We start from the raw sequence: 43,572 nt of genomic DNA on the forward strand, positions 1-43,572 counted from the left end.
TGGAAAGCACGGCGCGCTTCGACCCGCTCAGCAACTTCCAGGACTTTGATTTCCGCTTGCGAGCCACGGGCATTCAGCTCAGAAAGCTCAACGACTTCTCATCGGCCTACGGCAAGTTCGACTTCAATGCGGGTAATGGCGACATCGTCATCGAAGCCCAGGCTGACAAGGGCCAGTTGAGCGGCTATATCAAACCGCTGCTGCGCAATGTCGATGTCTTCAATTGGCGCCAGGACGTCGAGGACAAGGACAAGAGTGTTTTTCGCTCGGTCTGGGAAGCGCTGGTGGGCACCAGCGAAACGGTGCTGAAGAACCAGCGTCAGAACCAGTTCGCGACCCGCGTCGACCTCAGCGGCAGCGTGCGCCAACAGGACATCAGCGGCTTCCAGGCCTTTCTGCAGATCCTGCGCAACGCGTTCGTTCAGGCGTTCAATGCCCGTTACGAGAGCAACAAGGATTCCTGAGGGTTTTCCGACCCGGTCAACGTGTGACGCCTCATTCAAGAACTGAATGGGGCGTCTGCGTTCACAGGCGTCGGGGACGCACGTTATAGTCAGGGCATTATTTGCCACTGTTCCGGCATGCGGGCCAAGGCTGGCATGCCCTGCGAGAGGATTCATCGATGAAGTTTGAAGGCACCCCGGCATACGTCGCCACCGACGATCTGAAGCTTGCGGTCAATGCAGCGATCACTCTGGAACGCCCGCTGCTGGTCAAGGGCGAGCCGGGCACAGGCAAGACCATGCTGGCCGAACAACTGGCCGAATCCTTTGGCGCGAAGCTGATCACCTGGCACATCAAATCGACCACCAAGGCGCACCAGGGTCTCTATGAGTACGACGCCGTCAGTCGCCTGCGCGATTCACAACTGGGCGTCGACAAGGTTCACGATGTGCGCAACTACCTGAAGAAAGGCAAGCTGTGGGAGGCATTCGAGTCCGAAGAGCGGGTGATCCTGCTGATCGACGAAATCGACAAGGCCGACATCGAATTCCCCAACGACCTGTTGCAGGAACTCGACAAGATGGAGTTCTACGTTTACGAAATCGATGAAACCATCAAAGCCAGGCAGCGCCCGATCATCATCATTACCTCCAACAACGAGAAAGAGCTGCCCGACGCATTCCTGCGCCGCTGCTTCTTCCATTACATCGCCTTCCCGGACCGTGGCACGTTGCAGCGCATCGTCGATGTGCATTACCCGGACATCAAGAAAGACCTGGTCAGCGAGGCGCTGGACGTGTTTTTCGACGTGCGCAAAGTGCCGGGCCTGAAGAAGAAGCCCTCGACCTCCGAACTGGTGGACTGGCTCAAGCTGCTGATGGCCGACAACATCGGTGAAGCCGTGCTACGCGAGCGTGACCCGACCAAGGCCATTCCGCCGCTGGCCGGTGCGCTGGTCAAGAACGAGCAGGACGTGCAACTGCTGGAACGGCTGGCATTCATGAGCCGTCGCGGCAGTCGCTGATCCTCTTCATTCACCCCGTGACGAAAAAGGGCGACAGCCATGCTGCTCAACCTGTTCAACGAAATGCGCGCGGCAAAGGTGCCTGTGTCCCTGCGCGAGTTGCTGGACCTGATCAATGCGCTGAAACAGCGGGTCATCTTCGCCGACATCGATGAGTTCTACTTTCTGGCACGCACGATTCTGGTCAAGGACGAGCGTCATTTCGACAAGTTTGATCGCGCGTTTGGCGCCTACTTCAACGGCCTGGAAAAGCTCGACGATCATCTGCAGGCGCTGATTCCGGAAGACTGGCTGCGCAAGGAGTTCGAGCGCTCGCTGACCGATGAGGAGCGAGCGCAGATCCAGTCTCTCGGCGGCCTGGACAAGCTGATCGAGGAGTTCAAGAAACGCCTGGAAGAGCAGAAGGAACGCCACGCCGGTGGCAACAAGTGGATCGGCACCGGCGGCACCAGCCCGTTCGGCTCGGGCGGCTACCATCCGGAAGGCATTCGGGTCGGCGACGCAGGCGAGCGCAAGGGCAAGGCCGTCAAGGTCTGGGACCAGCGCGAGTACAAGAACCTGGATGATCAGGTGGAACTGGGCACGCGCAATATCAAGGTCGCCTTGCGCCGTCTGCGCAAGTTCGCTCGCCAGGGCGCTGCTGACGAGCTGGACATCGACGGCACCATCGATCACACCGCACGCGACGCCGGCCTGCTGAACATTCAGATGCGTCCCGAACGACGCAACACCATCAAGTTGTTGCTGCTGTTCGACATCGGTGGCTCGATGGACGCGCACATCAAGGTCTGCGAGGAGCTGTTCTCGGCCTGCAAGACCGAGTTCAAGCACATGGAGTATTTCTACTTCCACAATTTCATCTACGAATCGGTGTGGAAGAACAACCTGCGGCGCGGCTCGGAACGGACCTCGACCCAGGACCTGCTGCACAAGTATGGCGCGGACTACAAGGTGATTTTCATCGGTGACGCGTCAATGGCACCGTACGAAATCTCCCAACCCGGCGGCAGTGTCGAGCACTGGAACGAAGAAGCCGGCTATGTGTGGATGCAGCGCTTCATGGCCAAATTCAAGAAGATCATCTGGATCAATCCTTACCCGAAAGAAGCCTGGGACTACACCGCCTCCACCCACATCGTCCGCGATCTCATCGAAGGCCAGATGTACCCATTGACCTTGCGCGGCCTGGAAGAAGGCATGCGTTATCTGGCCAAATGAGCCTTATCGATGTTTACAAAGCCAGTCATCGACTGGCTTTTTTCAAGCCGACCAACAGCACGTTCGGCGTGTAACTCCAGACTACGCTCAGGTTTCTGACAATCATTCAGACGGTCAAGTGCTGACTGAGTAAGTCGTTTTGCTGTTACTCCATCGTTTTGCCTGAGCAACCGTCGCGACATCGCGGGTTACTTATGATTGAAACGCTCGGGATCATGCAGCCTTACTTTTTTCCTTATATCGGTTATTTCCAACTCATTGCTGCGGTGGAGCGCGGACTGGTCTTCGACATCGTCAAATACAAACGCAAGAGCTGGATGAACCGTAATCGCATACTGGACGGTTATGGAGGCTGGCAGTACATCAAAGTCCCGGTCAGCGCCAAGGACGGAACATTGATCAAGGACGCCATGATCATTGATTACGCGACAGCCCACAGGCGCATTAAAAATCAGCTGGAGCACTACCGTTACAAGGCCCCGCACTTCCGGCAGGTCATCCAATTGCTTGATCTGACTTTCGACGCACCGGGCACCACTCACATCAGCGACTTGAATACACGCTCGCTTGAAGTAGTCTGTGATTACATCGGCCTGCCCTTCAACTGGAAGAGCTGTTCGGAGATGAAGTTCGATCTGCCGCCCATTCGACACGCGGGACAGTGGGCACTCGAAATCAGTACCTTGATGGAGGCCCGTCAATACATCAATGCCACCGGAGGGCGCGATATATTCGTCGCACATGAATGGCAGGAACGCGGTATCGAGTTGCGGTTTCTGGAGCCCTCTTCACTGCACTATTGCGCCGCGCCTTTCCACTTCATCGAGAACCTGTCGATACTGGACGTATTGATGTGGAACGCTCCTGAGACAGTGCTGGCTTATATTCGCAATGAAACGAGGGCCGTTGGATAACCGGCGGCCCGTCCGGAGCGGCACGGATGCGCTGTACGGCTGAAACTCAGCGATAGTCCCGTTCGAGTTGCGGCTTGCGACGCCCGCCATGGACCACCCAGCCCAGCAACAGCACGAAGCTTTCGATCACCAGCGCCAGCAGCAAGGCGCTGATGATGCCCCAGGCAATGACTTCAGGCGCCAGCAGCACCTGCCAGGTGTAGCCATTGAAGGTCTCGCGGCGAATATCGGCGTCGGAAGAAGTCGCCACGAAAAAGGCTCGCGAATACCAGGCCCCCTGCAACCCCAGCCACTGACGTTCCAGCACGTGGGTGCGGGTCAGCAAGGTATTGATGTTGTCGGCATCGCTGCGGAACACCGGGTCTTCACTATCGCGATAATGCTGGATCAGCGCCTGGATATCGCCCTTGAAAAACTGCTGCGCTGTGGCGTTGTAGCCCTTGATCGCTTGCTGGGCTTCGATAAGGTGCGCTTCGACACGTTTGCTGTAGTCACTGATGAAACCGGGCACCTGCACGCCGAACAGCAGGCCTGTGGTGAACAGCACCAGTCGCAGATAACTTCGCAGCATGTACGGCCCTCTTCCTTTGAATTGCGTGTGAATGTGCGTGCGTTACTGCGTGACCGTATCGGTCGAACCTCTGGCCACGCATTCGCCCTTGCGCCACAGACTCCACTGGCCCGGTTCATAGGGGTTCCAGTTTTCGTTCTCGGTCAACGGCTCAGTGGCTATCACTGTGACCACATCGTGCGGCGTGGTTTCCGCCTGAAAATCCACGATTACGTCGACGTCCTTCAGGCGTGCCGGACCGAACGGTGCGCGCCGGGTGATCTGTACCAGTTTGGTACTGCAAAAGCAGAACAGCCAGTCACCATCGCTGAGCAGGCAGTTGAACACGCCCTTGCTACGGTACTCGGTGCAGGCCTGAATCAGTGTCGGCAGCAACTGCTCGACTTCGACCGGCTCCGGGAAGGTCTCACGTACACGGTTTAACAAGTCACAGAATGCCGCTTCACTGTCGGTATCGCCGACCGGCCGGTAGAACGTGGCACTCGGGCTGAACCCGGCCAGTTGACCGTTGTGGGCGAAACACCAGTTACGACCCCACAATTCGCGCACGAATGGATGGGTGTTGGACAGACAGACCTTGCCGACATTGGCCTGCCGAATATGGCCAATCACGACTTCACTCTTGATGGGATAACGCTGCACCAGCTGCGCGACTTCCGATTCGCTGCTGGCAGCCGGGTCCTGGAACAGGCGCAGGCCGCGGCCCTCGTAGAACGCAATGCCCCAGCCATCACGATGCGGTCCGGTTTTGCCACCGCGCTGCATCAGCCCGGTAAAGCTGAAAACGATGTCGGTGGGGACATTGGCGCTCATGCCCAGTAGTTCACACATGCTCAGGTTCTCGCTTCAAGAGGGGTGGCAGCGGCTCATGCGTCAACGAAGCGGGACTCTACAAACGCGGCTCGACCCGTGCGCCACGAACCGAAGACGCCGGTGCCGGCGCAGCAGGTTTGCGACCATAGCGGTCATCGCCGGCGAACGGCTGGTCTTCTGCATCGGCCGGCTCAGGCTCGGCAACCGGTTGCGGCTGACGCGCCTTGCGGCTTTTCTCGATCGGCCAGCGGATCAACACGAACAGCAGGTATGCACCTAAGGCGAACATGCCGTACATCGCCAGGTCCGAAACCGCCGTCCACACATTGCTGCCGACCTTGAACATCAGGTCCAGCGCGGTGATGGCCACGGCCGGTGCATAAGCGTCCTTGACCGGATCTACCAGGGTCGGCGTAAACAGCAGCACGGCGGCGATGACACGCAGCGGCTCCTTCAGGTAGCGCCACATCCAGCCGGTCATCAGAAACCACACCAGCAGGCAGCCCGACGCGGCAAAGGCGTAGAGGCTCCAGGCGATCAGATAGTCGTTGTCGGTCATGTAGTCCGTGGTAAGCCAGGTAAAGAGGCGCTTATGATAACGGCTTTTCAGTGGCCCGGCTTGCCTGGGTTAACTAATCGGTGCAGCGTGTCCCGATATTTCATTTGATTGACGCCTTTAGAGAGAGCCCCGCATGTCCTTTTCGAATGCAACCTCCAGCGCCCCTGTCGCCCGCAAGGCGGACGGCTCCGATCCCTATGCCTGGCTGCAGAACCGCGACACCGACGAAGTGCTCGACTACCTCAAGGCTGAAAATACCTATCAGGAACAGCAACTGGCCGACCAGAGCGCGCTGCGCGAAACGCTGTTTCAGGAAATCAAGAGCCGCATCCTGGAAACCGACCTGTCGCTGCCCTCACCATGGGGCCCGTATCTGTACTACACCCGCACCACCGAAGGTGACGAATACGCCCGCCATTATCGCTGCCCACGCCCGGCGGACGACTCCAATACCGTGGACGAGGGTCGCGAAGAGCTGCTGCTGGACCCCAATGTGCTGGCCGATGGCGGCTTTTTCTCGCTCGGCGCATTCAGCATCAGCCCGGATCATCAGCGTCTGGCCTACAGCCTGGACACCAGCGGCGACGAGGTCTACCAGCTCTACGTCAAGGAATTGAGCACCGGCGCGGTCAGCAGCCTGCCGTTCGAAGATTGCGACGGCAGCATGACCTGGGCCAACGACAGTCAGACGCTGTTCTTTGGCGAACTGGACGATACCCATCGTCCGCACAAGCTCTATCGCCACACACTGGGCAATGAAACCGCCGATCTGGTGTTCAACGAGCCAGACGGGCGCTTCTTCCTGCATTGCTTTCGCACCAGTTCCGAACGTCAACTGGTGCTGCTGCTCAACAGCAAGACTACCAGCGAAGCCTGGGTGCTGGATGCCGAACATCCTCAACAGGCCTTCATCTGCCTGGCGCCTCGCGTGGAAGGCCACGAATACTTTCCCGATCATGGGCAGCTGAATGGCACCTGGAGCTGGTTCATTCGCAGCAACCAGAGCGGCATCAATTTCGCGCTGTACCACGCGCCTGAGCAGGCGACCGGCGTTCCGACCCGCGAGGACTGGCAAACGCTGATCGCCCACAGCGATTCGGTGATGCTCGAAGGCGTCAGCCTCAACGCCAAAGGCCTGACATTGAGTTTGCGCGAAGGTGGCCTGCCGATCATCGAAGTCCGCCCTCAAGACCTGCCTGCCTACCGCGTGCAGTTGCCCGATGCGGCGTACAGTCTCTATGTACAGGATTCGCTGGAGTTCGACAGCGATCGGATTCGCCTGCGCTACCAGTCACTGAACCGTCCGCCTCAGGTCCGACAGCTGGAACTGGCCAGCGGTGATCAGGTAGTGCTCAAGGAAACCCCGGTGCTCGGCACCTTCGACGCCGACGCCTATGTCAGCCAGCGCCTGTGGGCGACCGCAGCGGATGGGACGCAAGTGCCGATCAGTCTGGTCGTCAAGCGCGAACTGGCCGGTCAGGCGACGCCACTTTATCTGTACGGCTACGGTGCCTACGGCGAAAGCCTGGACCCGTGGTTCTCCCATGCACGTCTCAGCCTGCTGGACCGTGGCGTCGCCTTTGCAATTGCGCATGTCCGCGGTGGTGGCGAACTGGGTGAAGCCTGGTATCGCGATGGCAAGCAGGAACACAAACAAAACACCTTCGGCGATTTCATTGCCTGCGCCGAACACCTGATCGCCGAAGGGCTGACTCGCTCCGAGCAACTGGTGATCAGTGGCGGCAGCGCTGGCGGCCTGTTGATGGGCGCAGTGCTCAATCAACGTCCTGATCTGTTCAAGGCGGCGATTGCCGAAGTACCGTTCGTCGATGTGCTCAACACCATGCTCGACCCCGAGCTGCCGCTGACCGTCACCGAATATGACGAATGGGGCAATCCGCAAGAGCCTGACGTGTACGAGCGCATCAAAGCCTATGCGCCTTACGAAAACGTCAGCGCCCAGGCCTACCCGGCGATGCTGGTGATCGCTGGCTACAACGACAGCCGTGTGCAGTACTGGGAAGGGGCGAAGTGGGTTGCCAAACTGCGCGCCACCAAGACCGACGACAACCTGCTGTTACTCAAGACCGAACTGGGTGCCGGACACGGCGGCATGAGTGGTCGTTATCAGGGCCTGCGCGATGTGGCGCTGGAGTACGCTTTCATCTTCAAGGTATTGCAACCGGGCGAATGAACTTGGCTTGATACGCCTGTCTTACCAGGTTATGTACGAAAAGTCGGCGAGCGAAGGTCAGGCCGGACAAAAACAGGCAAGGAAGCGGAACCTACGTGGTGTAAATGAGCATTCCGAGCCTGTTTTTAACGCAGCATCACCGAGCGCAGCCACTTTACGTACGGCGCCTAGCACCGGGGGGCACGGATTTGCCCCCTTCTCCATAGCCTGATCACAAGACCGAACCATGTCAGAACAACTGTCCAACCTGAACAACGCCATACGCGACATGCTGCTGGACTGCGGCCTGTTCGATACCCTGCTGCCGGGGGATTTCCTGGCGGTCGCCGGTTATTTCAGCATCACCGACATCGACAAAGGCGAAACGATCTTCGCTGAAGGCGATGCCGGGACCTTCATGTGCATCATTCATCAAGGCACGGTATCGGTGCAGAAGCTCAACAGCGAAGGTCAGCCGGTCGAGATAGCCACCCTGCGGCGTGGTCGGGCGTTCGGCGAGATGGCAGTGCTGGATGGCGAGCGTCGTTCGGCCAGTTGCATCGCGGCAACCAGTTGCCAGTTGTTGAACCTGGGCCGCGACTCGCTGGACAAGATGCTGGACGAAGCGCCGAAGGTCGCCGCCAAAATCATTCGCGCCCTGGCGATCTCGCTGTCCCGGCGCCTGCGCATGGTCGACGGCCAGTTACTGTCACAGCAGGTGTGAGTTTGCGCATCTGACGCTAAACTTGCCGACATCCCGCTTTTCACGCGTACACGAATAGGTGACACCATGAGCACGGCCAACCCTCCTTCCAACACTGCCAAGCTGGACCGCATTCTGGCCGACGCCCAGCGCGACCGCGAAATGGGTTACCGCGACAAGGCCCTGCGCATGTACCCCCACGTGTGCGGCCGCTGCGCGCGCGAGTTTGCTGGCAAACGCCTGAGCGAGCTGACCGTGCACCATCGCGACCATAACCATGACAACAATCCGCAGGACGGCTCCAACTGGGAACTGCTCTGCCTGTATTGCCACGATAACGAACACTCCCGCTATACCGATCAGCAATACTTTTCCGACAGTTCGCTCAGCTCGCCCAAAGCCTCGAAGGCTACGCACAACCCATTCGCGGCACTGGCCGGCTTGATGAAAAAGGATGAATGACGGGAAAACCCGCACTGATCATTCCCACGCGCTATGTCCGCTTTCGACGTAGCGCCGCTCGTTTCGGCCTGTCCGCAACCTGACTGAAATGTAATCCCCTCGCCTTCCACGTTGTGGCATTTTCCCTTCAAACCCGCAGACCGTCTGGCCTGCGACGAATCGACTGACGGATCCGCGCTCATGCTTTCCAGAACATCAAGACGAACCTTCGTAAAAGGACTGGCCGCGGGCGGTCTTCTGGGCGGGCTGGGGCTTTGGCGCAGTCCGGTCTGGGCCGCGCCGCGCCCGGGCGAATCACTGGAATTATCAGGCACCGAATTCGATCTGTTCATTGGCGAAACGCCGGTCAACCTCACCGGCAATCACCGCACCGCGATGACCGTCAACGGCGGCCTTCCCGGGCCTCTGTTGCGCTGGCGGGAAGGCGACACCGTGACCTTGCGGGTGAAAAACCGGCTCAAGGACACCACCTCGATTCACTGGCACGGCATCCTGCTGCCCGCCAACATGGATGGCGTTCCCGGCCTGAGCTTTGACGGCATCGCGCCCGACGGCCAGTACGTTTATCGCTTCAAGGTCAGGCAGAACGGCACGTACTGGTATCACAGCCATTCCGGGTTTCAGGAGCAGGCCGGGGTGTATGGACCGCTGATCATCGATGCGAAAGAACCCGAGCCGTTCAGCTACGACCGTGAGCACGTCATCATGCTCACTGACTGGACGGACGAGGACCCGAACGGCCTGATGAGGACGCTCAAGAAGCAGTCCGATTACTACAACCAGAACAAACGCACCGTGGGCGACTTCATCAGTGACGTCAGCGACAAAGGCTGGGGCGCGACGGTCGCGGATCGCACGATGTGGGCACGGATGAGGATGGATCCGACCGATATCGCGGATGTCAGCGGCGCGACCTACACCTACCTGATGAACGGCCAGGCGCCCGACATGAACTGGACCGGGCTGTTCAAGCCAGGCGAGCGGATTCGTCTGCGCTTTATCAACGGCTCGTCCATGTCCTACTTCGACGTGCGCATCCCAGGCCTGAAAATGACCGTGGTCGCCAGCGACGGCCTGCACGTCAAGCCGGTGACCGTCGATGAGTTGCGCATTGCCGTGGCGGAAACCTTCGACGTGATCGTCGAGCCCGCTGCCGGTGCCTACACGGTATTCGCCCAGTCCATGGACCGCAGCGGCTTCGCCCGCGGCACCCTCACCAGCCAACAGGGCCTGCAGGCCCCGGTTCCGCCACTCGATCCACGTCCGCAGTTGAGCATGGACGACATGGGCATGAGTCATGGCGCGATGGATCACGGCGACATGCCACAGATGAATCATGGCCAGATGAACCATAGCCAGATGGGCCACGGCCAGAGCAATGGCCAGACCGGTCATGACCTTCACGCCATGAAAAACGACGCCAGACCAATGGGCGCAGCACAATCGCATCCGCCAAGCGAGAGCGGCAATCCGCTGGTCGACATGCAGGCAACGAGCACGTCGCCGAAACTCGACGATCCGGGGCTCGGCCTCAGGAACAACGGTCGCAAGGTACTGACCTACGCCGACCTGCGCAGCACCTTCGAAGACCCGGACGGCCGCGAGCCTGGCCGGACCATCGAGCTGCACTTGACCGGACACATGGAGAAATTTGCCTGGTCATTCGACGGCGTGAAATTCTCGGACGCCGAACCGCTGCGGCTCAAGTATGGCGAGCGGGTTCGCGTGGTGCTGGTCAACGACACCATGATGACTCACCCGATTCACCTGCACGGCATGTGGAGCGATCTGGAGGACGAGAATGGCCGGTTCATGGTGCGCAAACACACCATCGACATGCCACCGGGTTCGAGACGCAGCTACCGCGTGACCGCCGATGCGCTCGGGCGCTGGGCGTATCACTGCCATATGCTGTACCACATGGAAATGGGCATGTTCCGCGAAGTGCGGGTGGAAGAATGAGCACACCAATGTTAAGCAGAATCCTGCACACCCCTCGCCTGCCGCTGACCTTGCTGGTGGTCGGCATGATCGTGGCCGTCAGGGCGACGGCGGCCGAGATACACGGCATGGACCACAGCGGTCACAGCATGCCCGAGACTCAGCCTGCGCAGTCCACGACCGGGCAGAGCCGCACGCCTGTCCCGGCGATCACCGATGCAGACCGCGCCGCGGTTTACACTAGCCACGCTGGCCACCAGGTCCATGACGCGGCGATCAATACGTTCTTCCAGGCCGAAAAGCTGGAATGGCAGAACGCCGATGACGGCAGCGCGCTGGTCTGGGATCTGTCCGGCTGGATCGGCGGAGACATCGACCGGCTGGTGCTGCGCTCGGAAGGCGAGCGCCTCAACGGCAAGACCCAAGAGGCAGAGGTTCAGGCCCTCTGGGGACACGCCATCAGCCCGTGGTGGGATGTGGTTTCCGGCGTGCGTCAGGATTTCAAGCCCGGCGCCCCGCAGACCTGGGCAGCGTTCGGCGTTCAAGGCACGCCGCTGTCCAGTCTCGAACTACAGGCCACTGCGTTTCTCGGTGAGGCCGGACAGACCACGGCGCGCCTCGAAGCGGATTACGACCTGCTGCTGACCAACCAGTTGATCCTTCAGCCCAACGCCGAAATCAACGCATACGGCAAGAACGACCCGCAACGCGGCAATGGCTCGGGCCTGTCGACCAGTGAGTTCGGCCTCCGGCTGCGCTATGAGCTGCGCCCGGAGTTTGCGCCCTACATCGGCGTGAGCTGGAACCGCAGCTACGGCAAGACCGCCGACTACGCCCGCGAAGAAGGTGAAGACAGCAGCGAAACGCGGCTAGTCGTTGGCGTGCGCCTGTGGTTCTAAGCATCTGACGGATACGGCAACGGGCCAACGGACATGGACGTCCGCTGCGCAAATGGCCATGGCAACGCGCCGGAGCTGCCGTATAATCGCCGGTTTTCCCCAGAGCACCCTCCTCGTGGCAAACAAACGTTACGCCTGCATCGGCCTGTATAACCCCAAGTCTCCGGAAAACGTCGGCTCCGTGATGCGTGCCGCTGGCTGCTACGGCGTGGCTTCGGTGTTCTATACCGGCAAGCGCTACGAGCGGGCGCGGGATTTCATCACCGACACCAAGAAGATTCATCAGGACATCCCGCTGATCGGTATCGAGGACCTGAAAAGCATCCTGCCGCTGGGCTGCATTCCCGTTGCGGTCGAACTGGTCGACGGTGCCCGGCCGCTGCCCGAGTACACGCATCCGGACCGGGCGCTGTACATCTTCGGTCCGGAGGATGGCTCGCTGGATCAGGACATTCGCGACTGGTGCGAAGACGTCGTCTACATTCCCACCGAGGGCTGCATGAACCTGGCCGCCACGGTCAACGTCGTGCTCTATGACCGCATGGCCAAGGGGATCAATACCCGCTCGGGTCCGCAGTTCGGCCGTGAAAAGGTCGACCCGTCCAGCGAACGCTGACGCAAATGCATTGAACCAGTCTCATCGGCGGGCAGTCAGTTTCTCTGAACCGACTGACTACTTTCTGGAGAGCCATCATGCGCGACACCCCGATCATCGAACGTATCGACACACCCGAGACCTTTCAGCACACCCCCGATCAGAACGTCCAGGGCTGGGAGCGTATCGGCTCGCTGGCAGGCGGCGTACTGATGATGGGCAAGGGCGTGCGTCGTGGCGGGTTTCTGGGCCTGATTCAGCTGGCCATCGGTGGCGCCGTTCTGGCACGTGGCATCACCGGTCACTGCTCGGCCAAGAGCCTGATGGAGAAAGGCCGCAGCGACCTGCAAAACGCGCGTTCCAACATCGAACGGGCCGGCGCTGAATTGAGCGAGCTGAAGGCCAACGCCGAAAAAGCCGTCAAAACCGCAACCGTCAATGGCATCGATGCACTGACCGAGCCGAAGTCCGGCGTCTGATCACTCAGCCCGCACGAAAAATCAGGTGATCCTCCCAGTCGTCCTCGGCCACGCTCAGCTCGCTGAACATGCGTCCGGACTGGGAGATACGCTCGTGATGCACCGCATCACGATCACCGCACACCAAATGATGCCAGAGCGGCAAGTCCTTGCCCTCGCTCACCAGCCGATAGCCACAGGTCGGCGGTAACCATTTGAATTCATCCGCCTGACCCGGTGTCAGCTGAATGCAGTCGGGCACCCAGGCGCGACGGTTTTCATAGTCCGAACACTGGCAGGTCTTCAAATCCAGCAGCTTGCAGGCGATTCGCGTGTAATAGACGCTGTTGTCTTCTTCGTCTTCCAGCTTTTGCAGGCAGCACAGTCCGCAGCCATCGCACAGCGACTCCCACTCGGCACGGTCGAGCTGGTCGAGGGTCTTGCGGATCCAGAAGGGTTCAACGTTGGCGGCCATGGTTCAGACAACCGTATCGGCTATGGAAAAGGCCGCCAGTCTAGTGGCACATCGAGTGCGGGCCAAGCACTTGCGACTGGCGGTATCGAGGCGCTTGTCAGCGGCAAGGCAAAACAGTAGCGTTAACGCGCTTTCAGTGCGTCAAGCGATGCCTGCCGACCACGGCCCATCGAGCCACGCTCCCTTTGCCCTTTTCTTTACAGGACTCTCATGAGCACACACCCTCGCGTCGCAGATCATGCCATTGACCCGCAGTTCACCGAACGCTGGTCACCACGCGCCTTTACTGGCGAAAGCATCCCCGAAGAAACCCTGCTGAGCTTTTTCGAAGCCGCGCGCTGGGCACCTTCGGCCTATAACTCGCAGCCGTGGCGCTTTTTGTACGCGCGTCGCGATACGCCGAACTGGGAGCGTTACCTGGGCCTGCTGAATGAGTTCAATCGCAGTTGGGCACAACATGCCTCGGCACTGGTGATCGTCATTTCCAAGACCACCTTCACCGCACCTGGCGCAACCGAAGAAGGCCCTGCCCTGTGGCACACGTTCGACACCGGTTCGGCGTGGGGCTACCTGGCGCTGCAGGCCAGCCTGAGCGGTTGGCACACCCATGGCATGGCCGGTTTCGATCAAGACCTGACCCGCAAGGAACTGAACATCCCTGAAGGTTACGCCCTGCACGCCGCCGTTGCGGTTGGCAAACTGGGCGACAAATCGACCCTGCCGGAATACCTGCAAGGCCGTGAAACCCCAAGTCCACGCCTGCCGGTTGCACAACTGGCGGCAGAGGGTGATTTCTCGCTGTAAGGCAATGTGCCTGGTGTGAAAGGTGGCAGGCGCTTGCCCGGGAAGGTCAGCTACGTTCCCTAGACATCGGCGTCTGCACACTTGTCTTTGTGAGCAAGCTCACCCCACACAAGTGTTTATTCAGTGAGCTGCCCGTTTGATAAGCGGGTTCAAGCTCGTCTGATCGTGCCCATCGCTCCAATGGGGTATGGCGCTTGACTCACCGCGTGAAAGCGCAGACTCAATACCCGCGTGAAAAATCCACTTCACCGCGCAGCGCCTCACCCGCGTTGTAGGCATTCAGGTTGGTGACGAACAGTTCGGTCATGGCCACAGGTGACGTCGGCGCGGAGCTATGCCCGGTCAGCAGCAGACCGTACGCGGTCCAGAACGGGTGACGCTGCGGCAACGGCTCCTGACGGCAGACATCTATCACCGCTCCGGCCAGGTGGCCTTCCTTCAACGCTTCGACCAGATCGGCATCGACCACCGCCGCCCCGCGCCCGACGTTGATGAACAGCGCCGAAGGCTTGAAACCGGCGAACAGCTTGATGTCGTAAAGGTCCTGAGTATCGGGTGTATTCGGCAGCAGGTTGATGACGTAATCCATGTCGCCAACCAGATTGTCGATATCCGTCAGCGCGCAAACCTCAATGAACGGCGCCTGAGTGCGCGCCGTTGAAGCGACGCCGTACACCTGAACACCAAACGGCACCAGAAACTCGGCGACTTTCTGCCCGATATCACCGGCACCGACGATCAATGCCTTGCGCCCGGCCAGACTTTGACCGGGCCGGTTATCCCACTTGCGCTCCACCTGGCTCATCAACCGCGCCAGCACTTCGCGCTCGTGACCGAGCATGTAGGTGAGCAGAAATTCAGCCATGACCTGACCGAAGATCCCCACGGCGCGGGTCAGGCGGTACTCACGGAACAGGCCATTGACCAGCAGCGGCGTGATCCCCGCCCAAGTGGATTGCAACCACTGAGGCTTGTGACCCTGACGCAGCAGGTTGGCCATCAGATCCGGCTGTCCCAGCCAGACAGGACAATCGCTGGCCATACGAGACAGCTCGGCCGAATCGCCGCTGCTCAAGACCTCCAGATCAGGCGCAGCCTTACGCAGCAATTGGGTGTAAACGGGGTAATCGTGCTCGGCAATCAGGACGCGCATGCTTCAAAAACCTTAAAAACGGGACAGACGACCCACGTCAGGCGTGGGCCGCTTTACACATGAAAACCGATCACACCGGATCGTTGCGACGCAGCAGCTCTTCCGGAAGATGTTCGATGTACTCGTCTTCGGCTGGCGGCATCTGCAGGTGATAGCCTTGAGCGTCGAGGTTTTCCAGCACCTTGTGGATATCCTCGCGCGCCAGGGCCCGCTCGGGGCTGAGCACCAGATCGAACGCATGATGCGGAGTGCCGAACGCGGCCAGCAACTCGGGCGGCACGCGCTTGAGTACGTCGCTTTTCAGGACGTAGAGGTACATCTCGTTTTTCTTGGGGCTGCGATAAATCGAGCAGATGCGCTTCACGGCTGTTCTCCCTGGGTCGTCAGGCTGTCGAGCAGCGCCTGGCCCATGAGTTCGCGACGCCAGCCACGCAGCGACTCAGGCAATTGGTAGGGACCGTCGGGATAACCGCTCTTGAGCAGCGCTTCGAGGGTTTTCTTGCGCAGCATCAGTTCCGGCGCCATGTCCAGTTGCTCGGCGTACTGCTGACCGATGGCCCGCAGGCGCTTGATGGACCCGGCTGCCTCGACAGGCAGCGGCTCGGGCAATGCCGGTGGCCACTCTTCAGGTGGCACGCTGGCAGCGGTCTTGATCAGCTCCAGCAAAAACTCGCCATCCTGACGGACCGTGCGCGGGTGCATGTCCTCGATGCGCGCCAACGCGCCGAGATTGTCGGGCTGAGTCCTGGCCAGCGGCCAGAGCGAGTGCTCACGCACGATGCGGTTGCGTGGCACATTACGGGAACGGGCCTGCACCTCGCGCCACGCACACAGCCCGCGCAATACCGCCAACTGAGCGCGGGACAGTTTCCAGGCCAGCTTGGCGTCGCGATAGACCTCATATGGGTCGACGTCGCGTCGCAGATTGGCCACCAGCTCCGCACCGTCTTCCAGTAGCCAGGCGAACTTGTCATCAGACAGACGCGGACGCAGGATGGTGAAGAGTTCGGCCAGATGCACCGCGTCTTCGGCGGCGTAGCTGATCTGCGTCTCCGACAGCGGACGCTGCAGCCAGTCAGAACGGGTCTCGCCCTTGGGCAGGTCGATGTCGAGCACCTCCTGCACCAGACGCGAGTAGCCCATGGAAAAACCGAGGTTCAGGTAAGCCGCTGCCAGTTGAGTGTCGAACAGCGGCACCGGCAGGCTGCCGGTCAGGCGCAGCAGAACTTCGAGGTCCTCGCTGCACGCATGCACAACCTTGATGACGTCAGGGTTTTCCAGCAACGCGGACAGCGGACGCCAGTCGTTGATCAACAATGGGTCGATCAGCCAGGCGCGTGAACCGTCGCCGATCTGCAGCAACGCGGCAATCGGGTAAAACGTGTCGACCCGCATGAACTCGGTGTCGAGCGCCACGAACGGCAGAGACTGCCACTGAGCACAATGCAGGGCGAGGCTGTCGTCGTCGCGAATCCAGTGAATATCGATGGCCACACGGCTCTCCCTTCAACAATGGCGCGCAGTATATATCGCTACCGGGTGTAATCGCGCATCTGTCGTCCATCTCCTGAGCATCTTCCGGCAAATGACTGACGGAAACGGCTGGATACGCAGGCCCTTCAGGCACGCACGGTACGCCCCAGTTATTGCGCGCGGGTCGCCACTTCGTTGCGGCAACCGGTGAACAGGTCCAGAGCCGGGTTGTAGACTTTGGTGTCGACCTTCAACAGCCCCAGCATGGAATGAAACAGATTGTCCTGACTGAGTGGCGTATTACGCTCTTTGGCCAGGCACTCCGGCGTCACGGCAAACGTGCGCTGATAGTTCTGCGACAGCCAGATCATCATCGGTACGTGTTTCTGCTGATCGGGTGCCAGCAGATAGGGTGTGCCATGCAGAAACAGGTTGTATTCGCCGAGCGATTCGCCGTGATCGGAAAGATAGATCATTGCTGTATCGACCTTGTCCTGATGAGCACGCAAGATATCGATCAGACTCGACAGAACATGGTCGGTGTACAACAGCGTGTTGTCGTAACCATTGACGATACTGTCCCGCGTGCAATTGTTCAGGGCATTGCTTTCGCAGACAGGGGTAAACTTTTCATACTCCTTTGGATAACGCTTGAAGTACTCCGGGCCATGGCTACCCATCTGATGCAGAACCAATACCGTGTCCTTGTCCAGGTTATTGATGAACCCTTCCAGTCCCTGCAGCAGAATCTCGTCCCGGCACTCATGGTTGTTGCACAGCTGCGGATCCTTCAGGTTGCTGACATCCTGGAACGTCACCCGGTCGCAAGTGCCTTTGCACCCGGCCTGGTTGTCACGCCAGACCACCTGAATACCGGCGCGCTGAAGCACATCCAGCAAGCCTTCCTGATTGCGGGCTTTGGCACCGTCGTAATCCTTGCGCCCCATGTTGGAAAACATGCAGGGCACCGACACGGCAGTCTCGGTACCGCACGAGTACACGTCGGTAAAAGCCACCAGATCGCTTTCCTTATTCAGATTTGGGGTGGTATTGCGACCGTAACCCAGAATGCCGAAGTTCTCGGCCCGGGCACTCTCGCCCACCACCAACACCGTGAGCGACTTGCGCGTATGCCCCGCCCGGTCCGCAGAGCGCCTGGCGTCCTCGCCAAGTTTTACGAACGGGCGTCGGGCGGACATCACCTGCTCGCTCAGATACCCCATCGACGCACCGATGTAATTGCTGGGCACCACCATCAAGCGCAGTTCGTGGTGATTGCGAAACAGTGAAGAAAGCCCCTGATAGTTGGCCAACGCAAAGCCGCCGATGGCCACGCTGCATACGACGCCCACCAGCAGCTTGCTGAACAGTTCGCGGTGCCAGCGCCGATAGTTGATCGGGGTTTTCCACAGCAGCAGAGACGGCAGGACACCCAGCAACAGGATATAGAGCACCAGCTTGAGCGACAGCAAACCCTGCACTTCGGTGATATTGGTTTCAGCGAAGTTGCGGAACATGCCCGCATCGATCATTACGCCATATTCGGTCATGAAATAGACCACACCGGCGCTGACCATGAACATCACGATCAGCACCGGTTTGAACACACGCCTGAACGCCAGCAGTGTCAGAAAAATATTGAATACACAGAAAATCATCACAGCAAAGGCCACGCGCATGGCGATGCCTTTGGGGTCGGAACTGGTGATTGCGAAAAGGTGCTGCCAAAGGTTGAGGTTGAAACCCACTAATAAGAAACCGCTGGCAAGTAACGTTACACACTCTGGTCGAACACTTCTGATTGTCGGCATCGCAGTCTGCTTATCGAATTAATATGCATCGGGCACAACGCGAGTCAGGCAACTCCCCGATGGGGCGGACTGTAAGCAGCGCCTTATCAATTTTATGTGAAAAACCCGAGAAGCCGCGGTCGGATTAATTTTATTTCACCGCACGACAGTCGGGATTCAGGCAACGCACTGAAAGCGCTCGTAAAAACGCCCCCGCAAGCAGGCTTGCGAGGGCGCTGGTGAGCGTCCAGGGCCGATCAGACAGAACGGCGACGGTAAGCGCGATAATCGGGCAACCAGAAGTTACGCTCGATGGCGGCGAGCAATACGTCCTCGGTTGTTTCCAGCGCCAGACCTTCGGCCTGGGCTTCCTTGGCGACGGCCAGCGCGATTTTGCGACTGACTTGCTGGATCTCCTTGAGCGGCGGCAGCACGGCGTCGCCCTGCCCTGTCACCATCGGTGAGCATTCGGCCAGTGCGTTGGAGGCCGCCATCAACATGCGATCGGTAATCCGCGACGCCTTGCAGGCCACGACACCCAGACCAATGCCGGGGAAGATGTAGGAGTTGTTGCACTGCGCGATGTGCACGGTGCGACCGTTGATCTGGACCGGCGCGAACGGACTGCCGGTGGCGACCAGCGCATTGCCGTCGGTCCAGCGCAGGATTTCCTCCGGCGTCGCTTCGACCTTGGAAGTCGGGTTCGACAACGGCATCACCAGCGGCTTGGCGCAGTGCTTGTGCACCTCGCGGATCACCTGCTCGGTGAACAGACCACGCTGACCGGAAACGCCGATCAGCACAGTAGCACCGGCATGCGTCACGACATCGAGCAGGGTCGGGAATGCCTCGGTGCCCGCCGCCCATCCGGATACGTCAGCGGTTTTTTGCGCCAAACGCTTCTGGAAATCCAGCAGATTGTCCATGCCATCGGTCAGCAGGCCGAAGCGATCGACCATGAAGATGCGCTTGCGCGCCTCGCTTTCACTCAAGCCTTCGATCTGCATTGCGGCGATGATGTGCTCGGCAATCCCGCACCCGGCAGAGCCCGCACCGATGAACACCACTTTCTGCTGACCAAGGGTTTCATCCTTGGCTTTACAAGCGGCGAGCAAGGTACCGACGGCCACCGAGGCGGTGCCCTGAATGTCGTCGTTGAAGCAGCACAGTTCGTCACGGTATTTTTCCAGCAACGGCATGGCGTTGGACTGGGCGAAATCTTCGAACTGCAACAGCACGTCCGGCCAGCGGCGCTGTACGGCGTCGATGAACAGCGCGATGAAGTCCTCGTATTCCTTGCCCGACACGCGCTCGTGACGCCAACCCATGTACATCGGGTCATCGAGCAGTTCGCGGTTGTTGGTGCCGACATCCAGCACGATCGGCAACGTGTAGGCCGGGCTGATGCCGCCGCAGGCGGTATACAGGGAGAGTTTGCCGATCGGAATGCCCATGCCGCCGATACCCTGGTCGCCCAGACCAAGAATGCGCTCGCTGTCGGTGACCACGATGATCTTGATGCGATCCTTGGTGGCGCTGCGCAGGATGTCGTCGATACGGTCTCGTTCCGGGTAGGAAATGAACAAACCGCGGTGGGTGCGGTAGATCTTGGAAAATTCCTGGCACGCCTGGCCGACGGTGGGCGTGTAAATGATTGGCAGCATTTCGTCCAGGTGCGAGTCCAGCAACCGGAAGAACAATGTCTCGTTATTGTCCTGAATCGAACGCAGGTAGATGTGCTTGTCCAGGTCGGTCGCGCATTGCTTGTACTGGCTGTAAACCCGGGTGACTTGCTCTTCGATCGTCTCTACGTTCTGCGGCAGCAGCCCGATCAGGTTGAATTCGACCCGCTCTTGCGGGGTGAAGGCACTGCCCTTGTTCAGCAAGGGCATTTCCAGCAGTGAAGGTCCTGCGTAGGAAATGTATAAAGGTCGCGAAGTGTTGGTCATTTTTTCTGATCGCCTTTTTCGTCTACTCATTGATTCTGTGCGTCGACCGGGGCGGGCAGCCTGGCGCTTTTTTCTTCTTTTTCTTTATGTGCCAGCTCTTTCAGGCCATACCGGACAATCTTCGGTGTATGAAGTCAGGGCCACATCTTACTCGCCTCGAAACCGCTTGCGGCATTTTGTCGCGCAAAGAATGGCAAGATGATGCTACCGATTCAGCAAACAGACATGCCCGCGCGCCTTGCCCTGCCTGGGTGCGAGCGGGCATCTTTACCCTTCATTCCGTGACTGCGAGATCAGCATGCTCAACCAGAAGTCCTTTGCCGCCTTCCTGTTCGATATGGATGGCACCCTTCTCAACTCCGTTATTGCCGCCGAACGGGTGTGGTCGAAATGGGCACGCAGACACGGACTGGACGTGGACGCATTCCTGCCGACCATTCATGGCGTCAGAAGCATCGATACGGTTCGCAGGCAGAACATTCCGGGCATCGATGCGCAGCAGGAAGCCGCTGCCATTTCGCAAGCGGAAATCGAAGACGTGGAAGGTGTCGTAGCCATTGAAGGTGTGGCCGCGTTCCTCAATTCACTGCCTCCCGATCGCTGGGCGATGGTGACCTCGGCCCCGCGCGCACTGGCGGCAGCCCGCATGAAGGCCGCTGGCCTTGCGCTGCCGGACATCGTAGTTACCGCCGAAGACGTGAGCCAGGGCAAGCCCGCGCCAGAGGGCTTTCTGCTTGCAGCGCAACGACTGGGTGTCGCTGCTGAACAGTGCCTGGTCTTCGAAGACGCACCAGCGGGCATTGCGGCGGGCAAGGCCGCAGGCGCCAGCGTGGTGGTGATCACCGCCGCCCATCTGCACCCGTTCGAAACGCAGGACTCAACCCTGGCCAGCTACCTGGACGTGTCGGTCAGTCTTGAAAACGGTCGTCTCAAGCTGACCCTCTGAATCCATAACGACGTGTCCGGCTCATTCATCGAAAACTCTGAACCCAGGTTTTTATTTCACGTTCAGACATAAAGAATAAGAGTGGTCTACGTTGATTGGAGACAGGCATGACCGACCCGACAAGTAACACATTCATGTCCAGCATTGCGTTCTTCGACCTTCTGCTGGAGCAATTCAGAGGTGCTGAAGGGGAATTGCCCATGGCGACGGCTTATCTGAGCCAGGCAATCAGCGAGAGTGATCCGGAGCACAAAGCACTGCTCATTCGAATTGCCAAGGAGAAGATCAAGAACGCCAGAGTTCTTGCGTCAATTCTGCTGGAACTGGCGAAGGGTCATACAGCACGCCCTTCCGATCAGCCTGACCGTGCCAAGTTCAGGACGCTGCTGCAAGACAAGGGCATTATCAGCAACGAACTGGAAAACACTGAAATCTCGGCCGAGCAGATGGGCGACACTCTGGAACCGCAAAGCACCACGACACGCGATGCGACCCGACAGGATCACTACCTGCAATCAAACATCGCCACCGAGGAAAAACAGATAGCCATCTACGAGCAACTGACCGCGATGACTTCAGACAGCCATTTCATTACAGCCTTGAACCAGGCCAAACGGCGTCAGATAAAGCACCGCAACGAGTTCGCCACACTGCTGAAGAAAATCAAACGCTGAACAATCGACCAGACGCCCCGTCTGCGCGGGGCATTGGATCGATGAAGACGCTACTTTTTGGCGATCAGGCCTATGGTGAACCCATCCACCGCCGCAATCCTGCCGCGCCATAACACGCCGGACTCGCAAATCGGATTTCCGTCGCTGGAATAGGTCCGGCAGTCTTTCAAGTGGATGAAATGAAAGGCGGGCGTATCTTCGGACGTTTCGCCGGGTTTGAACGACAGGATCATCTCCTTCATGGAAGCGTCGGTGCCGTTGGCGAATTGGGTGAAGGGACCTGAAATATCCTCGGCCAGTTGTTCGAAATAGTCGTCATGGGAGATCAGATGCCCTGACACCAGATTGCCGCCTACCGAAAGGGTGACTCCCATTTCCACCTTGGTATTGGCCACGAACTTGACCAACCATTGCAGCAACCAGTCGATCTGTTTGCCCTGCCATTTCAAATGGGCAATGACATCGTCATGGTTCTGTCTGGGAGAAGGTTGCACATGCTGTATTTGATCGACGTCCGACATCTGAAAGCTCCTGGCTTCACACAACGTGAAACCAAGGTATAGATCACATCGGCCAAAAGCGAAACTCAGGTACAGACAATCTGCATTTGAAAAAGACCAGCCCACGTCAAGTCCTGTCGGCCATCACATCTGCTCAACCCCGCTCCTCGTCGAACCCGGCAACGGGCATTCCAGCCAAAACCGGTGAGAAATTAGCTGCGACGCAATGCCGCATTCGGGTATCGTTCGATAAATTGCAACAAATTGTATCAACCACCCGCCAGGCCAGCTTCGGTTGACGCCTGATTTGAACCCGAGTGATAAGGGGGTCCGCGTTGGATCTGTCGTCTGCTGCCTGGGTGTTTCACGACACCCGTCTGATTGTCTGCTGCCTGATTGCAATCGCCACGATCATCGTGCTGATCAGCGCTACCAAACTCCCGCCTTTCCTGTCGATTCTGGTGGGCACGTTCATCGCCGGGATCGGTGCCGGCCTGCCTGCCGAAGCCGTGGCGAAAGCCTTCAGCAAAGGCGCGGGCGGCATATTGGGGGAAGCCGGGATCATTATCGCCCTGGGCGCGATGCTAGGCGCGCTGATGGCGGAGTCAGGTGCTGCCGATCGCATCGCGTCGACCCTGCTCGGTCTCGGCAAAGGCAAGAGCCTGCCGTGGGTGATGGCACTGGTGGCGATGGTCATCGGACTTCCACTGTTCTTCGAGGTCGGGCTGGTGATGATGGTGCCGATCATCTTCGTCATGGCGCGTCAGTCCGGTCAGCCGCTGTTGAAGATCGCCATTCCTGCCCTGGCGGGCATGACCACGCTGCATGCCCTGATGCCGCCCCACCCCGGACCACTGATCGCCGTCAGCGCGCTGCATGCCGATCTGGGTCTGACCATGCTGCTGGGCCTGTGCGTCGCGATTCCGGCCGTGATCCTTGCCGGTCCGCTATACGGCAACTGGCTGTCGAAGCGCATGCACATTGAAGAGCCTGCCGAACTGGGCAAATTGTTCAGCGCCAGACCCGACACCAGCCGTCAACCCAGCTTCGGGATGTCGCTGCTGATCATTCTGTTGCCAGTGATCCTCATGCTCGGCAGTACGCTGGCCAAAGTGGCGATGGCATCTGAAAGCACTGCTGCGCTGACCCTGAAATTCCTCGGCGAGCCGCTCGTGGCGCTGGGCATCGCCGTGCTGGCTGCCACCGTGTGCCTGGGTTGGGCCAACGGTCTTTCCCGGGAACATGTCGGCGGGACCCTGCGCAAAAGCCTCGCTCCGATTGCCGTGCTGCTGCTGACCATTGGCGCAGGCGGCGGTTTGAAGCAGACGCTGCTGGATGCCGGCGTCAGCCAGACCATCAGCAAAGTGGCGGAAGGCGCGCACATGCCCTACCTGCTACTGGCCTGGCTGATTGCCGTGGCGCTGCGGCAAGCGACGGGTTCGGCCACCGTCGCAACCACCACCACGGCAGGCATTCTGGCGCCGATGATGGCCGGTCTTGCACCCTTGGAAGCGTCTCTGGTAGCGCTGGTGATCGGCGCGGGCTCGGTGTTCTTCTGCCACGTCAACGATGCCGGGTTCTGGATGGTCCGCGAATATTTCGGCCTGCAACTGAAGCAGACGCTGTGGGTCTGGTCGGTGCTGCAGACCATCGTTTCGGTGGTCGGTCTGGTGGGCACATCGCTGTTGTGGCATTGGCTGGCGTGACGCTCAGCGGGCCTCCTGTTGATACTCCCTGGGCGTACAGCCGAACTCACGACGAAACACGGTGTGCAGGTATTGGGCGGACTTGAAGCCGCAATTTCGGGCGATGTCGGCAATCGCCGAATCGGTGTTTTCCAGCCCGCTGGCGGCCGCAGTCAGTTTGAAACGCAGAATCTCGTCGTGCACGCTGCAACCCCGCACCTTGCGAAAGTGCGACTCCAGCGACGAGCGCGACACGCCGACATAGGCCGCCACCTGGGCCGTCTTGATGCCTTGGCATGCGTACTGTCGGATGAACAACAGCGCCTGCATCACATAAGGATCGCCCAACGGTTGATGCAGGCTTGAAGCCTGCACGTTGATCGCATCCGGAGGGATCAGAATCTGTGTGCCCGTGGACGGCATGCCGTGGAGCATCTGATGCAACAGGTGCGCGGCGGTCCGGCCCATGGTTTCGGTGCCTTGAATCACCGAACTGAGTGGTACCCGGGTGAGGGTTCGGGTCAGCGGGTCGTTGTCGATGCCGATCAGGGCCACCTGCTCAGGTACGGCAATGCCCGCCGTCAGACAGGCTTGCAATAACTGCCGGGCCCGGGCGTCACTGACCGCGATGATACCAATGGGTTTGGGCAGGCTCTGCAGCCAGGCAATCTGCTGCTCGACCGCGCTGTCCCAAAGCGGCGCGCTGGTGCCCATGCCACGGTAGATCTCGACGTGCAGGCCGTCGCGTTGCAACAGTCTGCGAAAGCCCTTCTCCCGCTCCTGCGCCCAGCGATTGGCCTGCGCTTCGGGCAGGCTGAAACAGGCAAAACGCGTCAGCCCGGCCTCGATCAAATGCTCGTACGCAATCCTCATTAATGCGTCGTTATCAGTGGCCACATAGGGAATGCCTTTGGGGTACGCCCGAGCATCCTGATAGGAACCACCGACTGCCACCACCGGTAGCGAACTGCCCGCCAGCGCCTCGCCAATCAGCGGATCGTCGAAGTCGGCGATGATGCCATCGCCCTGCCAGCGTTCGATCCCGCGCAGGCGACAGAGAAAATCCTCCTCGAGGAACAAGTCCCAGGACGCACGCGTGCTGCTCAGGTAATTGCCGATGCCGCTGATAATGCCGCGGTCGTAGATCTTGCTGCCGTTGAACAGCAAAGCGATGCGGTGAACCGGGGGTACAGTTTTCATTGTTTTTATACTGACTGGGTAACGGTGCCGTGGATTGAAGACTAGGCGCGTGGCGGACAGATCTCAACTCAAAATCGCACTGCACGTTGGTGACTTTCGTAATCAGCAGGCACAGGGGCGTTGCTAGTATCGGGACACCGCCAAGAACAATAAGGAAAACGCCCATGTCGCACTTCCCCACTGTCGACAAGATTCGCTTCGAAGGGCCTGCCAGCGATTCGCCCCTCGCCTTTCGCCACTACGACGCCAACAAACTGATCCTGGGCAAACCCATGCGTGAGCACCTGCGCATGGCGGTCTGCTACTGGCATACCTTCGTCTGGCCCGGTTCCGACGTCTTTGGCTCGGGCACCTTCAAGCGTCCCTGGCAGCGCCCCGTCGATCCGATGGAGCAAGCCATCGGCAAGGCCGAAGCCGCCTTCGAGTTTTTTTCCAAACTGGGCATTGATTACTACTGCTTCCACGATACCGACGTCGCACCGGAAGGCAGTTCGCTGAAGGACTACCGCAACAATTTCGTGCAGATGATCGACCACCTGGAGCGCCATCAGGAACAGACCGGCATCAAACTGCTATGGGGCACCGCCAACTGCTTCAGCAATCCGCGCTTTGCTGCCGGTGCCGCCAGCAATCCGGATCCCGAGGTGTTCGCCTATGCCGCCGCGCAAGTGTTCAGCGCCATGAATGCCACCCAACGGCTCAAAGGCGCGAGCTACGTATTGTGGGGTGGCCGGGAAGGTTACGAAACGCTGCTCAACACCGACCTCAAGCAGGAACGCGAACAGTTGGGCCGTTTCATGCGCATGGTGGTGGAGCACAAACACAAGATTGGCTTTACTGGTGACCTGCTGATCGAACCCAAGCCACAGGAACCGACCAAGCACCAGTACGATTACGACAGCGCCACGGTGTTCGGCTTTCTGCAGCAGTTCGGGCTGGAAAACGAGATCAAGGTCAACATCGAAGCCAACCACGCAACCCTCGCCGGACACAGCTTTCACCACGAGATTGCCACCGCCGTTTCGCTGGGAATTTTTGGCAGCATCGACGCCAACCGTGGTGACCCGCAGAACGGTTGGGACACTGACCAGTTTCCCAACAGCGTCGAGGAAATGACCCTTGCCACGTACGAGATTCTGAAAGCGGGCGGCTTCAAGAATGGCGGTTTCAATTTCGATTCCAAGGTTCGCCGCCAGAGCCTGGACGAAGTCGATCTGTTCCACGGCCATGTGGCAGCCATGGATGTCCTGGCCCTGGCGCTGGAACGTGCCGCCGCCATGCTGCAGAACGATCAGCTTCAGCAATTCAAGGATCAGCGCTACGCCGGTTGGCAGCAACCGTTTGGCAAGGCCGTGCTGGCAGGCGAGTTCAGCCTGGAGTCGCTGGCCCACAAAGCGTTTGCCGACGAGCTGAATCCGGAGGCCGTCAGCGGTCGGCAGGAAATGCTGGAAAACGTGGTCAACCGGTTCATCTACCGCTGACCCGATGTCGAACGGGCTAAACGTCGCAGAGTTTACGGAGGCCGCGATGCGGTTACATTTTCGCGACAAATCTCTGCGCGCAGCTTCCCGCAACTCTCTACAGTTTTACCGGCAACAGGCTCCACGTCAGGCAGTGTCTTTCAAACAACAATAAAAGGACGCACCATCATGAAAAAAGTACGGCTCACGTTACTCGCCAGCGCGCTGGCACTGCTCTCGCTTCCGGCCATGGCCGATTCCGCCAATCCGAAAATCGGTTTCTCCATCGATGACCTGCGTCTGGAACGCTGGTCGCGGGACCGTGACTACTTCGTCGCGGCGGCGGAGAAAATGGACGCCAAGGTCTACGTACAGTCGGCCGACGCCAACGAGCAGAAACAGATTTCCCAGATCGAAAACCTGATCTCGCGCGGCGTCGATGTCATCGTCATCGTGCCGTTCAACGCCACCGTGCTGACCAACGCCGTCGCCGAGGCCAAAAAGGCCGGGATCAAGGTGGTCTCCTATGACCGGCTGATCCTCAACGCCGACATTGACGCCTACATTTCCTTCGATAACGAAAAGGTCGGCGAGATGCAGGCCAACGGCGTCTTGCAAGCCGCGCCCAAGGGTAACTACTTCCTGCTCGGCGGCGCGCCCACGGACAACAACGCCAAGATCCTGCGTGAAGGCCAGATGAAAGTGCTGCAACCGGCCATTGACCGGGGCGACATCAAGATTGTCGGTCAGCAGTGGGTCAAGGAGTGGAATCCGACCGAAGCCCTGAGCATCGTTGAAAACGCTCTGACCCGTAACAACAACAAGATCGATGGCATCGTTGCCTCCAACGACGCCACCGCAGGCGGCGCCATTCAGGCCCTGGCCGCGCAAAAACTGGCTGGCAAGGTGCCTATTTCCGGACAGGACGCCGATCTGGCGGCAGTGAAGCGCGTGATCGACGGCACCCAGACCATGACCGTCTACAAGCCCCTGAAACTGATCGCCTCGGAAGCCGCCAAGCTTTCGGTGCAACTGGCACGCAACGAAAAACCGACCTACAGCTCGCAGTACGACAACGGCAACAAGAAGGTCGACACCATCCTGCTCACGCCCACTGCGCTGACCAAAGACAACATCGACCTGCTGGAGAAGGATGGCTTCTACACCAAGGCGCAGATCGCCGGGCAGTGACCGGTCAGGCTCGATTGAACGCCTGAGGATACCGCGCAGGACCGGGGCAGCCCGGTCCTGCGAGATTCCGTCCGTTGCTTATGTGAGAGTGCCTCGTCAATGTCCGACTACCTGTTGCAAATGAACGGCATCGTCAAAGCCTTCGACGGCGTCAAAGCGCTGAACGGCATCGATATCAAGGTGCGCGCCGGTGAGTGCGTCGGCCTGTGCGGCGAAAACGGTGCCGGCAAATCCACGCTGATGAAGGTCTTGTCGGCGGTCTATCCCTACGGCACCTGGGAAGGAGACATTCTCTGGGACGGCCAACCGCTCAAGGCTCAGTCGATCAGTGAGACTGAGGCGGCGGGCATTGTGATCATTCATCAGGAACTGACCCTGGTGCCTGATCTGTCGGTTGCCGAAAACATCTTCATGGGCCACGAACTGACCCTGCGCGGTGGACGCATGAACTACCCGGCCATGATCCATCGCGCCGAAGCCCTGATGCGTGAGCTCAAGGTGCCGGACATGAATGTCGCGCTGCCGGTTTCGCAGTATGGCGGCGGCTATCAGCAACTGGTGGAAATCGCCAAGGCGCTGAACAAACAGGCACGGCTGCTGATCCTCGACGAGCCCTCTTCAGCCCTGACCCGCTCGGAAATCGAGGTGTTGCTGGACATCATTCGCGACCTCAAAGCCAAGGGCGTTGCCTGCGTCTACATCTCCCACAAGCTCGATGAAGTGGCCGCGGTGTGCGACACCATTTCAGTGATCCGCGACGGCAAGCACATCGCGACGACCGCGATGGCGGACATGGACATTCCCAGGATTATCACTCAGATGGTCGGCCGGGAAATGAGCAATCTCTATCCCACCGAACCCCATGACGTGGGCGAAGTGATGTTCGAGGCGCGCCACTTCACCTGCTACGACGTGGACAACCCGAAACGCAAACGCGTCGATGACATTTCGTTCGTGCTCAAGCGTGGCGAGATTCTGGGCATTGCCGGGCTGGTCGGTGCAGGACGCACGGAACTGGTTTCTGCGCTGTTTGGCGCCTACCCCGGACGTTACGAAGGCGAAGTGTGGCTGGAAGGCCAGAAGATCGATACGCGCACGCCGCTCAAATCGATCCGCGCCGGCCTGTGCATGGTCCCGGAAGATCGCAAGCGTCAGGGCATCATTCCAGACCTGGGCGTCGGCCAGAACATTACCCTCGCGGTGCTCGACACCTATTCGAAAATGACCCGCATCGACGCCGAAGCCGAACTGGGCAGCGTCAACCGGGAAATCTCGCGCATGCACCTCAAGACGGCGAGCCCCTTTCTGCCGATCACCAGCCTCTCCGGCGGCAATCAGCAAAAGGCCGTGCTGGCCAAGATGCTGCTGACCAAACCCCGCGTGCTGATCCTCGACGAGCCCACGCGGGGTGTCGATGTCGGCGCCAAGTATGAAATCTACAAGCTGATGGGCGCCCTGGCGGCCGCAGGCGTGTCAATCATCATGGTGTCCTCGGAGCTGGCCGAAGTGCTGGGCGTTTCCGACCGCGTGCTGGTGATTGGCGAAGGCCAGCTGCGTGGCGACTTCGTCAATCAGGACCTCACTCAGGAACAGGTGCTTGCTGCCGCGCTCAGCCATCCCGATGGCCATGACCATAACAATCGGAAGACCGCGTAGATGAATCAGGTCAAACAACTCTTCTCCCGCTACAAAATGCTCGCGCTGGTCATCGCCGTGGCGATCATCTGGCTGTTTTTCAGCTGGCAGACCGAAGGCGGTTTCCTGACTCCGCGCAACCTGTCCAACCTGCTGCGGCAGATGTCGATTACCGGCATCCTCGCCTGCGGCATGGTGCTGGTGATCATCAGTGGTGAAATCGACCTGTCGGTGGGCTCACTGCTCGGCCTGCTCGGCGGGCTGGCGGCGATTCTCGACGTGGTCTACCACATCCCCTTGCTGGCCAACCTGAGCGTTGTCGCCCTGTTCGGCCTGATGATCGGCCTGGCCAACGGCTACATGACCGCCTACCTGCGCATTCCCTCGTTCATCGTCGGTCTGGGCGGCATGCTGGCTTTTCGCGGCATCCTGCTGGGTATCACCGGCGGCACCACCATCGCACCGGTCTCGCCAGAACTGGTGTATGTCGGCCAAGGCTATCTGCCGCATGCGGTGGGCACGGGATTGGGCATTGTGCTCTTTGCCCTCACCCTCTTCCTGACCTGGCGCCAACGCCGCAACCGCGCCCTGCATGGCCTGGCCGCACACTCGATGGTTCGTGACCTCTCCCGGATAGTACTGATCGGCGCGGTGCTGGCCGGATTCGTCTACACCCTCAACAGCTACGACGGTATCCCGGTGCCCGTGCTGCTCCTGCTGATTCTGCTGGGCGTATTCAGCTACGTGACCAGCCAGACCGTGTTTGGCCGCCGCGTCTACTCGGTGGGCAGCAACATGGAAGCGACACGTCTGTCGGGCATCAACGTGCAAGCGGTCAAACTGTGGATCTTCGGCATCATGGGCGTCATGTGCGCCCTCGCCGGCATGGTCAACACCGCCCGCCTCGCTGCTGGCTCACCGTCCGCCGGCAATATGGGCGAACTCGATGCTATCGCCGCCTGCTTCATCGGCGGCACATCCATGCGCGGCGGCTCAGGCACGGTCTACGGCGCGTTGCTGGGGGCGCTGGTCATCACCAGCCTGGACAACGGCATGTCCATGCTGGATGTGGACAGCTATTGGCAAATGATTGTGAAAGGCAGCATTCTGGTGCTGGCGGTGTGGGTGGACGTGAGTACGCGGACGGGGCGTCGTTGAGGGTCGGGATGCTGTTGCAGACAGCGAATCACGATGTGCGGACCTCATCCAGCAGTTCGGAATGACGATCCGGTAACTTGAGCAGATGGATCAGCGCAAGTGGCGGCTGGGTCTTGCCGTTCTCATAACGTGAAAACGCATTGACACCACCTTCGAAAATGTCCGCAGCTTCACGCGGATCGAGCGCCACGAGAGGGATCGACATCGATTCGGTGTTGGTCTTTGGTAATGATCTGATACTGCATGACGGTCGATGCTGACCGCAGGTCCAGCCAATCAACGGGAAGGTTGGCGATGTCTGAAACCTCTCCCGACAGGCTCCACAGCGCTATCGGGTCCAGAGTGCCCGGAATGAGCACCGCCATGTCCAGATGGCTCTGTGCCGTGGCATGACCGCTGGCCTGGCTACCGAACACATAAACTGCCAACACGTCCGGCAATTTAGCCTTCAAATGAGCCAGTAGATGCTGGAAATCCGTAGGTAGCCTCTGGCCGGCAGACCGTAACAGACCCAAAACGAAAAAGCCCCAGAAGCATTGCTTCTGGGGCTTTCTATGTATGGCGGAGAGATAGGGAAAATCTGCCACTAGCCTCTCAGCCCTTTAAACCCAAGCCCCTCAAGGGTTTCGCTCCAGTTTGGTACAAAATACTGGTACAAAACAGTATCTCTACCGCACAGCAAGCGTGCCCCTCATGGCAGCAGGCAATCTTATTCCTCAAAGCAGGCACTTGGCACGCCCGCTACGTGATTCCAGCAGACCTGCGCGAGTATTTCGGTAAGAGCCAATTTTCCCAGTCTCTCAAGACAGGCTCCAAGGCTGAAGCTCAGAATCTGAAAATCCCTGTCATCAAGCGATGGAAGACAGAGATCGAGGCGAAACGAAAAATCCAACGCGCCGAAGACCGCGATTTTCGTCTGAACATGGATTTTGAAGAGGTAAAGGAGGTAGCTGTGACGTACATGGCTGCCAAGGCTGATCGCGAAACAGAGCACATCAAGTCCCTCATCAATGACCTCATCGGTAAGGGTTCAACCTTTGACGAGCCTGAACTTGACCGACTCAAGGCTTAGCAGAAAGAACGCATCATGCACCTGCACATGCAGGGGTAAACACCTGCAGACACGATGACAATTGCGCCTCCGAGCGAAGCTTTGCACAGGCTCTGGACGTATAAGTCGTGACGGCTTCACGAAGCCCTTGAAGCTCAGTAATCCGCTCACCGAACGACCTTGTACTGGCGATGGTTTGCTTCGGCTCAGCACCCTCAGACAACGCATAGCAGTACACACCTTTTAGCTCCATTGAGGTCTTCTCGACGTTCACGTTGAAGAGCTTTCTCAACGATTTTCGGTCGTACCGCTGGAGGTCAATTGCCTTCTTCACGCCCATCAGTTCAAGGCGCTTGGAAAGCTGCCTGCCGATGCCCCAAATCTCATCAACAGGCATCCACTGAAGCAGCTTATCCCGTCGAATTTCGTCCATCAAAACGACGCCACCACCAGTCTCTTTCCGCCATTTTTTTGCGCTGAAATTGGCAGCTTTCGCCAAGGTTTTCGTAGGACCGAAACCCACCCCAACACCAATACCCACCTGCTTTTTCACAGCCAGTTGGATCCCACGACCTAGCGCCTCCAGATCGCCTTGCACACCGGAGAAATCTAGCCATGACTCGTCAATTGAGTAAACCTCGATGCGAGGGGCGAAGCTCTCTAGAACGCGCATTACGCGGTTGCTGACTTCTTAGTAAAGAGCGTAATTTGAGGATACAACCCGCAAGCCGTGAGACTTCAACAGGTGCTTAATTTCAAAGAAGGGGGCACCCATTTTTATGCCGAGCCCACCAATATGGGGATCTTTGATTTTGGCTATGGGGCAACGCGAAACGACACAACCGTCTGAGTTGGACAAAGCGACCACCGGAACGCCTATCAAGGTCGGATCAAACAACCTCTCAGCGCTCACGTATCGCTCGCCAGATCTTCATCAAGAATCCTGCCTTGGTATCTTCCAATTCGCCCTTCAAGGTTTTGATCTCGTTAACCCTGTTCGTGTACGCCGTCTTGTATTTCCCAAGCTCGATCTTCAGATTCTCCACGTTTTGGTTCAGCTCAGTGGTCGAAGCCTCAAGACCAGCTTTATCCTTTTCCAACAAACCTTTCGCATGGGAAAAGCCATCCCGCTCCTTGCCCACCGCCTCAGCGAGCGATTCGGCTTCACGAAGCTTATTGAAAAGAAATGTGGTTTCGCGCTTGTTTTTCTCGACCAGAGCTATCCGATCCCTCTCTGCCTGCCGTGCGAAATCTTCATGGAATCTGGTGCTCACCGGGTCAGAAAGCACTTTGCAGTACAACTGCCGAGAAACGATTTCAGAAACCTGCTGGTAGCGCCTCTCAAGACTCCCTTCTACATCATCTTTGTTGATGTACTTCTCAACCTTGATGCTGTCAGTAATTTTGATTTCGATGATGGGGATTCCGTGGTCACGGAAATCGACAACCTTCTGCATGCCGCATGGGTTCGAATAGTAGACCTCAATCGCCACCTTCCCTCCCCACTTCTTGTAGTAAGGATTGTCGGCTGTGAACTCGCCATACAGGTCAGGAATGTAGCCATTGCCGTTCCCGAATTTTAACCGGGTTTCCTCAGCTACGAGGCGCGTGAAGGTGAAGGGAACGATCTCATTATCAATGACGAAATTGATCGTTTCGAGCTGGGAAAGGATGGCTATGAGACAGGCATGGGAAAGGGATTCGCCATCACTGTCACCAGTTCGAGTCATCGGATCAAGGTTCTTGTACCGGAAATACCCGTTCTTGACGGCAACCATCTCACGGCGCTTTTCCTCTCGGCTGTGGGTACTGAAGAAGGTCAAAGCGCTGAATTCAGAGGGGTTCAGGCGGCGCATCTTGAGGACTTGCCAGATGAAGAACAGCTTGTAGCGACCATCCTCCCGATTGATGAAGCCGTTTACCCCTTTCGCACACGCCCAAATCTTCATGCCGCTCCCTTACGTTGAAACGCTCTAGATCGGACCATACCAGTGCTCGACGAAGGTTTCAAAGCGTGGCAGGCTCACGATTTCCTCCTATTGAGGATCACGCCACGTATCACGCATCAGGGTAAAGCAGGCAATGTGCTTGCCTACCACCACATAGGGAGATCCGACGTGAAGCATGAAGAGCTGAATTCAATCTTTGCCAAAATAGACGATTGCGACTTTGTTGGTGCTAAAGCCGAGCTTCACAAACTAGCACAGGAGCTAGCCCATAAGGGCGAACTCGAATACTCTGATTTCCTTGCCGATTATGCATATCGATCCTCAAGAAATTTTGGTAACGCGCAGCAAACGATGCCAAGATCGGAAATAGATAAGAAATTCAAGGCTCTCGATCAAAAATACGAAGATTTAGTTGGGAAGCAAGATAAAATTCTCTTCGACGCATACGAGTATTTTAAGGAGCATGAAAAAATAGCGACAACCACCCAATCATATAGAACTTCATTTTCATGGTTTAACATACAGCACGACGATAATTTTCCATTTATCGACGCCTGCATGAAAAACGAAACGCAAAACCATATAACACTCGAAAACGTATCTACCGTCTTTATCAACCAGCTAAAATTCTACGCACGATTACAAAAGGCAGGCACTACGACCCTTTTCAATTACGGTCAAAGAATCACCAACATAGAAGCGGGGAAATTTTGGAGATACGTGGAACTTCGTAAGAATTCCATGGCACAGAAAAATGCACTTGACGAAATTGATGTAATTTCTGAAAAGCTAAAAGAGCTAGAAATCCAAGCAAGTGAAATCCGCAGCTACTATTGGATAAACGATCATAGCTCAACGGAATTCAGGAACGATTTCACAGAGTGTCTTGAAGAATTCCATAAGACGCAGGCAAACAGCTAGGCAACGACGATACAAGGCTCAGAAATCTTGCCAGATCAATCCATACGAAAGGCAGAACGTCACCAATGATCTGCCTTTCATTGAGCGTTAGTCAGTAACCCAGCGTATCTTTGGTCTGCTTGCAGGTCGCTAAGCGACCGCGGACCTGCCCTGTGAGCATTCTGAATAAGGCATAAATTTAGTACTTGCTCGCACTAGGCTTGAGCTGACCATCAATATACACCACAGATATATTTGACCCCGCAATCGCTTGATGAACAGAGTTCATATTATCGACTTGCCTCTGATTCATACCCAAATCGAGTATTAAATAAATAGCTCTTCGGGATTTTTCAGATTTCATATACTCAGGGAGTTGACGGGTGATGCCGGTTTTCAAATGGGAATTGTCCGATTTCTTAATCTCAACCAACACACTATTCTCACCATTAGAACCAAACTTGAAGTCTACTGGCCCACGACCAGAATTTGACTCCCTGGCGATCATTATCTTATTTGCTTCACAATAAGATTCCGCCACACCATAAAATGCCAACTGGATTGCCGTCTCATTTTTTATTTTCGATTTATTGTCATAGAACAAAGTATTTAAGCCGTTATTCTCCACAAGATCCTTAAACTTCTCGCAAATTTTAAGCACCAGCTTATGGACCTCATCTAAATTTGGATGGGCGCTCAGCGATAGTTCTACAGGGTGCTCAGAGACAGCATCTACTGTTCTCTGGTACCACGAATACTCACCCTTTTTATCCTCGTTAAAATCGTAGGGCTTTATTTCTTTAGACGCATACTGATCAACCAAATCATCAATGAGATCAGGATATTTCAAGATCAACTTCTTGAGATCTTCTTTTTTCATGTTGGCTAGCGAACGCCAACTTGAACCTACCAAAGCATTGAGCGTTTCTCTTAGCTCCTCACTGCTGACACCAATTTCATCTGACCCGCTCCACTCAAATGCAGCCGGTAAATCTCTAAGCAGCTCTTTGGGGACTAGTAAGATAGGTTCGGCTGTAAATGGATTTGTAGGAAGGCCACTTCGTCTATCAATGGCGCCAGCCCACCCTTTAGGCAATATTTTTTTGTAGATATTATTCGAGTAAGTCAATATATCAGCTTGAATAATATTGGCAGTCATATCACTAATACGATCTGGCCCAAAATTATCCTCAAATAGTCCCACCAATTCAAAAAGTTCAGGATCGGTCTTTCCCGCATCTATAATTATTTTAGCAGTCTCTAAAATTCGATCCCTAAGCCCCTTACCAATTCCGCTTCCTGCAGTGCCACCAGCAGAGTAACCAATACAAAGTCCTCGCACTTCATGCCAACTCATCTTAGCGGCAGCCGACCTCCAGAAAACATCATGTTTTTCCTTGCTTGTTTGCAGCAACTTCCCAATTGCTAAAAACCTGCTTTGTAAATCTGAATAACTGGAGGCGAATTCGGGGGCTTTGCAGTGTTTCAGCAGGAGAGGGTCGATAAATAGGCGGGTATCGTGATCAAGAATCGGATCAAACACTCCAAGGGAGTCCAATGTCGCTTTGGGAATTCCGAGATATTTAGATAATGAGGTTGGCATGACAATCCTTTGCGCCTAGATATTTATGTCAAAATGCCATGATCATCTTTTTTATTCAAGCCCACAGCACACAGGCGCACCTGTATCTTGTGAGTGACCCGTTCATACCGCCGCTAACGCTTGTCTTGAGGAACCACATAGCTGGCCGCCGCTAGCTATCTGCCTGCCTTAATCCGCAGAGCATGAAATCGAGTGCGTGAAGAAGCCTTAGCTCAGCGTGAGAAGCCCGACGCGGTGTATCTCGGATGCGAAACAGCACCTGTACTGAGGTCGGAGGCCACAATCCCACAAGCTTCATCATCTTTGGCCAGATAGAATTCTGACCAAAAAAAACCCCAATCCGAAGATCAGGGCTATTTTTTGGTACAAAGCGCTGGTACAAAAGCACTTCGCCAAAACCCTTATAAGTCATTGATTCATAAGGGTTTTTAATATGGCGGAGAGATAGGGATTCGAACCCTAGGTACCGGTGAAGGTACAACGGATTTCGAATCCGTCCCATTCGGCCACTCTGGCATCTCTCCAACGGCGCGCATCATAACAGCATCGAGGCGTGACGCGAAGCCCTTAGGCTAAATTTTTTCGTGCTATCAAACGCTTGCGTCGTTTTCGCGGCTTAAAGCGGTACGCCCAGACGGTTGGCGACTTCTTCGTAGGCTTCGATGACGTCACCGAGGCCCTGGCGGAAGCGGTCTTTATCCATCTTCTTGCGGGTGTCTTTGTCCCACAGGCGGCAGCCGTCGGGGCTGAATTCGTCGCCCAGAACGATTTCACCATGGAACACGCCGAATTCAAGCTTGAAGTCGACCAGTAGCAGGCCAGCGTCGTCGAACAGCTTCTTCAGGACTTCGTTGACCTTGAGCGATAGCTCTTTCATGCGGACCAGTTGCTCAGCGGTGCCCCAACCGAATGCCACGACGTGGGATTCGTTGATGAACGGGTCACCCTTGGCGTCGTCCTTGAGGAACAGCTCGAAGGTGTACGGATCAAGCTTCGTACCTTCTTCGATGCCCAGACGCTTGACCAGGCTGCCAGCAGCGTAGTTACGCACGACGCACTCGACCGGGATCATGTCCAGCTTCTTGACCAGGCACTCGTTGTCGCCCAGCAGCTTGTCGAATTGGGTCGGAACGCCCGCCTCTTCCAGCTTCTGCATGATGAAGGCGTTGAACTTGTTGTTCACCATGCCTTTGCGGTCCAGCTGTTCGATGCGCTTGCCGTCGAACGCCGACGTGTCGTTACGAAACAGCAGGATCAAGCGGTCAGCGTCGTCGGTCTTGTAAACCGATTTGGCTTTGCCGCGGTAGAGTTCTTCACGTTTTTCCATGATGGGCTCCGCTTGCTAAGTAGTTGGGCTAGGCGATATGTCGCCAGTCGAGCCCTGAATCTTGATCGGCCAATTGCAGCCAGTCCGGGTCGCACCCGAGGGTGTCGACGAAACACTGCCGGGCCAGATGCGGCAGGTTGTTCTTGCTGCTCAGATGAGCCAGCACGAGGTGCTGCAAACCCTGCCATCCCAGCTCGCTCACCAGGCTGGCGGCCTGATGGTTGTTCAAATGTCCTGTTTCACAGCCGACGCGCTGCTTGAGGAAGACCGGGTAATGGCCTCGGGCAAGCATGTCGCGGCAGTGGTTGGCTTCGATCATCAAGGCATCCAGGCCGTGATAACGCTGCAGCACGTTCGGGCAGTATGACCCCAGATCGGTCAGCAGGCCAAAGCGGCGCCGACCGTCATTGAAGACGAACTGCGTGGGTTCGAGCGCGTCATGTGCAACCGACACCACATCGATGTCCAGATCGCCGACCTGCAACCGCTTGCCACCTGTGAGCAATCCAGCCGCCTCGACAGGCTTGCGCATCCCGCGCAAGGTGCCGCCGCTGAGGTAGACCGGCAGATTGTAGCGCCGAGACAGCAAACCCACGCCATGCACATGATCGGCATGTTCGTGGGTCACCAAAATTGCGCTCAATTGCTCGCCAGCGACTCCCAGGCGTGCCAGGCGTCGCTCGGTTTCCCGCAGGGAGAAACCGCAATCGACCAGCACGTACGTATCGTTGCTTGCGATCAGCGTGCCGTTGCCACGGCTGCCGCTGCCGAGAACCGCGAAGCGCACTTAACCCAGGTTGTCTTGAATGACGCTCAATACGCGGCGAGCAACGTCTGCTGGCGCAACGGTATTGATGTTCTTCTCGACCGTGACCTGAACGTTGTCACCCACCTTGCTCAGGCGAACCTGATAGCGCTCGGCGCGAGCATCGATCTCTTCCTTGCTGGTCTTGCCACCGAACATGCGGCCGAAGAAACCAGGCTCGTTGTCAGGCTTTTGGGCCTTTTCTGCGAGGTTGATGTAGTAGAGACCCAGGCTGCGGTTGATGTCTTCGACACGCCAGTCACCCTGATCCAGCGCACGGCCGACACTCGACCAGGCACGATCCAGATCGGCACCCAGGTTGAGAACCGGGTTGCCACTGCCGTCTTCGCTCAGGGCGACACGACTAGGAGTATCGAAATCACGCGCTGCCAGCAGGGAAACGGAACCGCCCTTCTCGGCGTTGCGGTTCATGCTGGCCAGCAGATCGTCGGTCAGCGCGGCATCCAGGCCCAGGTTCGTCGTACGGGTCGGGAACGCTACGTCGGCCGTGCTGCCGGCAGGACGCTCGACGCTGACCACATAGACTTCACTGGTGTTGCGCTGCACGCCCGGCTCGATGCGAACCCGCACGCGGGTCTCCGCGTCGGCCGCGACGCCACTGGCGGTCAGACGCTTGGCCACCGAGGCGGACAGTTCGTCGAGGCGCTGCCAGGAGGAGCTGAATTCGCCGGTCTGCGGACGCTCTTCAGCGATACGGAAACCGTTGTCTTCGAAATATTGATGTGCAACCGGCCAGACTTCGGCAGGTTGGCGCTGAGCCAGAATCCAGCGAGCGTCGCCGCTCTTCTGCAGGCTGAAATCGCCCGAGTCGGACGTGGTGCCCAGTGGCAGTGGACGCGGAACGACGTATTCACCGTCCTTCTGCGTGCTGTCGGCTACGTTGCGTGGAATCGGCAGCAGCGGGTCCAGGCGCTTTACGCCCGTCACGTCGGCAGGCACCTGCATCGGTGCGGTCTGGGACGCTTGAAGGTAATCACTGCCGCGATCACGGAAGTAACCATCTTCACCCCACAGCCAACCGCAACCGCTGGTGCTGGAGATAATCAAGGCAAGTGCGGAAAGTCCGGCCAATCGCTTCATTGCGTAGTGCTTCCTCAATTAAACCAGGACGCCGGACTGGCGCAGGGCCTGTCGCAGCGGTTCGTGACAGGCTTCGCTGAGCCAGGTGAGCGGCAGACGAATTCCGTCCGGCATCATACCCATTTCATGCAACGCCCACTTCACGGGGATAGGGTTGGATTCGATAAACAGTGTGTTGTTGAGCGGCGTCAGCTTTTCATGAATCGCCCGGGCAGCCTCGGCATCGCCACGCATGGCCGCCGCGCACAGATCGCTCATGGCACGCGGTGCAACGTTGGCGGTCACCGAGATATTGCCCTTGCCGCCCAGCAACATCAGTTCGACAGCCGTGGCGTCGTCACCGGAATACACCAGAAAGTCGCTGCTCACACCGGCCAGGATGTCACGGGCGCGCTGCAGGTTGCCGGTGGCTTCCTTGATACCGATGATGTTCTTAACGGCCGACAGGCGCACGACGGTCTCTGGCAGCATGTCGCAGGCGGTACGGCCCGGCACGTTGTAGAGAATCTGGGGAATATCGACCGCATTGGCGATATGGCTGAAGTGCTGGAACAGCCCTTCCTGGGTCGGCTTGTTGTAGTAAGGCGTCACCAGCAGGCAGGCATCGGCGCCTGCGGTCTTGGCATTGGTGGTCAGCTCGACCGCTTCACGCGTCGAATTGGCACCTGTACCGGCAATCACCGGAATACGTCCTGCCACCTGATCGACCACGCGACGGATGACTTCAATGTGTTCGTTCACATCGAGCGTCGCCGACTCGCCGGTGGTACCGACGGCAACAATGGCGTTGGTGCCCTCTTGCAAGTGGAAGTCCACCAGTTTGCTCAGGCTGTCCCAGTCAAGACGACCTTGTGCATCCATCGGTGTGACCAGTGCCACCATACTGCCCGCAATCATGCAACCGCTCCTGCCGGAAAAAGAGAGCCGTAATGGTACTGGCGCTATCATCCTTGTACAAGCGAAGTACCGCGCTCTGAGCATTCCCCTGAGCGATGGTTTTCGCTACCCTTCGTCCTTTGATCGGTACTGGTCACCTGCGCACCTCGCTCAATCGGTCGAATTTGTCGCCAGAAGCCCTGCCCCAGCGCATTCCAGCCCAGCCATGGTTCAGCCATGCAGGCGCGGCGTGCCGGGGCCACGGTCGGCATCCGGCGCTCTCGATTGTCGAAAAAGCCCCGCAAGTCCAAAAAAGTACCGACCGCTCATCGTCTAGGAATGCTGCATGTCGTCCACCCCCACAGTTCGCGAACAATTCCTTGTCATCAGTGCCCTTGGCGCAAACCCCATGGAGCTGACCAACGTCCTGTGCCGAGCCAGCCATGAAAACCGCTGCTCGGTGGTTACTTCGCGCCTGACCCGCCATGGCGAGTGCAGTGCGCTGATCCTCCAGGTCTCCGGCAGCTGGGACGCCCTCGCGCGTCTCGAGACCGGTCTGCCGGGTCTGTCCAAGAAGCACGCCTTCACGATCAGCGTGGTGCGCAGTGCCACGCTGGAAAACCGCCCGGAAGCCCTGCCCTATGTGGCCTACGTCAGCTCGGCGTACCGTCCGGACATCATCAATGAGCTGTGCCAGTTCTTCATTGATCACAACGTCGAACTGGAAAACCTGATCTGCGATACCTACCAGGCGCCGCAGACAGGTGGCACCATGCTCAATGCCACCTTCACCGTCACGCTGCCCGCCGGTACGCAAATCAGCTGGCTGCGCGATCAGTTCCTCGACTTTGCCGACGCATTGAATCTGGACGCGCTGATCGAACCCTGGCGCCCACAAGCCCCGATGTAAGGAATTCCCATGGCCGTTGCAGTAAATCAACCCGTTCCCGAGTTCCAGGCAGCCGCCACCAGCGGCCAGACCGTTACCCTGTCCGAGCTGAAAGGCCAGCAGGTGGTGATTTATTTCTACCCGAAAGACAACACACCCGGATGCACGACCCAGGGCCAGGATTTTCGCGACCATATCGCGCAATTCCAGGCCGCCAACACCGTAGTGCTGGGCGTGTCCCGCGACAGCCTCAAGACGCACGAGAACTTCAAGGCCAAACAATCGTTCCCGTTCGAACTGATTTCGGACAAGGACGAAGCGGTCTGCCAACTGTTCGACGTCATCAAGCTCAAGAAGCTGTACGGCAAGGAATACCTGGGCGTCGATCGCAGCACGTTCCTGATCGATAAGGACGGCGTGCTGCGTCAGGAGTGGCGCGGCGTAAAGGTGCCAGGCCATGTAGCCGAAGTGCTGGCTCAGGCTGAAGCCTTGAACAAGGGCTGATCGAGCGGATCGCTGCGGCGCGCAATGCACCGCAGCGATAGACGGCAAGCGTTACAACAACGGCGCCACTGTAGGTTCGTTGCGCGGCCAGGCATCGAGAACGGCCTTGAATAGCGTGGCGAGCGGAATCGCGAAGAAAATCCCCCAGAAACCCCACAGTCCACCGAACAGCAGCACGGCGCAGATGATCGCGACCGGGTGCAGGTTGACCGCCTCGGAGAACAGCAACGGCACCAGCACGTTGCCATCCAGCGCTTGAATGATGCCGTGCACCATCATCAGGTAGATGAACTGATCACCCCAGCCCCACTGAAACAAGCCGATCAGCGCGACAGGCACGGTCACCACCACCGCGCCGACATAAGGCACTACCACCGAAATCCCGACCAGCATCGCCAGCAGCGCGGCGTAATTGAGCCCAAGGGCGACGAACGCGACGTAAGTCACGCCGCCGCAGATGAAGATCTCGATCACCTTGCCCCGAATGTAGTTGGCGATCTGACGATTCATTTCATCGGCTACGCGGTTGAGCAACGCCCGCTCGCGGGGTAGATAGCCCCGCGCCCAGCGGCCGATCATGCGGCGGTCCTTGAGGAAGAAGAAAACCAGGATCGGCACCAGCACCAGATAGATCATCAGGTTGACCAGCAGTGGCAGGCTCGACAGGGAAAACGTTACCGCAAGCTGACCGAACTTGCCGATCTCGCCGCGCGCGACTTCGATGGCCTGCAGTACCTGCTCGTCGGACACCAGATGCGGATAGCGCTCCGGCAGCAGCAACAACAGCGATTGCCACTTGGCGAGCATGCCCGGCAGTTCATTGAACAGCGTGATCAACTGATGCCAGAGCAGCGGCACCAGCACGAGCAGGAAGACCAGCAGCGCGCCGATGAACAATGCGAACACGATACCGACCGCGCCTACCTCTGGGATACGCAGACGCTCGAGAAAATTGACCACGCCCTGCATCAGAAACGCCAGAACCAGACCGGCAAGCACCGGAGCCAGCATGCCACCCAGCGTGAGCACCAGGGTAAACGCAAGAAACAGCAGAACCGCCAGCACCACCGCCTCTTCATCAGAGAAGTAGCGCTGCACCCAACCGCGAAGCACATTGAACATCAAACATTCTTTTCAGAAAAATCGCGGCAATCAGGCTTTGCGCAACCAGTAGCGGTAGACACCCGCCTCCACTTCTTCATGCATAAGCTGATGGCCCGCGAGCCTGGCAAACGTCCGGAAATCGCGTTGGGAACCCGCATCGGTCGAACTGACTTTGAGCACTGCGCCACTGGCCAGACGATTGAGCTCCATCTTGGCCTTGAGCAAGGGCAGCGGGCAGTTGAGTCCGCACGCATCAAGCTCGGCGTCACACGCCTCGGGGCGAGCTACTGGGTCAGACATCGTTTCTCTCCTGGCAGACACATCGAATTACAAAGCAGCCCGCAAAAGGCGTCGCGGACCAGCCAGCAAGAATACCTCACTCTGGTCAGCACGCCATTGAGCCAGCTACAGTACAGGCTCTTCAGACAAGAGCTTCGTGCATGAATTTTTTGCGTCCTACACTGCTCACGCTCGCCTGCCTGTTTGCCGTGCCGAGCATGGCCGATGACTTGCCGTCACTTGGCGACGCCAGTTCCTCGATCGTTTCTCCCGAGCAGGAACACAAGCTGGGCCGCGCCTGGCTGGGCCTGTTGCGC

The 43,572-nt window shown here is 57.9% G+C and carries 43 protein-coding genes, 1 tRNA gene and 4 pseudogenes; 24 read left to right on the top strand and 24 right to left on the bottom strand.

Translation table 11 applies throughout. The features are described 5' to 3' along the window. The 4 genes and pseudogenes from BZK31_RS23785 to BZK31_RS23800 form a co-directional block, all read left to right on the top strand. A pseudogene (locus tag BZK31_RS23785) lies at positions 1-464 on the top strand (DUF748 domain-containing protein); the annotation flags it as partial. A 158-nt stretch (positions 465-622) separates the two neighbouring features. Next, positions 623-1,468, top strand: a complete 846-nt coding sequence (locus tag BZK31_RS23790) for an AAA family ATPase (RefSeq protein WP_083185735.1) — start codon at positions 623-625, stop codon at positions 1,466-1,468. 39 nt (positions 1,469-1,507) lie between these two features. Then, complete coding sequence (locus BZK31_RS23795) at positions 1,508-2,686, top strand: vWA domain-containing protein (RefSeq protein WP_083185736.1); 1,179 nt, start codon at positions 1,508-1,510, stop codon at positions 2,684-2,686. Between the two features lie 194 nt (positions 2,687-2,880). Continuing rightward, positions 2,881-3,600 carry a WbqC family protein gene (locus BZK31_RS23800; protein ID WP_083185737.1) on the top strand — a complete coding sequence of 240 codons (720 nt, stop codon included), beginning with the start codon at positions 2,881-2,883 and terminating at the stop codon, positions 3,598-3,600. Between the two features lie 46 nt (positions 3,601-3,646). Here BZK31_RS23800 and BZK31_RS23805 read toward each other — a convergent pair whose 3' ends face one another. From BZK31_RS23805 to BZK31_RS23815, 3 genes are read right to left on the bottom strand one after another with little or no spacing between them, the layout of a single operon-like run. Then, positions 3,647-4,171 (bottom strand): DUF2937 family protein, encoded by a 525-nt coding sequence (locus tag BZK31_RS23805; RefSeq protein WP_083185738.1) that lies wholly within the window; start codon positions 4,169-4,171, stop codon positions 3,647-3,649. A gap of 42 nt (positions 4,172-4,213) precedes the next feature. Continuing rightward, the gene (locus BZK31_RS23810; RefSeq protein WP_083185739.1) at positions 4,214-5,002 is read right to left on the bottom strand and encodes a class II glutamine amidotransferase; all 789 of its coding nucleotides are present in this window, start codon (positions 5,000-5,002) and stop codon (positions 4,214-4,216) included. Between the two features lie 58 nt (positions 5,003-5,060). Continuing rightward, entirely contained in the window at positions 5,061-5,543 is a 483-nt protein-coding gene (locus BZK31_RS23815) for an MFS transporter (RefSeq protein ID WP_083185740.1), read from the bottom strand. Positions 5,544-5,676: 133 nt separating this feature from the next. Between BZK31_RS23815 and BZK31_RS23820 the strand changes: the two genes are divergently transcribed. The 7 genes from BZK31_RS23820 to BZK31_RS23850 all read left to right on the top strand — a co-directional run bounded on the left by BZK31_RS23820 (position 5,677) and on the right by BZK31_RS23850 (position 12,795). Further along, positions 5,677-7,737, top strand: coding sequence for a S9 family peptidase (locus BZK31_RS23820; RefSeq protein WP_083185741.1), 2,061 nt, complete (start codon positions 5,677-5,679; stop codon positions 7,735-7,737). A gap of 226 nt (positions 7,738-7,963) precedes the next feature. Next, a complete protein-coding gene (locus BZK31_RS23825) occupies positions 7,964-8,440 on the top strand; it encodes a cyclic nucleotide-binding domain-containing protein (RefSeq protein ID WP_083185742.1) in 477 nt (158 codons plus the stop codon). Positions 8,441-8,506: 66 nt separating this feature from the next. After that, positions 8,507-8,881: a YajD family HNH nuclease gene (locus tag BZK31_RS23830; protein WP_024686287.1), complete on the top strand. Its 375-nt coding sequence runs from the start codon at positions 8,507-8,509 to the stop codon at positions 8,879-8,881. A gap of 180 nt (positions 8,882-9,061) precedes the next feature. Continuing rightward, a complete protein-coding gene (locus tag BZK31_RS23835; protein WP_083185743.1) occupies positions 9,062-10,843 on the top strand; it encodes a copper resistance system multicopper oxidase in 1,782 nt (593 codons plus the stop codon). 8 nt (positions 10,844-10,851) lie between these two features. Beyond that, the gene (locus BZK31_RS23840) at positions 10,852-11,721 is read left to right on the top strand and encodes a copper resistance protein B (protein ID WP_102136522.1); all 870 of its coding nucleotides are present in this window, start codon (positions 10,852-10,854) and stop codon (positions 11,719-11,721) included. A gap of 115 nt (positions 11,722-11,836) precedes the next feature. Next, on the top strand, positions 11,837-12,337 hold the full coding sequence (locus tag BZK31_RS23845; RefSeq protein WP_083185773.1) for an RNA methyltransferase: 501 nt from the start codon (positions 11,837-11,839) through the stop codon (positions 12,335-12,337). Between the two features lie 77 nt (positions 12,338-12,414). Further along, complete coding sequence (locus BZK31_RS23850) at positions 12,415-12,795, top strand: YgaP family membrane protein (protein ID WP_083185744.1); 381 nt, start codon at positions 12,415-12,417, stop codon at positions 12,793-12,795. Between the two features lie 4 nt (positions 12,796-12,799). Here the strand turns inward: BZK31_RS23850 and BZK31_RS23855 are convergent, their stop codons facing one another. After that, positions 12,800-13,249: a YcgN family cysteine cluster protein gene (locus BZK31_RS23855; RefSeq protein WP_083185745.1), complete on the bottom strand. Its 450-nt coding sequence runs from the start codon at positions 13,247-13,249 to the stop codon at positions 12,800-12,802. 210 nt (positions 13,250-13,459) lie between these two features. On the opposite strand from BZK31_RS23855, the gene BZK31_RS23860 reads away from it, so the two are divergent. Further along, positions 13,460-14,053, top strand: a complete 594-nt coding sequence (locus BZK31_RS23860) for a nitroreductase family protein (RefSeq protein ID WP_083185746.1) — start codon at positions 13,460-13,462, stop codon at positions 14,051-14,053. Positions 14,054-14,273: 220 nt separating this feature from the next. Here BZK31_RS23860 and BZK31_RS23865 read toward each other — a convergent pair whose 3' ends face one another. The 5 genes from BZK31_RS23865 to BZK31_RS23885 form a co-directional block, all read right to left on the bottom strand. Further along, positions 14,274-15,206, bottom strand: a complete 933-nt coding sequence (locus BZK31_RS23865) for a D-2-hydroxyacid dehydrogenase (protein WP_083185747.1) — start codon at positions 15,204-15,206, stop codon at positions 14,274-14,276. 70 nt (positions 15,207-15,276) lie between these two features. Next, complete coding sequence (locus BZK31_RS23870) at positions 15,277-15,570, bottom strand: YcgL domain-containing protein (protein WP_083185748.1); 294 nt, start codon at positions 15,568-15,570, stop codon at positions 15,277-15,279. Then, positions 15,567-16,700, bottom strand: a complete 1,134-nt coding sequence (rnd, locus tag BZK31_RS23875) for a ribonuclease D (RefSeq protein WP_083185749.1) — start codon at positions 16,698-16,700, stop codon at positions 15,567-15,569. Before rnd ends, BZK31_RS23870 begins: the two co-directional genes overlap by 4 nt. A 149-nt stretch (positions 16,701-16,849) precedes the next feature. Next, positions 16,850-18,490, bottom strand: a complete 1,641-nt coding sequence (locus BZK31_RS23880; RefSeq protein ID WP_083185750.1) for a phosphoethanolamine transferase — start codon at positions 18,488-18,490, stop codon at positions 16,850-16,852. Between the two features lie 236 nt (positions 18,491-18,726). Continuing rightward, the gene (locus tag BZK31_RS23885) at positions 18,727-20,418 is read right to left on the bottom strand and encodes an NAD-dependent malic enzyme (protein WP_083185751.1); all 1,692 of its coding nucleotides are present in this window, start codon (positions 20,416-20,418) and stop codon (positions 18,727-18,729) included. A gap of 298 nt (positions 20,419-20,716) precedes the next feature. On the opposite strand from BZK31_RS23885, the gene BZK31_RS23890 reads away from it, so the two are divergent. After that, entirely contained in the window at positions 20,717-21,364 is a 648-nt protein-coding gene (locus BZK31_RS23890) for an HAD-IA family hydrolase (RefSeq protein WP_083185752.1), read from the top strand. Positions 21,365-21,471: 107 nt separating this feature from the next. After that, complete coding sequence (locus BZK31_RS23895) at positions 21,472-22,038, top strand: manganese catalase family protein (RefSeq protein ID WP_083185753.1); 567 nt, start codon at positions 21,472-21,474, stop codon at positions 22,036-22,038. Between the two features lie 50 nt (positions 22,039-22,088). Here BZK31_RS23895 and gvpU read toward each other — a convergent pair whose 3' ends face one another. Next, the gene (gene gvpU / locus BZK31_RS23900) at positions 22,089-22,559 is read right to left on the bottom strand and encodes a gas vesicle accessory protein GvpU (protein WP_083185754.1); all 471 of its coding nucleotides are present in this window, start codon (positions 22,557-22,559) and stop codon (positions 22,089-22,091) included. A 314-nt stretch (positions 22,560-22,873) separates the two neighbouring features. Between gvpU and BZK31_RS23905 the strand changes: the two genes are divergently transcribed. Continuing rightward, a complete protein-coding gene (locus BZK31_RS23905) occupies positions 22,874-24,244 on the top strand; it encodes a GntT/GntP/DsdX family permease (RefSeq protein ID WP_083185755.1) in 1,371 nt (456 codons plus the stop codon). 3 nt (positions 24,245-24,247) lie between these two features. On the opposite strand, the gene BZK31_RS23910 is transcribed toward BZK31_RS23905, so the two are convergent. After that, complete coding sequence (locus tag BZK31_RS23910; RefSeq protein WP_083185756.1) at positions 24,248-25,423, bottom strand: XylR family transcriptional regulator; 1,176 nt, start codon at positions 25,421-25,423, stop codon at positions 24,248-24,250. Positions 25,424-25,587: 164 nt separating this feature from the next. Between BZK31_RS23910 and xylA the strand changes: the two genes are divergently transcribed. The 4 genes from xylA to BZK31_RS23930 all read left to right on the top strand — a co-directional run bounded on the left by xylA (position 25,588) and on the right by BZK31_RS23930 (position 30,867). Next, on the top strand, positions 25,588-26,904 hold the full coding sequence (xylA, locus tag BZK31_RS23915) for a xylose isomerase (protein ID WP_083185757.1): 1,317 nt from the start codon (positions 25,588-25,590) through the stop codon (positions 26,902-26,904). A 168-nt stretch (positions 26,905-27,072) separates the two neighbouring features. Further along, positions 27,073-28,074 carry a D-xylose ABC transporter substrate-binding protein gene (gene xylF / locus BZK31_RS23920; protein WP_083185758.1) on the top strand — a complete coding sequence of 334 codons (1,002 nt, stop codon included), beginning with the start codon at positions 27,073-27,075 and terminating at the stop codon, positions 28,072-28,074. 99 nt (positions 28,075-28,173) lie between these two features. Beyond that, entirely contained in the window at positions 28,174-29,730 is a 1,557-nt protein-coding gene (xylG, locus tag BZK31_RS23925) for a D-xylose ABC transporter ATP-binding protein (RefSeq protein WP_083185759.1), read from the top strand. Beyond that, a complete protein-coding gene (locus BZK31_RS23930; RefSeq protein WP_083185760.1) occupies positions 29,731-30,867 on the top strand; it encodes a sugar ABC transporter permease in 1,137 nt (378 codons plus the stop codon). A 28-nt stretch (positions 30,868-30,895) separates the two neighbouring features. Here the strand turns inward: BZK31_RS23930 and BZK31_RS23935 are convergent. After that, positions 30,896-31,051: pseudogene (locus BZK31_RS23935) on the bottom strand (type II toxin-antitoxin system MqsA family antitoxin); the annotation flags it as partial. Further along, on the bottom strand, positions 31,038-31,454 hold the full coding sequence (gene mntA / locus BZK31_RS30310; protein WP_279628817.1) for a type VII toxin-antitoxin system MntA family adenylyltransferase antitoxin: 417 nt from the start codon (positions 31,452-31,454) through the stop codon (positions 31,038-31,040). The pseudogene BZK31_RS23935 and the gene mntA, both read right to left, overlap by 14 nt. 119 nt (positions 31,455-31,573) lie before the next feature. On the opposite strand from mntA, the gene BZK31_RS23945 reads away from it, so the two are divergent. Then, positions 31,574-31,939, top strand: a complete 366-nt coding sequence (locus BZK31_RS23945; RefSeq protein WP_341865304.1) for a DUF6538 domain-containing protein — start codon at positions 31,574-31,576, stop codon at positions 31,937-31,939. Positions 31,940-31,952: 13 nt separating this feature from the next. Here the strand turns inward: BZK31_RS23945 and BZK31_RS30405 are convergent, their stop codons facing one another. The 3 genes and pseudogenes from BZK31_RS30405 to BZK31_RS23955 all read right to left on the bottom strand — a co-directional run bounded on the left by BZK31_RS30405 (position 31,953) and on the right by BZK31_RS23955 (position 33,867). Then, complete coding sequence (locus tag BZK31_RS30405) at positions 31,953-32,351, bottom strand: DinB/UmuC family translesion DNA polymerase (protein ID WP_330551880.1); 399 nt, start codon at positions 32,349-32,351, stop codon at positions 31,953-31,955. 111 nt (positions 32,352-32,462) lie between these two features. After that, positions 32,463-32,831 (bottom strand): annotated as a pseudogene (locus tag BZK31_RS30410) (Y-family DNA polymerase); the annotation flags it as partial. Beyond that, the gene (locus tag BZK31_RS23955) at positions 32,821-33,867 is read right to left on the bottom strand and encodes a hypothetical protein (RefSeq protein ID WP_069143926.1); all 1,047 of its coding nucleotides are present in this window, start codon (positions 33,865-33,867) and stop codon (positions 32,821-32,823) included. The gene BZK31_RS23955 and the pseudogene BZK31_RS30410, both read right to left, overlap by 11 nt. A gap of 42 nt (positions 33,868-33,909) precedes the next feature. Here BZK31_RS23955 and BZK31_RS23960 point away from each other — a divergent pair, with 42 nt between their 5' ends. Further along, a complete protein-coding gene (locus tag BZK31_RS23960; protein WP_083185764.1) occupies positions 33,910-34,788 on the top strand; it encodes a hypothetical protein in 879 nt (292 codons plus the stop codon). A 178-nt stretch (positions 34,789-34,966) separates the two neighbouring features. On the opposite strand, the gene BZK31_RS23965 is transcribed toward BZK31_RS23960, so the two are convergent. The 6 genes from BZK31_RS23965 to dapA all read right to left on the bottom strand — a co-directional run bounded on the left by BZK31_RS23965 (position 34,967) and on the right by dapA (position 40,500). Next, positions 34,967-36,370: a hypothetical protein gene (locus BZK31_RS23965; protein ID WP_050575618.1), complete on the bottom strand. Its 1,404-nt coding sequence runs from the start codon at positions 36,368-36,370 to the stop codon at positions 34,967-34,969. A gap of 434 nt (positions 36,371-36,804) precedes the next feature. Further along, positions 36,805-36,894: transfer RNA gene (locus BZK31_RS23970), tRNA-Ser, on the bottom strand. Between the two features lie 92 nt (positions 36,895-36,986). Continuing rightward, positions 36,987-37,697, bottom strand: coding sequence for a phosphoribosylaminoimidazolesuccinocarboxamide synthase (purC, locus tag BZK31_RS23975; protein WP_004879213.1), 711 nt, complete (start codon positions 37,695-37,697; stop codon positions 36,987-36,989). A 28-nt stretch (positions 37,698-37,725) separates the two neighbouring features. Beyond that, the gene (locus BZK31_RS23980) at positions 37,726-38,484 is read right to left on the bottom strand and encodes an MBL fold metallo-hydrolase (protein ID WP_083185765.1); all 759 of its coding nucleotides are present in this window, start codon (positions 38,482-38,484) and stop codon (positions 37,726-37,728) included. After that, positions 38,485-39,603: an outer membrane protein assembly factor BamC gene (bamC, locus tag BZK31_RS23985; RefSeq protein ID WP_083185766.1), complete on the bottom strand. Its 1,119-nt coding sequence runs from the start codon at positions 39,601-39,603 to the stop codon at positions 38,485-38,487. 18 nt (positions 39,604-39,621) lie between these two features. Then, positions 39,622-40,500, bottom strand: a complete 879-nt coding sequence (gene dapA / locus BZK31_RS23990; RefSeq protein WP_083185767.1) for a 4-hydroxy-tetrahydrodipicolinate synthase — start codon at positions 40,498-40,500, stop codon at positions 39,622-39,624. Between the two features lie 325 nt (positions 40,501-40,825). Between dapA and BZK31_RS23995 the strand changes: the two genes are divergently transcribed. Together BZK31_RS23995 and BZK31_RS24000 are read left to right on the top strand one after the other, a co-directional pair. Further along, positions 40,826-41,389: a glycine cleavage system transcriptional repressor gene (locus tag BZK31_RS23995; RefSeq protein WP_083185768.1), complete on the top strand. Its 564-nt coding sequence runs from the start codon at positions 40,826-40,828 to the stop codon at positions 41,387-41,389. A gap of 9 nt (positions 41,390-41,398) precedes the next feature. Next, positions 41,399-41,872, top strand: a complete 474-nt coding sequence (locus BZK31_RS24000; RefSeq protein ID WP_083185769.1) for a peroxiredoxin — start codon at positions 41,399-41,401, stop codon at positions 41,870-41,872. A gap of 51 nt (positions 41,873-41,923) precedes the next feature. Here the strand turns inward: BZK31_RS24000 and BZK31_RS24005 are convergent, their stop codons facing one another. Beyond that, complete coding sequence (locus tag BZK31_RS24005) at positions 41,924-42,994, bottom strand: AI-2E family transporter (protein WP_083185770.1); 1,071 nt, start codon at positions 42,992-42,994, stop codon at positions 41,924-41,926. 30 nt (positions 42,995-43,024) lie between these two features. Further along, on the bottom strand, positions 43,025-43,276 hold the full coding sequence (locus BZK31_RS24010) for a sulfurtransferase TusA family protein (protein WP_083185771.1): 252 nt from the start codon (positions 43,274-43,276) through the stop codon (positions 43,025-43,027). Positions 43,277-43,416: 140 nt separating this feature from the next. On the opposite strand from BZK31_RS24010, the pseudogene BZK31_RS29265 reads away from it, so the two are divergent. Continuing rightward, a pseudogene (locus BZK31_RS29265) lies at positions 43,417-43,572 on the top strand (M48 family peptidase); the annotation flags it as partial.

This window comes from Pseudomonas floridensis (assembly GCF_002087235.1).
Classification (GTDB): domain Bacteria; phylum Pseudomonadota; class Gammaproteobacteria; order Pseudomonadales; family Pseudomonadaceae; genus Aquipseudomonas; species Aquipseudomonas floridensis.

Bases quoted from the DNA above. Each gene is read 5' to 3' on its own strand.
- BZK31_RS23815 (WP_083185740.1), bottom strand. From the start codon at position 5,543: ATGACCGACAACGACTATCTGATCGCCTGGAGCCTCTACGCCTTTGCC.
- BZK31_RS23885 (WP_083185751.1), bottom strand. From the start codon at position 20,418: ATGACCAACACTTCGCGACCTTTATACATTTCCTACGCAGGACCTTCA.
- BZK31_RS23840 (WP_102136522.1), top strand. From the start codon at position 10,852: ATGTTAAGCAGAATCCTGCACACCCCTCGCCTGCCGCTGACCTTGCTG.
- BZK31_RS30405 (WP_330551880.1), bottom strand. From the start codon at position 32,351: ATGGACGAAATTCGACGGGATAAGCTGCTTCAGTGGATGCCTGTTGAT.
- BZK31_RS23805 (WP_083185738.1), bottom strand. From the start codon at position 4,171: ATGCTGCGAAGTTATCTGCGACTGGTGCTGTTCACCACAGGCCTGCTG.
- purC (WP_004879213.1), bottom strand. From the start codon at position 37,697: ATGGAAAAACGTGAAGAACTCTACCGCGGCAAAGCCAAATCGGTTTAC.
- BZK31_RS24010 (WP_083185771.1), bottom strand. From the start codon at position 43,276: ATGTCTGACCCAGTAGCTCGCCCCGAGGCGTGTGACGCCGAGCTTGAT.
- BZK31_RS23890 (WP_083185752.1), top strand. From the start codon at position 20,717: ATGCTCAACCAGAAGTCCTTTGCCGCCTTCCTGTTCGATATGGATGGC.
- xylF (WP_083185758.1), top strand. From the start codon at position 27,073: ATGAAAAAAGTACGGCTCACGTTACTCGCCAGCGCGCTGGCACTGCTC.
- BZK31_RS23855 (WP_083185745.1), bottom strand. From the start codon at position 13,249: ATGGCCGCCAACGTTGAACCCTTCTGGATCCGCAAGACCCTCGACCAG.
- BZK31_RS23955 (WP_069143926.1), bottom strand. From the start codon at position 33,867: ATGAAGATTTGGGCGTGTGCGAAAGGGGTAAACGGCTTCATCAATCGG.
- BZK31_RS23865 (WP_083185747.1), bottom strand. From the start codon at position 15,206: ATGCGCGTCCTGATTGCCGAGCACGATTACCCCGTTTACACCCAATTG.
- BZK31_RS23965 (WP_050575618.1), bottom strand. From the start codon at position 36,370: ATGCCAACCTCATTATCTAAATATCTCGGAATTCCCAAAGCGACATTG.
- BZK31_RS23835 (WP_083185743.1), top strand. From the start codon at position 9,062: ATGCTTTCCAGAACATCAAGACGAACCTTCGTAAAAGGACTGGCCGCG.
- BZK31_RS23830 (WP_024686287.1), top strand. From the start codon at position 8,507: ATGAGCACGGCCAACCCTCCTTCCAACACTGCCAAGCTGGACCGCATT.
- BZK31_RS23880 (WP_083185750.1), bottom strand. From the start codon at position 18,490: ATGCCGACAATCAGAAGTGTTCGACCAGAGTGTGTAACGTTACTTGCC.
- BZK31_RS24005 (WP_083185770.1), bottom strand. From the start codon at position 42,994: ATGTTCAATGTGCTTCGCGGTTGGGTGCAGCGCTACTTCTCTGATGAA.
- BZK31_RS23810 (WP_083185739.1), bottom strand. From the start codon at position 5,002: ATGTGTGAACTACTGGGCATGAGCGCCAATGTCCCCACCGACATCGTT.
- BZK31_RS24000 (WP_083185769.1), top strand. From the start codon at position 41,399: ATGGCCGTTGCAGTAAATCAACCCGTTCCCGAGTTCCAGGCAGCCGCC.
- BZK31_RS23795 (WP_083185736.1), top strand. From the start codon at position 1,508: ATGCTGCTCAACCTGTTCAACGAAATGCGCGCGGCAAAGGTGCCTGTG.
- BZK31_RS23820 (WP_083185741.1), top strand. From the start codon at position 5,677: ATGTCCTTTTCGAATGCAACCTCCAGCGCCCCTGTCGCCCGCAAGGCG.
- dapA (WP_083185767.1), bottom strand. From the start codon at position 40,500: ATGATTGCGGGCAGTATGGTGGCACTGGTCACACCGATGGATGCACAA.
- bamC (WP_083185766.1), bottom strand. From the start codon at position 39,603: ATGAAGCGATTGGCCGGACTTTCCGCACTTGCCTTGATTATCTCCAGC.
- BZK31_RS23930 (WP_083185760.1), top strand. From the start codon at position 29,731: ATGAATCAGGTCAAACAACTCTTCTCCCGCTACAAAATGCTCGCGCTG.
- BZK31_RS23850 (WP_083185744.1), top strand. From the start codon at position 12,415: ATGCGCGACACCCCGATCATCGAACGTATCGACACACCCGAGACCTTT.
- BZK31_RS23800 (WP_083185737.1), top strand. From the start codon at position 2,881: ATGATTGAAACGCTCGGGATCATGCAGCCTTACTTTTTTCCTTATATC.
- BZK31_RS23860 (WP_083185746.1), top strand. From the start codon at position 13,460: ATGAGCACACACCCTCGCGTCGCAGATCATGCCATTGACCCGCAGTTC.
- BZK31_RS23825 (WP_083185742.1), top strand. From the start codon at position 7,964: ATGTCAGAACAACTGTCCAACCTGAACAACGCCATACGCGACATGCTG.
- BZK31_RS23790 (WP_083185735.1), top strand. From the start codon at position 623: ATGAAGTTTGAAGGCACCCCGGCATACGTCGCCACCGACGATCTGAAG.
- BZK31_RS23910 (WP_083185756.1), bottom strand. From the start codon at position 25,423: ATGAAAACTGTACCCCCGGTTCACCGCATCGCTTTGCTGTTCAACGGC.
- xylG (WP_083185759.1), top strand. From the start codon at position 28,174: ATGTCCGACTACCTGTTGCAAATGAACGGCATCGTCAAAGCCTTCGAC.
- BZK31_RS23995 (WP_083185768.1), top strand. From the start codon at position 40,826: ATGTCGTCCACCCCCACAGTTCGCGAACAATTCCTTGTCATCAGTGCC.
- gvpU (WP_083185754.1), bottom strand. From the start codon at position 22,559: ATGTCGGACGTCGATCAAATACAGCATGTGCAACCTTCTCCCAGACAG.
- xylA (WP_083185757.1), top strand. From the start codon at position 25,588: ATGTCGCACTTCCCCACTGTCGACAAGATTCGCTTCGAAGGGCCTGCC.
- BZK31_RS23895 (WP_083185753.1), top strand. From the start codon at position 21,472: ATGACCGACCCGACAAGTAACACATTCATGTCCAGCATTGCGTTCTTC.